The sequence below is a fragment of the Brevibacillus formosus genome (genome assembly GCF_003013405.1).
In the GTDB taxonomy this organism is placed as follows: domain Bacteria; phylum Bacillota; class Bacilli; order Brevibacillales; family Brevibacillaceae; genus Brevibacillus; species Brevibacillus formosus.
On record NZ_PXZL01000027.1, the window covers coordinates 115,344 to 173,014 of the forward strand.

A 57,671-nucleotide genomic window follows, 5' to 3' on the forward strand; every position below is an offset into this window, starting at 1 on the left:
AGAAACTCATTTGACAGCTGGTTGCTTTGGGTGGTAAACCGCATCAAGCGTAACCAGATTAATGAGCCTATGGTGTTATTACGCATGTTAGTTTGCCTCCCTTCGCTAAGCTTATTATCACTTTACTACTCAAGTGATAATAAGACAAGTGCTTTGCTCGTTTGAAAAAAGGAGGCTGTTATCCATGAAAGGACGACAGCCCTCTTTCTAGCTTGGACGAAAGTGTAGATTAAACCGCCTTTTTCAACGCTTCAATCAATGTCTTCAAATGAGGCAGATTCCGGTTTTTCACCTGGTAGGCGAGGTATAAATCATTATGAACCGTATCTGTGATTTTCTTCCATTCTCTAATGATACCATCATAATCCCGTCCTAATCGGGCGATAAGCCGTCATATGACAGTAAAAACGCATCATGGTGACATAATGGCATCTTGGCAGTATGACAATTACTTTGCAATACTCGGGGAGACAAATCGCTTCGCAACGAATGAATGAATAATACGATTCTTTAATCAAAAGGAGAAACGAAATGAACAAAATTTCTATGCTCACTGTATCGACAATGATTACCGCGACTCTATTACTGCCATTACAAGGAACTGGTTTTGCAAAGCAGGGGGATCCCCTCGTTACTACTTACAGTCAAGATTCGCAGACCAAAGCCAAGCAACTTATCGATGAAGCTGCTAACCATCAAAATATACCGGGCATAATTGTAGCTTCCTCAAACAAAGGATCAAAATGGGCATATGCTTCCGGTGAAGCAAGCATTTACGGTACTGACCCGGTTAAGACGAACTTTACTTTCCGGATCGGTAGTCTAACAAAGACGTTTACTGCAATGGTCGTTCTTCAGCTTGTTGATGAACAAAAACTGAACCTGGATGACACGATAGAAAAATGGCTGCCTGATGTTGTTAAGGGTACTGAATATGAAGGGGATCATATCACGATTCGGCAACTATTAAACCAAACAAGCGGTATTCCTGACTATTCAGAACACAAGGATATTCTCGATAAATTACTCCCAAACCCGTTACATTCCTTTACTGCTGACGAATTAGTTCGTACTGGACTGAACATGAAGGCAACTTCTAAGCCTGGAGAGAAATGGGTTTATTCCAATACGAATACGGTACTGGCAGGGATGATTATTAAGAAGGCTACTGGAGAAACATACGGGGAACATATTAGGAAGCGTTTCATAGCTCCCCTAAAGCTAACGAGCACTTATGTACCCGACGACTACTCGTTTATTCCAGGTGAACATGCACGAGGATACTTCGTACTCGACGGTCAATTCATAGACAGAACCGAAATGAATCCCTCTTGGGCAGATGCTGCGGGATCTATGATCTCCACAGCGGATGATATGAATACATTCTTCAGTGCTATACTTAGTGGCAAGCTATTAAAACCAGCTACTTTAGATCAGATGTTAACTGGGGTTGAAACTCCAGTAGGTGAATACGGCTTGGGGATCGTTGGAACAAAGCTGACGAATGGTATTACGATTTGGGGGCATGGCGGCAACTTTCCAGGATTCGCAACGTTCGCAGGTGGAACTCGCGGCGGGGATTATGTACAAACCCTTAATATCAATGCGATGCCTTCTGAAATTAATACGTTGTCTCTTTCCAAAAGCATTGCCGAGCAACTCATTGGCTCTTCATCACATTAAGAACACCAGCAAGCTGGCACCGGTAATTCTTTTTTGGGGGAGATGGCGTGATCGCTGAGAATGATCCAGAAGAACAGGAAAAACGCATCAAGTACAACGATCTTGTAGCGAATGCAGTCATCTTTCAGAATGTTATAGATATCACTCTGATTTTACGGGACTTGATTAAAGAAGGGCATACACTATTTAGGAATGATGTTGAAGCTCTGAGTCCTTATTTAACCAAGCATGTCAAACTATATACTTGATTTAGAAAACATTCCGCAACCACTTGAAGGAGCAATGTCAGTACCTATTTAATTGATGGGGTCATAGAAATGGTATTTTTTACTATGCTATGACCCATTTTTACACGTATCTCGGCTGTACCCCTATATTGCCTCCTGTATTTTTTGATTGGGATACAGTTGCTATTCTAAGGTCGAGTTATCGATAAATTGAAAAGGAAAAAGGCTTATTGCTCTTGGAGTTCCCAAGGCAAAAGCCTTCTTAACTTAACGACTAAATTCCTTTTCGAAAATGGCATTATTAGCGATGACAGGTTCTGGACCGACCGCATTGATGTTCGTCACCAAAATGTGCTTCCCGCCTAAGGTACCGCCCGCTAGCGTTTCAAACCCATGAATGCCGCCGCCATGTCCCCAATAGGTCTTTCCGTTCGGCAGTGTCACCTCATAAAGTCCCAGTCCATATTTGCCAAAAGGTGAGTCCACACCTGTTGTCATCTGCTTCATCATCTCGACATTTAATAGTTTCCCACCCAAAAGCGCACTAAAAAAGGTGGTCAAATCTTTGCCAGTCGAAATCATTTCCCCCGCAGCATTCGCCCAAGAAGGATTATACTCTGTGAAATCATACAGTTTCCCTGCCTGATTCATGTTATAGCCTGTGGCATGCTGGCCCGGGATTTTCGGATTACTGCCACTAAAGGATGTATCTGTCATCTGAAGCGGGTCGAGAATCCGTTTTTTCATCTGCACATCGTACGTTTCTCCTGTCACCTTCTGAATAACAAGACCAGCTAGCACGGTATTTGTATTCGAATAGTCCCAGCCTGCTCCCGGTTGAAATACTGGCGGCTTTGCCAGTCCCATACGTACAAGATCATCAACGGTATATTGAGGGAATGAGGTAGCGTACCGCATGTCTGTACTCGTATAGCTTGCAATCCCGCTTGTTTGGTTCAATAACTGACGAATCGTGATTTTGTTGCCGTCATACCCATTGCCCTTTACCACACCTGGGAGCCATTTTTCTACCGAGTCATCCAGATTCAGCTTTTTCTCCTGAGCCAACTGTAAGACAAGGGTAGCAACAAACGCCTTTGTGACACTGCCGATACGGAAAGTAAAGTCTGGCTCCATCGGATTTTTATGATCGAGGTTGGCAACACCCGCTGCATAAGACCAGTATTCTCCGTCTCTTAACCCAGCAGCAATGATTCCAGGGATTTCTTCGCTTTTTGCTTTCTGATCAATGAGGTCTTTTACTTCTTCTCCATGTTTTTGGGCCGCTTGATCCGGGGTGGATGGTTGCTTAGCTTGGCCCGAGAATTCTACCATCTGGATGTTCTCCATATGAGGAACGGCACCTTCCAATACGTTGATACTCATCGCGATCACATGCTCGCCGTCTTTTGTTCCACCTGCGAAGTTGGTGAATCCAGGAATGCCGCCTTGATGACCCCATATGGTAGTGCCGTTCGGCAATGTTACTTCCTGAATACCGAGTCCGAATTTCCCGTGTGGAGTAGCAGCAGTGGTCATCATTTCTTTCTGAATCTCAGGTGTTAACAATTTCCCGCCCAATAAAGCGCTAAAGAACGTTGTTAAATCTTTCGCAGTCGAGATCATCCCCCCTGCTGCGTCTGCAAATGAAGGGTTAAGGTCAGTCATATCCATTAATGTACCAGCATTGTTAAAGTATCCATTCGGACTGTTTTCCGGAATGGATTGTGAGTTTTCCGGTAAAAACGTTTCTTTTAGTTGAAGCGGCTCAATAATTCGTTTCTTGATTTGTTCGGCATACGTTTCTCCTGTGACCCTTTGGATAATGAGTTTCATCAGTACTGTATTCGTATTCGAATAGCCACCCGTGGTCGGTGTATGCTTTAATGCGCGAGAAATGAGTTGTTCAGCTGAAAACGTTTGAGTGGAGTTCTGGAGTAAACTTTCCTTGAGTTCACCATCTAAGTAGTCTGCAACTCCACTCGTATGATTTAATAACTGACGAATCGTAATTTTGTTACCATCATATCCGTTTCCTTGGACGACACCTGGCAGCCATTTCTCCACCGAGTCATCGAGGTTTAGCTTCTTTTCCCCAGCTAGTTGCAGGGCAACTACACCGACGAACGTTTTCGTTATACTCCCGATTCGAAATGAATAGTCAGCTTCCATCGGTTTCTTGCTTTCTACATTCGCTTCGCCGGAAGCATACGACCAGAAATCCGTCCCCTTCTTTACTGCAAAGATGACACCTGGAATGTTTTCGCTGGCAGCAGCTTTATCAATCGCTTCTTTTGTTTTGGCATGATCGGCCTTCTGTTGTTGCGTGATTGCTCGGTCCACACCTGCTTCCGCACAACCGTAAGCAGGAAGTATCAGCGTTCCTATCAATAAGGCAGATAACGTAAGGGACGTACCTTTTTGCATATGGAATGGTTTCATTTCTCATCGCTCCTGTAAGTTAAAATGTGTTGTCTCACGCATCCACCTTATTCTCAGGGCTGTAAAATCACATAGTGACAAAACCGTTCTATCTATGGATGACATCATGCCAACCCATCATATTTACGGCGTGATAGAATGTCACAAAGGCTATATGACACGGCATTCTGCTTGACGAATCGGGAATTGGTGAGGCATGATGAGTCAGAAACATCTGGGAAATTCCTTATCATTCAAACGAGCAGGAGTACATGACAAATGTTATCTATGATAAAAAAATGGTTCTGGTACAATTGGGTGATTTTTGCCTTGCGAACGATTTGGCTAGGCATCATCGTCATGGCTGATGTTATGTATCCGGCAATGATCGTCGTTCCGTTCGGAGTCATCATCCTTATTGCCCTTTTGGTTTATGCCATTCCATTGATCGTTCAATATAGAAAAGAAAATTGGTATCTGGCAGTCGAAGTCGTAATGACAGGCCTTTTTTATCTATTTGTGGCCTATGTAGCGCCTGGATTGATTTGGTCTTTCGTTTTACTGGTGATCATTATTGGTGTGGCCAGTAGTCGCAGAACGTATATGTGGACGGGAATCTCTAGCGGGGTTATTTTTCCGGCTTTGAACGGGTTGATTACCAATCATCCCCCGTACGAGTTCATGTTTAGTTGCAGCTTTGGTTTTGCGATCGGTATGGCCTTTAGCATATTAATTGAGTCTCATAAGCAAGGCCGCATCATTCAAGAACAGAAGAAATTATTGGAGCAGCATATTAAGCAAATCGAGGAGCTTACGCTGATCGAGGAACGTAATCGGCTGTCACATGAGTTGCATGACACGATTGGACATTCGTTAACCTCGCTAATTGTTGGCGTTGAGTCGCTCCGATCCTCGGTTCCTGATTCACAGATCGAACGAGTCGATAAACTTGTCTCCATAGCACAAGACAGCCTGGATGATATCAGAAAGCATTTGCATCAGCTCTCTCATGCTCATGCTCGGTTCAACCAGTCGGTAAGTGAGGTGCTATTGGAACTGACCGAAGAATTTATGAAGTCAACCGGTGTAACGGTCAACTTCCGTGTGATCGGCATTGAGGCGCTCGTTATGCAAAAAATGAGCCTTTGTCTATATCGTTGCCTGCAAGAATCGCTCACAAATGCGGTTCGTCACGGCCAAGCAAGTGTGATATCTGTTGATCTGTATTTCGAAAGTCAGCAGCTCCGCTTACAAATCGAAGATAATGGCAACGGAGTAGAATCTATCGAATTCGGCTTAGGACTAAAGGGAATGAAGGAACGGCTTGAGCAACAGCAAGGTACGCTGTCCATTCATTCACAATCAGGGCAAGGAACCGTTGTCATTTGTAATATTCCCATACAGGTAGAAGCTGGACAGGGATGTATCCGCCTGCTTATTGTTGATGATCAGGTGATGATTGCCGACAGCTTACAGCAAATCTTAAGCCAGCAGGACAACTTTATCGTTGTGGGTACAGCTAGTGATGGGCAAAAAGCATTAGAACAGTGTGAGCGACACCAGCCGGATATCGTGTTAATGGACGTGCACATGCAAGGGATGAACGGACTGGAGACCTTCCTTCAAATGAAACAACGCTGGCCGAACATGAAGGTTGTGGTCATGACAACGTTTGAGGATTCGGTACAGGCAGCAACAGCATTGGAGCATGGGGCGGAAGGATATATGCTGAAGTCTACTCGTCCAAAAGAGATGATGGAAGCGATGAAGCTCATCTATAGCGGGGGAACGTGGCTTGATCAGTCGATCGCCACGCGCGTATTCGAAGAGATGAAGCGCCAACGTGAGCAGTTAGAGAAGTACAGCCCGAATGATCCATATGGATTGACGAAACGGGAAAGGGAGATTTTACAGCTTTTATCGGATGGGCTTCGCTACAAATCGATTGCCACCAAACTCTATTTATCGGAGGGAACGATACGGAATTACTGTTCCACCCTTTACTCGAAGCTCGGTGTCAGCAACCGGGAAGAAGCAATTGAACTGGCGAGAAACGAGAGTATCCTATAGATGACAAAAAGACGGGAGAAATCCCGTCTTTACTCTTCCGGTGTTCGATCCAGGAACAGCCGCGTTACCTGTGTGTAATCCCCTTTTTCTACTTCTTCTTGTGTCGCCTTTTCTTCCAAAGGATCATGACCGTTCATGCTTGGTGCTACTGTGGGCTCGTGCTCGGCAGATCCTCGCTTTTTCTCCATGATTCACCACTCCTTTTGCCAGTAGGGTGTGATGGATGGCTTATTCTTATCCCCGATTGCAGCATATGACATTGGAAATGCTATTTCAAAAGTACCGATCTTCAAGATCCGGTGCTTTTTTTGATGACAAATTGTCATATGGGGCAGGGAGAAACCGTTGGTAACAGGTCGTCTCAAACTTATGACAAAACGCTACTTGTTGTACAGGCAGTGCCCATGCGATACTTTGCGCCAACGAAGCTTTAGGAGGAAAGAGAAATGAACTTTTACAGAAGTAGCATCGTCGCGGTATCGATTTGTGGTCTACTACTCATAACAGGATGCACGAATACAGCTCCAGTAACAGAGATGGACAGCGAACAACAAGGGAAGAAGGCAGAAAATCTAAGTCCAAAAGAATGGTTAGAGCTGAACTCTTTTCAATTGAATAGCGCTGAGCCTGGGACTGATCTTAAAGATATTGAACCGCTGCGCCAGATGATCGGTTCTGCTTCAATCGTAGGTTTAGGTGAGGCAAATCATGGAAGTCGTGAAATTTATACGATGAAACACCGGTTTGTTGAATTTCTCGTCATGGAAATGGGCTTTACCACCCTTGTATTAGAAGAAAACTGGGGCAACGCATTGAAGCTTGATCATTACGTTCTCACAGGAGAAGGGAATCCGAGTAAATTCCTAATGCCTATATTTCAAACAAAAGAAATCGTAGACATGCTGGAATGGATGCGTGAGTACAATGCCGATCCCGAGAACGAAGAGAAACTGCGGGTGGTCGGAATGGATGTACAAAATGTCAGCGAAAATGTATACGATGAGATCAGACAGTATATAAAAAAATATAAGCCTGACCTGCTGCCCCGTGTGAATAATAAAATGAAGGAACTTGCCGAAGTTACGAAGGACCTGGAAACCTATTCAGCTTTGCCACAGGCCATTCAGGAAAAACATCAGGAGCAAGCGAAAGAAATCACGGAAATATTGGAACAAAACAAAAGCAGTCTGAACGGCCAATCCAAGGAGTTCGCAAGGATTAAGCAACACGCCAAGGTCATTGAGCAATTTACTGGCATGTATTTCAACTTCTCGGAGAATCCATCTGAATTATTTTTGAAGCATGATATCGCGATGTTTGAGAATGCGAAGTGGGCTCACGAACAGCTGGGAAAAACAATCGTATGGGGTCACAATGGGCACATCGCAAAGAACAATATGTTGCAAGAGGTATACCCGAAGCTCGCCGGTCAGCATTTACTGGAGCATTATGGAGAGGAATATGTAACGATTGGAACTTCATTCGGGAAAGGCGATTATAACGCGTTTAACCTTGAAAATAAAATTGTTCCAGCTACCATTCAATTGAATGATCCAAAAACTTTCAATCATACTCTGGATCAAGTCTCAAAGGATCAATACTTTGTTGATTTACGGAATGCTACAGGTCTCACCCAAAAATGGTTAGAGGAAGAACAGCCGTTTTTGATCGGATTCGGTTCTGCTGACCCAAGCAAACCAAACACGATAACAACTTCGCTTGGGCAAGCGTTTGATATTCTCATTCATTTAGACACAGTGAGCGCTGGCGAGCTTGTTCGTTAAATAGCAGAAAGAAACCGGCATTTACCCAAGAGCACTGGGCAAAATGCCGGTTTTATTATACAAGAAACCCCATCAAGCGCTTCACATGGTTGGTGTTTTCGCGGGATGTCAGCTTCTCCAGAAGAGTAAACGCTACATCAAAAGCGGTCGATGGATTGTACGAGGTGATGATATTGTTGTCGATCACGATGGATTGGTCAGGGATGACAGTGGCACCCATCGCAGCTAGTTGCTTTTGCCGCAACTGGTTGTTCAGGTTGTAGGTCGTTGCTTTCCGTCCTTGCAAAATCCCGCTTTTCCCGAGGGGCAGAGCACCCACGCAGATGGAGGCAATCACTTTGCCTTGCTTTTCAAATTCACGTATGAAAGCGAGAACGTCCTCGCGATAAGCATCTTCATAAAACCCCGCATGCTCAAAACCTCCAGGCAGTGCCAGCGCATCGAAGTCATTTACATCCGCATCGTCGATCACCATCTCGGGGATCACAGTAAAATTCCACGTGCATTTCAACTCCTTGCGCGTGCCCACCGTCACCAGCTCCGTTGTTCCGTCGCCTTCTTCCTTATTCCAACCAATTACGTCCGTAAATACGCTAGCCTCTACTGCCTCAAAGCCATTCGGTAATAACAAGCACACTTTTTTCATCGAAAATCAGCTCCTCTGTTCGAATCGTTCAAGCCGTACCGGTCTTACCAAGAATCATATGCTATCATTAGTTATTAGTAAAAATGAAAGTTCTGAAGATGATCTTCAGAATTTCTAATAATAAACATGCGGGCAAGGGGGAGCGAGGATGGAGATTCGCCAGTTTCAAACCTTTAAGGCAGTCGTCGATTTCAACAGCTTTACGAAGGCCGCACAAGCACTGCAATATTCACAGGCGACGATTACCTCCCATATTCAACAGCTGGAAGAAGGAATGGGTGTCCCTCTGTTTGATCGACTGGGAAAGAAAATTCAGTTAACCGCCTATGGACGCGAGCTGTACACGTATGTCGAGGAACTACTCGTTTCGTATGCAAAAATCAAGGATATATCGGCAAATGAGCAATCACTGCAAGGAGAGCTGCGTATCGGGGCCTCGGAGACAATTACGATCTATCGGCTGGGTGACATTTTGTCCAGGTACAGAGCGAGCTATCCGGGCGTAAATATTTCATTTGCAATGGATGATTGCATTCGTTTGCGGGAAAAGCTGCATGAAGGTCTATTGGATATCGTGATCACGCTGGAGCCAAAGCTCGATGATCCGAATCTGGTCGTGGAGCAGTTCTCTACCGAGCGGCTGGTTTTTATCGGGGGGCGCGATCATTCGTTTGAAAAAATAGAGGACGCTGGCGAGGAATGTATGATTTTCAGTGGAGAGTATTGTGCGCTGCGGCGGTTTTTCCAACGCTTCTTGGAAAAAAGGGAGATCAAGCCGAAGCATCACCTGGAATTCTCCAGTATGGAAGCGATCAAGCAGAGTGTGGCAAACGGGCTAGGCGTGAGCTTGATGCCGTATATTAGCGTCGAAGCCTTGTTGAATGAGCAAAAGGTGAAAATGATAGCGTGCGAGGAAGAGCTGTTGTTCTATGCGCAAATTGCCTACCATAAAAACAAGTGGCTTTCACGGGCGCATAAGAAGTTTATTGATTTCATGCTGGAAAGTCGGGATATCGGGTAAAGAGGCAACGAACCAGCCTGTTTTGGTCTAGAACCAGAGCAGGTTGATTTTATTTTCGAAAAATTTCATAACTTGTTTGACATTCGTTTTTCTACGATGATAAGATCAATTTGAAAGTAAACGAAAGATAAATAGAAACAAAACGAAACTATATAATTTATGATCGTAAGGAAGTGAAGCAATATGCTGGCAGCCGAACGGCACAGCAAGATCCTCGAACAATTGAAGGCAGAACAAAGCGTAACCGTCAGCCAATTGAGTCTGGCGCTGGATGTGTCTGAAGTAACGATCCGAAAAGATTTGATCAAGCTCGAAAACGATGGTCTGCTGACGCGCATTCACGGAGGCGCGACGATTACGAATTTCTTGCCATTGGAGCGCAGTTTCACAGAGAAGCTGGAAGAGAGAAGCGAAGAGAAGCAAGCCATTGCCCATCAAGCGCTGTCGCACATACAGCCGGGGGACACGGTTATTCTCGGAGCAGGGACAACGATGATGGAGCTCGCCAAGCTGCTGCGCGGCTTGAATGATTTGACGGTCGTGACGAATGCGGTCAACATCGCGATGGAGCTGAACAGTCAAGGCAAGCATCACGTCATCTTGATCGGTGGAGAGATGCGCCACAAATCCTTTGCGCTCGTTGGTTCTGTCGCAGCCGACAATTTGCGAGGACTTTCTGTTTTCAAATGCTTTATCGGAGCAGATGGAATTCATCCGGAAAACGGGCTGACGACGCTCAATCTGGCCGAAGCGCAAATCAACCAAGTCATGATGGAACGCGCCAGAAAAGTCTACGTGCTCGCCGACCACAGCAAGTTCGGAGAGACGCATTTGGCGAAGTTCGCCGGGGTGTCCGATGTCGATCGGATTATTACGGATGCGGCGGCACAGCATCTTGTCAGTAAGTATGCGGAGCTGGGTATCAACCTGGAGCTGGCGAGCTTGCAGGGCGTGAGCAGGTAAACTGCCAGATCAAAAAAATGAAACGGGGGGATTGATATGGCGTTGGTATCATCGACACAGATGCTGCGCACAGCAAGGGAGCAAGGATATTGTGTAGGAGCATTCAACGTACACACGATGGAAATGCTCCAAGCAGTAGTGGAGGCGGCTTGCGAAGCAAACGCACCACTCATTTTACAGACCACAGTCGGAACGGTCCGGCATCTCGGACCGGAGTATGTAGCAGCAATTGCCCGGGTAGCCTCAGAAGAGGCCCCGGTGCCGATTGCCTTGCATTTGGATCACTGTCATGAAGAGGAACTGATCATGCGATGTATCGAAGCGGGTTATACATCGGTCATGATCGATGCGTCGATGCATCCTTTTGCGGAAAATGCAGAGATGACGCGGCGTGTAGTGGAGCTGGCTAGAGAGCGCGGTGTCAATGTGGAGGCAGAGCTCGGCAAGGTCGGGGGCGTGGAGGATGATCTCGTCGTCGACGATGCAGATGCTGCCCTAGCTGATCCAATTGAGTGCGAGAGGTTTATCGAGCTGACTGGCGTGGATACGCTGGCTCCAGCCATTGGTACAGCTCACGGGATTTACAAGGGGGAGCCGCGCATTGATTTTGCTCGCATCGAAGAGATTGCCCGTCGTGTTTCTGTACCCCTTGTGTTGCACGGCGGATCGGGAATTCCCGAGGAGCAGGTGAAGCGGGCGGTTCAGCTCGGCATGGCAAAAATGAACGTAGCGACAGAGCTGCGTATCGCGTTTTCGCAAGCGATCAAGGGCGTTTTTGACAACAACCCGCAGGAAAACGACCCGCGCACCTATATGAAGCAGGCCAAGCAGGCGGTCAAAGAAGTCGCACTCGCCAAGATGGAGATGTGCGGTTGTGTTGGAAAAGCGAATGTACGTTAATCCAAAAAGATAGGAAGGGACGATTTTACATGCGTATAAACCTCAATGATGCCAAAGCTTTGCGCGAACTGGACACGATTTCTGCCCTGGAAGATACGGAAAGCTACGATGAACAGTTTAAAACAGGTCTAAAATTATCTGATAGTTTAGATGTATCAAATATTTCTGTTAAAATCGAAAATATTGTGGTGCTTGGCACTGGTGGAGGTTCGGCTGCGAGCGTCAATTTGATCAAGTCGTATTTGTTTGATGAGCTGCAAGTGCCGCTCCAGTTAAATCAAGGCTACACCATCCCGGCTTTTGTAGATGCGAAGACGCTCGTCATCGTCGTTAGCCACTCGGGAAATACAGAAGAGGTCGTCAGCGGCTACGAAGCAGCCATCGCCAAAGGGGCCCAGATCGCCGTCATTACGGCGGGTGGAAAAGTATTGGAGATGGCTCGTGAACACAATCATGCGTGCTTGCTCGTGCCGGGCGGAATGATGCCGCGGATCGTACTTGGCTACATTTTCTTGCCGATTCTCGCCATTCTGACGAAGCTCGGGCTGATTTCCGACAAGCGTGCGGAGGTCGAGGAGACGATTGCCCTGTTCGAGGAGTGGAAGCACATCTACGGAACAGATTCTCCGATCGAGAAAAATGAAGCCAAACATATCGCCATCGAGATGGATGGATTGATACCTGTCGTGTACGGAACGCTACCGTTTTTCGATGCTCCCGCATGGCGGTGGAAAAACCAGCTAGGGGAAAACAGCAAGCTGATGGCATTTTGGAATGCCATTCCGAGCCTTCACCACGACGAGGCTGTGGGGTGGGATTCGCCGTCTGCGCTGCTGAAGGGCGTTCATTTTACACTCATTCGCGATCAGGAGGACAGCGAGAAGACGACCCAACGTGTGGAGATCAGTGCTGACATTTTGCGTGAGCGCGCTGGTGGGGTAAGGGTGGTTCATTCCCACGGCGCATCCCGAATGGCTCGTCTGTTTTCTATCGTGTACTTGGCTGACTTCGTGTCGTTGTATGCTGCTCTGATTCGCGGCGTCGATCCAACCCCTGTAGAAGTGATCAATTTGTTCAAACAAAAAATGGGGCAGCCGCTCGTTACTGTGCAGGTGAGATAACATGCTCGTAACGGTAACACTGAACGCGGCCATCGATAAGACGTATCGACTCTCGCATTTTCGTTTGGGAGAGCTGCATCGCACGGCTGATGTACTGAGCTTGCCCGGCGGAAAAGGGATAAATGTAGCGCGTGTAGCAAAAGCATTGGGGCAGGATGTAGTCGCAAGCGGTTTTGTCGCCGGTCACAACGGGAGGTTCATCGAGGAAGGCTGCGAACGCGAGGGGATTACCTCCTCGTTTATCAAAACGAGCGGAGAGTCCCGGCTGTGTCTCGCTTTTCTCGACGAACAGGAAAAAACGGTGACAGAAGTGCTTGAGCAAGGTCCAGCGCCCAGTGAAGAAGAGATCAGTCGATTGCAAACGTGTTTAATCGAGCTGGCGGATCAGGCACAGTACATGGTTTTTTCCGGAAGCTTGCCAGGTGGCGTTCCAGCCGAAACATACGCTGCACTCATTCGAGGTGTCGCCCAGAAAGGAACCGCATGCGTACTGGATACGAGCGGTAAGGCATTGTTGGAAGGAATAAAAGCAACACCCTCGCTCATCAAGCCCAATCGACCGGAAGCGGAAGCGATACTCGGATTTTCGCTGGATAGCGAGGAGGCACGTTGCAGAGCGATACGCGAGCTGCGTGAGCTCGGTGCCCAGCGAGTCCTTCTCTCGTTAGGGGAGGAGGGAGCGTGGTTTGGCGATGGCAAGGAGACGTGGCGTATTTCCGCGATCCCGTTAGCGGATACCGAAGTGAAAAATACAGTGGGCTGCGGGGATTCCATGCTTGCGGGTGTCCTTGTCGGACGGCTGCGAGGCTTGGCTTGGCCAGATGCGATTTGGCTGGGGATGGCATGCGGCGCGGCGAATACACGGTCGTTTGGAGCGGGCATGATCGCGCCCGACGATGTGCAGAGGTTGAGAAGTCAGCCGATGCATGTGGAGCGAGTCGAGTAAAATCACTGGTTCAGAAGGGAGGAGTAGCATGCGCCATGTAATTGGCCTCGATGTCGGTGGTACGACCATGAAAGGGGCGGTCATGGACGAGAATGGGCGAATTCTCCTCCGGGCTGCCAAGGAGACAAAGGTTCATAACAACTTGCCCATCTTGATCGAGCGAATGGCTGCTTTGATTAAAGAACTGCGGGATCAATCACCCGTTCACATAGAGGCAGTAGGGATCGGATTTCCTGGTCCTTTTGATGCGGAAAATGGGATATCGGTTCACTCGCCCAATTTTCAATTGCACCAAGCAGACTTGCGGACACCACTCGCGAAGCTGGTGGAGCTGCCGCTTTTTTTTGAAAACGATTTACGGACAGCTGCGCTCGGAGAAGCCATATTCGGTGCGGGCCGGGAGGTAAGTCACCTCGTTTTCGTGCCGCTTGGTACGGGGGTGGGAGCAGGGATTGTAAACGAAGGCAAGCTCGTTCGGGGCAGCCACGGATTCGCGGGAGAGATTGGTCATGTGCGTTATCCGGGGCTTACTGCTCCATGCAATTGCGGCAAGCTCGGTTGTGTAGAGACGGTCGCATCTGCCACAGGTATTGCCAGATTGGCCCGTGAACGCTTGGACGAGGAGCTCAATGCAAATCCGCAGCAAGCAAAAGCCTCTCCTCTGTTTACTCTGTGCGATGGACAGATTGAGCGGATTACGGCTGAGCAGGTGGCTACGGCAGTGGAACAAGGTGATGCAGTGGCGACCTGCGCATGGAACGAAGTGTGTGAAGTAACTGGCTGGGCATTATCTGTGCTTGTGAACGTGTGCAACCCGCAGCTCGTGGTGATTGGCGGTGGCGTTTGCCGGGCTGGGGAGCTATTGCTGGCCCCCGTACAAGCGAGTGTACAACGGTACGCCATGGAAGTCGTTCATCAACAGACAAAGATCGTCTTGGCCGAGCTCGGTGCAGATGCAGGAATGCTCGGTGCTGGTGCCTTGGCCCTGCAAGCAACGAACAGGGAACAAGGAACCGTGAAATTGTAAAAAGAGGAGTGTACATCGATGCATCAACGGCATGACTGGGCAAATCATCAGCTGCTAGAGCGTAATCGCTTGGCGGCGCGGGCTTACTTTTTGTCTTACCCGGAAGAATCGGGAGCACTGACCTATGAAAGAGGCGCGACACCGTGGTTTCAATTGTTGAATGGGCATTGGCAGTTTGCATACGCAGAATCACCACTGCGTGTGCCGGAAAACTTTTTTGCCGCCGATTATGATGCGACGGAGTGGGCCCGAATTCAGGTGCCGGGGCATTGGCAGCTGCAAGGGTACGGGAAACCGCATTACACGGACTTGTACTATCCGTTTCCGGTCGATCCGCCGCATGTCCCGTCAGATAACCCGACAGGCTGCTATTTACGGGAGTTTACCGTAGCGTCTGACTGGAAAAATCAGCAGGTAATCCTGCGGTTTGAAGGGGTCGACAGCGCTTTTCATGTGTGGCTGAACGGAAAGGAAGTCGGCTATAGCCAAGGAAGCCGCTTGCCATCTGAGTTTGATGTGACGGAGCTGTTGCAGGGAGGCAGGAATCGCTTGGCTGTGCAAGTGTACCAATGGTCGGACGGTACGTATGTTGAGGATCAGGATATGTGGTACTTGAGCGGGATTTTTCGGGATGTTTCTCTGATTGCCAGACCGAAGCTGCATGTGAGAGATCTGGCAGTCGTGACTGATCTGGATGATGAATACCGCCATGGTGTGCTGCGCGTACGTGTCCATCTAGAAAACAGTTCCGCTAATGCCTATGACGGGGTGAGTGTGACCGTAAAGCTGCTGGATCAATCCTACACGCCTATCGCTTCGCTGACCGACACCGGAGCAGGCGAGCTGGCAGCCGGGCAGGAAAAGGTCGTGACTTTGGAGCTTCCGGTGCAGGAGCCGAAAAAATGGTCGGCGGAGGAGCCGAACCTGTATCACCTGCTGATTGCGATTGAGCAGGGGGCGGGCGAAAAGACAGAAGTCATCCCGATCCGCGTTGGCTTCCGCCGGATCGAAGTAAAAGGAAACAACTTCTTCGTGAACGGTGTAGCGATTCGCCTAAACGGTGTGAACCGCCATGATCATCATCCTGATCTCGGGCGTGCTGTCCCGTATGAAACGATGCGTGAAGATGTGCTCATGATGAAGCGGCACAACATCAACGCCGTTCGTACCGCGCATTACCCGAACGACCCGCGTTTTTACGATTTGTGCGACCAGTACGGATTGTATGTCATGGACGAAACCGATTTGGAGACACATGGCTTCCAGTTAACCGGGAACATTAGTCAGTTAAGCGATGATCCAGAGTGGGAGCAGACATACGTGGAGCGCATGGAACGCATGGTAGAGCGCGACAAAAACCATCCGTCCATCATCATGTGGTCACTCGGCAACGAATCCGGCTTCGGTTGCAATTTCCGGGCAATGGCCGCTTGGTGCCGACAAGCCGACCCGACTCGTCTCATCCACTACGAGGAGGATCGCGAAGCAGAGGTGTGCGACGTATTTTCCACCATGTACTCTTCGGTTGAAAAAATGATCCAGCATGGTGAAAATGAACATCTGCAAAAGCCGCATATCATGTGCGAGTATGCTCATGCCATGGGGAATGGACCTGGCGGCTTGCGCGACTACGCCAATGTGTTTGACAAATATCAACGCTTGCAGGGCGGCTTTGTATGGGAATGGATTGATCACGGCTTGCGCCAATATACGCCGGATGGGCGAGAGTATTATGCCTACGGAGGCGACTTCGGGGACTACCCGACGAATGGCAACTTTGTGATCGACGGTCTGATTCGTCCGGATCGTACCCCATCCCCTGGATTACTCGAATACAAAAAAGTGATAGAGCCGATCGTCGCAGAAGCGACTGATTTGGAAAGCGGGCTCGTCACCATTACGAATCGCTATGATTTCCGGACCCTTGCGCATGTGAGAATGGTTTGGAGTGTGACGGCAGACGGACAAGTGGTGCAGAGCGGAACGCTGTCGCTTCCACATACAGAAGCAGGTAGCCGCAACATCGTAGCTGTTCCGTATATCCTGCCTGCGCAGGTGCAGGATCGAACCGACTACTGGCTGACGCTCTCCTTTGTGCTGGACCAAGATGAGAGCTGGGGACAGGCTGGACATGAGCTGGCTTGGGCACAATTTGCCTTGCCAGTGACCGCTGCCCAACAGGTTACGATCGCTCCCTATCAGCCTGTGTTGGGCAGAGTAGATACGAAAGAAACGAAAACGGACATCACCCTTACAGGAGCAGATTTTCAGTTCGTTTTTGACAAAGTGAGCGGTGTGCCGACGAGCTGGGTGTTTGCAGGCAAGGAGCTGTTGGTGGCAGGGCCTCGTCTCACCTTTTGGCGTGCTCCGATAGACAATGACATGTACGTAGTGGAAGAGTGGCGCAAGGTGTACCTCGATCGTTTGCAAAACCGGGTGGAGCATATAAGCATCCAGCAGGATCGAGAAGATCGGGTGGTCATTACCTGCGATGTACGGATTGCTCCGCCTGTATACGACCGGGGGTTTGCGTGCCGCTATACCTATACCGTGTTCGGAAATGGCGAAGTGCAGGTAGATGTTCAAGGCACACCCAAAGGCACTCCGCCAGCGATGCTGCCGCGAATCGGCTTGAAGCTATTGATCGCCAAAGATATGGAGCGCGTCTCGTGGTATGGACGTGGCCCGGGAGAGGCGTATATCGACAGCAAGGAAGCCAATCGCATCGGGGTGTATCACGCGAGCGTAGATGAGCTGTACACGCCGTACGTGTTTCCGCAGGAAAATGGCAATCGCACGGACGTCAAATGGATGTCGATCACGGATCAGCGAGGCATTGGACTTTTCGCGATGGGTCAACCGACCTTGGAATTTAGCGCGCTTCGCTATGATACGGACGATCTGGAGCAAGCGAAGCACACGACAGATCTCGTAAAACGAGAGTATGTTACACTGCATCTCGATTATCGGCAAAACGGGCTGGGAAGCAATAGCTGCGGACCTAAGCAATCGGAGCAGCATGCACTGCGTCCAGAGAAGTTCCAGTTCCAGATGAGGCTAACGCCTTTTTCAAAGGATACGATTTCTCCGGTTCAGTTATATAAGCGGAATTTGTGGGACTAACCGCTGATTGTTCTCGAAGGCATCGCCGAAACGTTGTACAATTCAATTGAAGACTGAATAGTGCAACTAATCAAAATCCGGTGGTGGTTTGTCACATGAAGTCATGGTCGCTCTTTCCGCGCAGAAGCATTCATGCCAAGTTGCTCGCTTTTATGCTGATTGCAGCCATTATTCCGCTGATTACTCTAGGGAGTATGGCGTATTGGAAATCGTCGATGGTCGTTCGCGAGCAATTTAGCAAGTCAGGCGAGTATATCGTGACACAGCTGCAAATCCAGATCGACAACTACCTGAGTCAAATGAGATACATGGCCTATGACATCAATACGTACGTGTCAGACCCGACGTTGGTCGTCATGCGGGAGGAACAACCGAAAACGTACACAGGCTTCCTGGAACAAAAAAACTTCGAGCGATACCTGGGGGCGCACCGGAATCTTGATACAAAAGGCATTTTTATCGTGACGCCCTCCGGTTATTTTTTCGGGGAAAATGTCATCAATGGACAGGATCTCATGCGGGAATCGTGGTGGAAGGCACTGCCCGCCAAGCTGGATGAGGAGCGATGGATCGGCTTTTACACACCACGGCATTACGTCGGGTTTCAGGATGAGGCCGAGCTGCGGAATCAGGAGAAGGTGCTCGGTTTGGTCGTTCCCGTTCTCAGCGGTTATGGTGTGTTGAAGGATAGCCGGATTTTGATTGAGATGAAGGCAGGCAAGCTGTTTCAGCTGTTTTCGCAGCTGGAAGAGGACATGAGTGCGCATGTGACGATTACAGCCAACAATGGCGAGCTGATTTACCAAACTGCGGGAACATTCGTCCAGCAAGAGAGCGATATCGTCTGGAACAAGCCGCTGGAGTCCAACAACTGGATGATTCAGGTGCGTTTGCCTTACGAGCAAATGAATCGCTCCGCGGAAGTGATTCAATCCTTCTTTATCGCAGCCCTGATTCTTTCGGCAGTGCTGGCTCTTCTTTTGGCGTATTTATTTTCCAGACGAATTACAGGGAAAATCAAACGACTGCAAGAAACGATGCGGCTGGTCGGAACAGGCGAGCTACAGACTCGCGCAGAGGTAGACACGGAAGACGAGCTGGGGCGGTTAGGGGTGAGCTTCAACCAGATGGTGAGGCGGATTCAGACGCTAATCGCCGAGGTGAGTCGAACCGAGCAGTTGAAAAAGGAAGCAGAGCTGCGGGCCGTTCACTACCAGATCAACCCGCATCTGTTGTTCAATACACTCAATTCCATCCAGTGGAAAGCAAGATTATCTGGTGCCAATGAAATCGGCAATATGCTCTATCATCTCATCAAGGTGCTGGAGGGCAATCTCGACATCACGCAGGAGCTCGTCCCGTTGGAAAAGGAACTGCAAACCGTTGAGCATTTTCTGCAAATCCAAGAGCTGCGGTACGGGCCTGTTTTTCAATTTGAACAGACTGGAGTAGAGGCTTGCCGTCGCTATTTGATCCCGCGAATGACTCTTCAGCCGCTTTTGGAAAATATCTTTTTCCACGCATTCGAAGACGGGCACGGAACGATCCGGATCAGTGTCAGTGAAAAAGAAGGGCTTGTGACGCTGCTGTTGCAAGATGACGGCGCAGGAATTGTGCCGGAGCGATTAGCCAGACTTCTCGATCCTGATCTGGAGCGTTCCAGCAAACGGGGACTCGGTGTGTACAACGTCGATCAAAAGTTCAAGCTTCATTTCCGTATGGAGCACGGCATGAAGATTTCATCTGTCAGAGGAGAAGGAACCACAATTCAAATCACATGGCCGAAAAGGGAGGAAATTCCTGATGAGCATCAAGGTAATGATTGTGGATGACGAAGTGCTGGTGCGAAGAGGACTGAAGGCAATGGTGCCGTGGAGTCGCTATGGGATGGAAGTCGTAGCGGATGCACCGAATGGTCGGAAAGGCTGGGAGGCTTTCCTGCAAATACAGCCCGAGCTGGTGATTACGGACATCGTTATGCCGGAAATGGATGGGTTGGAGCTGTGCAGGCGGGTGAAGGAGCACGCACCACAAACAAAGGTGCTTCTGCTCAGTTGTCACCGCGATTTTTCTTTTGCCCAGCAGGGAATCTCTCTCGGAGTGTCAGGATATTTGTTGAAGACCGAGTTCCAGGATGAAGAATGGGGCAGGTTGTTGGAAAAGCTGCGGACTGAGCTGGCAGGCGAGAGTGCGCGACCCGAAAAAATTCGTGAACGCCCTGATGAATGGAAGCGGGAGTTCGGTGCGTGGTTGACTGGCCTGAGCCGGGATTTCGAGCAAAGCTTGTCCTCCCTCCTGCAATCACACTGGTCGTGGATGAACGATTCCATGCGTGTATGGCTTTTGGAAGGGATGGGCAGCGCGAACCGGGAGGAGCAGGAGCGCGCATGGGTAGCAAGCGAGCTGGAAGGCGAATGGGAATGGATTGCATGTGGCGATATCCGTTTTTTGCTCACCCCCGCAAGTACTGGCAGGCAGGTAGAATCCTTGCTCGTGGAATGGAAGCTGGCTGGAAAGGTGACGAGCTGGGAGACAACAAGCCCGTTTGCTGGACTCGAACCTTGGATTCAGACGGTACGGATGCTCTACCAACGCACGGAGCGGGCGCGCAAGTACGGCGTCATTCAAGACCCTTGGCAGGAACCAATCAAGCAGGCTGTTCATTACGCGCTTGATCGCCTGGATACGCCATTGACCGTTAGCGAGGTAGCTTCACAGGTGGGACTTAGCCGCAGTCATTTTAGCGTGATGTTTAAAAAGGGAGTCGGTGAGAGCTTTGGGGAGTTCCTTGACAAACGCCGGGTAAAAATGGCCCGAGCGATGCTGGATGAAACAGCTCTGTCCATTCAGGAGGTAGCTGAGCGAGTTGGTCTTCCTGACGCGAAATACTTCAGCAAATGGTTTAAAAAATATACAGGGATGACCCCGAGTCACTACCGTTTCAAACAAAAGGAGGAGTCCAGTCGAACAATCGTCCACTCCACCGCGCAAACCTGATCAAAGCGAAAAAAAGGAAACAAATTCACACACTATTGCGAACAGTTAGCGGTTTCACCGTTTTTTCCCCTTCATTAAAATAAAGAAAAATGATGGGCAAATCTAGGGGGGATCACAGATGAAAAAGGTTGCGTCAAAATGGATGGCAGCTGGCATGGCACTTCTTTTGGCCGTCGTAGCTGGTTGTTCACAAGCCCAGCCATCAGGAACAGACGGCACGTCTAGTAACACAGGTACGACAACGCCAGCGTCGTCTGATAAAAAGGAAACGGTTACATTGCGTTTCGCGACATGGGACACGGACCAAATGCTGAAGATCCAACAAGATATCGCGAAACAATTCGAACAGAAAAATCCGGGTGTGAAGGTACAAGTCGAGGCATATGCAGATGGTTTTGATCAGAAGCTGGTAGCGGCATTCGGAGCGAAAAACCCGCCGGATGTCATGTACATGTGGGATTTCCCAACGTACAACGCCTCGCTCGAGCCATTGGATGAGTACGTAAAGAAGGACCCATCAGTGGCAATCGACGACTTTTACCAAGGCCTCTTAAACTATAATCGATTCGATGGAAAATTGTTCGGTCTCCCAGCAGGCTTCTCGACGCGGGTCGTCTTCTATAACAAAAAGCTGTTTAACGAAGCAAATGTACCACTTCCAACAGACGACTGGACGTGGGAGGATTTCAAATCGGCAGCTAAACAGCTGACCGTTCGCGATAAGAAGCAGTACGGCTTCGCTGTTCGTTCGGAGCCGGATACGTACGATTTGCAGCAGTTCGTGTGGAGCAACGGCAGCAGCTTCATCAGCCCAGACGGGAAAACCATCGAAGGCTACATGAATAGCAAGGAAACAGCAGAAGCCCTGCAAATTTTCAGTGATTTGACGAAAGACAAGAGCGCTTTGCTCGTCGGTGGCAAAAACCAGCAGAGCGGGAACGACTTGTTCAAAGCGGGTAAGCTCGCGATGTATGACAACGGTGTATGGTCGCTCGAGTCGTATAAGAAGGCGAATGTCGATTTTGGTACGGTCGTAATGCCGCAATTCCCTGGCAAGCCTGGTAAGGGTGTTATTGCAACCTCATCAGTATCGATCGCCAAGGATTCCAAAAACAAAGAGCTGGCTTGGGAGTTTTTGAAGTTCTTCGTTTCCAGTGATGCGATTAAGATGCGTACATCTGATTTGCCTGTTCGTATTAGTGTCGTTCAAGAGAAGAAGCTCGATCAGGACCCGCTCTACGCGCCGTTCTATAAGACGTTGGAGCAATCGACTGACACGCCAGCCTTCCTGTTGAATCCACACTGGAACGAAATCAACCGGAACCTTTCCGCAGCGGTCAATGCGATCATGATGGGACAAAATGCCGAGGAATTACTGAACAAGGCAGTCAAAGACTCCCAGAAGTTCCTCCAAAAATAACGGGAAGGGGTCAGGGAATTGAATACAGAGAGTGTTGTGACACATAAACAGCCTGCCATGACCGTTCAACCGAAAAAACTCAAGGGAAGGGCGTTTCTTACGCCCTATCTTTTTATCTTGCCTTGGATTCTTGGCTTTCTCGCTTTTACGCTGGGACCGATGTTGTTTTCGCTCGTCATGAGCTTTTTTGATTGGCCTGTCGTTGGTGAGGTTACGTTCGTCGGCTTGGACAATTACATCAATATGTTTACGGATGATCCATTGTTTTGGCAATCGCTCTGGGTCACGATTAAATTCGCGCTGTTGTTTGTCCCGTTGAATTTGTTCATCGCGTTGTTTTTGGCCATGATGCTGAATCAGAAGGTAAAAGGCAGCGGCTTTTTCCGCACAGTGTTTTACTTGCCGAGCGTGATTTCCGGTGTGGCGCTGGCGATGATTTGGGCGTGGGTATATGACGGGGAATACGGCATTTTCAACTATTTGCTGAGTCTGGTTGGGATTACAGGTCCAGATTGGCTAAACGATACGTCGTGGGCACTCGTTGCCATGGTAATCGCCAGTTTGTGGGGGCAGGGCTCCATGGTACTGATTTTCCTGGCAGGGCTCAAAAGTATCCCGGAGAGCTTGTATGAAGCAGCTTCGATTGATGGGGCGGGGGCGGTGCAAAAGTTTTTCCGCATTACACTGCCGATGGTGAGCCCAACGATTTTGTTCAACCTGATTATGACGATCATTAGTGCGTTCCAGCAGCTGAGTCTGGCACTCTTGCTCACAGGAGGCGGACCGTTGCAGTCTACGTATTTCTATGCCATGTACGCGTATGACAACGCCTTCAAATACTTCAAGATGGGATATGCTTCGGCGAACTCCTGGTTTATGTTCGTGATCATTTTGGTATTGACCTTCCTCGTATTTAAAACGTCCGGCAAATGGGTGTACTACGAGGGCGACAACCGCAGGGGAGGGGAAGAAGCTTGATACGCAAGACGATCGCTTATGCGAGCCTGATCTTTTTCTCTTTCCTGTTTCTCGCACCGTTTTACTGGATGATCTCTACTGCGCTCAAGTCGGACGATGAGATTTTGCAATATCCACCCAAATGGATTCCGGATGTGCTGCATTGGGAGAACTTCGGGAATGCGTGGATGTCGCAGCCGTTTCATCTGTATTTGGAAAACTCGTTGACGGTGACGATCCTGACCACGATTGGCCAGTTGATATCGTCTTCGCTGGTCGCGTACGGCTTTGCCCGGTTTACGTTTAAAGGGAGAGATTTTCTGTTCATGGTCGTTCTGGCGACGATGATGATTCCGTGGGAAGTGACGATGATTCCGCTGTACATGGAGTTCAATTATCTGGGCTGGATCAACACGCTCAAGCCGTTGATTGTGCCTTCGTTCTTTGGATCAGCGTTTTATATTTTCCTCATGCGACAGTTTATTTTGACCATTCCTCGTGAGCTGGATGAAGCGGCGCGTATTGATGGTGCGGGTTCGTTTCAGATTTACGCACGGATTATTATGCCGTTGATGATGCCTGCTCTGATTTTGGTGAGTGTATTCAACATCTTGGGTACATGGAACGATTATTTGGGTCCACTCATTTTCTTGAATGACCAAAGTCAGTACACGCTGACGCTGGGACTGGCGCAATTTAAAGGGATGTATGAAGTAGAGGCTACCGGACTGATGGCGGTAACGTTCCTGATCTCGCTTCCGCCGTTACTCCTCTTTTTCCTCGCACAACGATATATCGTAGACAATTCAGCCGGCGTTGCTATTAAGTAGGAGTCTATCAAGTAAGGAGGGAGCCACAGTGGGGAATCGGGCGAAGTGGGAAGGCTGGGCATGGTCATTTCATCAATTTGGTGAGCGATTGCTGCGGATGGCGGCGGCACATCTTATGTGGGTGGTGTGCACGCTCTTGGGAGGCATCGTCTTTGGAGTTTTCCCAGCGACAGCTGCTCTGTGCGACGTACTTAGCGGCAAATGGAATGACCGTGGGCTTTTGTCCGCCTTCTGGCATGCTTTTCTTCACTACTTCTGGAGGAGCCAATGGCTTGGGGCAGGGACGGTGCTAACGGGGTCAATCCTGTGGGGCGATGTGGTGTTTTTCCTTCGCATGGGTACCCTGTGGGGGCTCTCGATCGCAGCCGTTTTTGCGGGGATCGGATTCTTGCATGCGGCCACCTCTTGCCACGCTTTTTCCCTTCTCGTTCGGGAGGATGCAGATGTGAAGCGGACGCTCAAGCAGTCGTTTTGGCTAGTCGCGGCCTTTCCGTTGCATTCGCTCGTTACGATGGGAGGCTTGCTCCTTCTCTTGATTCTCTTGCTGGCGATTCCCGTTTTGCCGATCTTGTTGGGAGCGAGCCTGCCTGTCTGGTGGATGAATGCCAGAATGAGCCGTCTGTTGGAAAAGCGCGATCGTAAACGATCAACCAAGCAACCTCGAGGTGAGACGTATGCAGTTTGAATTAGGAATGGTTCCTTTTAGCCGATACGGGTCGTATCTCGTACTCTCGCGTTTGGGTAACGCCAAGCGAAAAGAAGGACTTTATTTGCGCAATATTCGTGGAGGAGACAACCACGATGGCGCGATTTTTCGAATAGAAATGGTAGCCGATGGTGTGGCGGTTCCATTTGAGACGGAGGCGACGCCAACCTTGCTGCGTCTTTACGGGGATAAAGGCGAAGTGAAGCTGTGCATGAGCGAGCCGCAGCTGGTGCAGGTACGTGGTCAAGGCGTTGGTTTGCGTCTGGTGCTCGAATCGACGGCAGCAGATTATGCGATTCAAGCAGGAGCCGGATGCTGGGAAATCAATCACTTTTCTACAGAAATTCGCTTGCGAGTGACTCCGCTTGCTGGAGCGCTGGTGGTCAACCCTACGAAGGCATCGCGGGAACAGCAAGTGAGTGCAACCTTTCTTCCCGACGAAGAAACTGGTGTACTGGAAGGCGTATTAGAGGAGTTTCACACGGTATGGAAGGAACGCAGCTACCCTGCCTTTGCAGATGGATGGGCACAGGTAAAAAACGAGTACGACGAGTGGCTGGAACGGACACTCTCTGTATCTGAGGAGCATCGCGAAGGCTTGAATGAGGCACGAGAACTCGCGGCGTACATCACCTGGTCTTGTGTGGTGAGACCTGAAGGCTATCTGCCACGGTCCGCCATGTACATGTCCAAAAACTGGATGACAAATATCTGGAGCTGGGATCATTGCTTCAATGCGATGGCACTGACACGAGCAAACTTGCCGCTGGCGTGGGATCAGCTCATGATTTTTATCGACAGGCAGGATGAGAGTGGCGTTTTCCCTGATTTTATCAATGATCGGTATGCGCTGTGGAATTGCTGCAAGCCTCCGATTCACGGCTGGACGCTGCGCTGGATGCTGGATCGGAACGACGCGATTACAAACGAGATGCTGGAAGAGGTGTACGAGCCGCTTTGTCGCTGGACCGAATGGTGGTTCCGTTACCGCGATGATGATCAGGACGGGATTCCGCAGTACAATCACGGCTATGACTGCGGTTGGGACAACAGCACGATTTTCTTCGATGGGGCGCCGATTGAAAGCCCGGATTTGCCTGCTTACTTGATTCTGCAAATGGATGTGCTGGCGGATTTGGACAAGAGGCTGGGCCGTCCCGAAGAGGCAGCGAGGTGGCAGGAAAAGGCCGAAATGACACTGCAACGACTGCTGGAGAAGCATTGGAATGGCGAAAACTTCTTCGCGACCCACTCCGGCAGCGACCAGCCTACCCGAGGGGACAGCTTGATTCGTTATATGCCTCTCGTGCTTGGCGAAAAGCTGCCGCAGGACATCCGGGCCAAGCTGATTGCGGACTTGCAGGAGCGATTTTTGACCGAGAATGGACTGGCTACGGAGAGTCCAACCAGCTCCTTCTACCGTGCTGATGGCTACTGGCTAGGCCCGATCTGGGCGCCGGTGACGATGCTCTTGGTCGACGGATTGCGGCGAGCAGGTGAAGTCGAGTTCTCACGGGAGATTGCCAGGCGTTTTTGCCGAATGGCAGCACGCAGTGGCATGGCGGAAAACTTCGATGCGCTGACAGGTGATGGACTGAGGGACCGAGCCTTTACGTGGACGTCCAGCGTGTTTTTGATGCTAGCGCATGAGTATGTGTAGAGGAGTTTTATAGGAAAAAACAAGTGGGCATGATGGATGAAAAATCGCATCATGCCCGTTGCTTGTCTACAGCACTTTACTGAGAAATGCCTTGGTTCTCTCATGCTGGGGATTGTCAAAAATCTCGGCAGGTGTGCCTTCTTCGACGATGTAACCGCCATCCATGAAAATCACGCGATCAGCTACTTCACGGGCAAAGCCCATCTCATGTGTAACCACGACCATCGTCATTCCTTCTTTGGCCAAATCCTTCATCACCTGAAGAACCTCTCCGACCATTTCCGGGTCGAGTGCAGAGGTAGGTTCATCGAACAACATAATATGAGGGTCCATCGCGAGCGCACGGGTAATGGCAACGCGCTGCTGTTGACCGCCTGACAGCCGATCTGGATACACGTCTCGCTTGTCCGCCAAATCTACTTTTTTGAGGAGTTGCAGCGCCTTTTGTTCATTTTGCTGGCGCTCTGAATGTTTGACGTGCTTGGGCGCGAGCATGATGTTTTCCAAAACAGTGAGATGCGGGAAGAGATTGAACCGCTGAAACACCATCCCGACACGCTCCCGCAGCTTGTTAATGTCCACTTTGGGGGAGGTAACCTCCATGCCCTCAATGGTGATTTTGCCAGATGTCACCTCTTCCAACTGGTTCAAACAGCGCAGAAACGTACTTTTTCCCGAGCCGGAGGGACCAATGACACAGACAACTTCGCGCTCTTCAATGGTAGTCGAGATGTCTTTTAAAACTTCCAACGAGCCAAAGCTCTTTTTCAAATTCTCTACATGAATCATTTCGCGAACCTCCTCTCAAGGGAACGGGATAGCAGACTGAGGATGTAAATCATCAGGAAGTAGAAGACCGCTACTACAGCCCAGATTTCGAATGAGCGAAAGTTGCTAGAAATGATAATCTCACCACTGTTCATCAGTTCACGGATACCAATGACCGTTAAGAGTGAGGTGTCTTTTAGCGTCACGATGAATTGGTTGACAAATGCCGGGATCATGCGGCGAACAGCCTGTGGCAAGATAACCAGGCGCATGGCTTTTCCGTGCGTGAGCCCCAGGGAACGAGCAGCTTCCATCTGTCCTTTATCGATGGAGAGAATCCCTCCGCGGAAAATTTCAGCCAGGTACGCTCCGGCATTGAGGCTGAGCGCAAGAATACCTGCGGTTGTCTCCGGAATTTTGATATCAAGGACAGGAGGCAATCCAAAATAAATAAAGAAGATTTGAACCAACAGCGGTGTGCCGCGGAGAAAGTCAACGTAAGCGGTTGCAATGCCGCGGAGTATTTTGGAGCGGCTGGTGCTCATTAAGCCAAAAAGCAATCCGATTAAGAGAGCGAAAAACAGGGAAATGACCGTTATTTTTAACGTGACCACAGAGCCTTGGGCCAAGACAGGAAGTGCGTCGACAATGACATCCCAACTACTGCTCATTTGGACAACTCCATTCTTTCTAAGGTGAAAAAAAGGCGCGTCTTGCGCCTTTTACTTTTTCGTGCTCAAGTATGTGTTGATAATTTCGTCGTATTTCCCGTTCTCTTTCAGCTTTTTCAGACCGGAGTTGAGTTTGTCCTGAAGCTCTTTGTTCCCTTTTAAAACCGCGATGCCGTAGTGGTCACCATTGAGACGATCGCCTACAATTTTTAGCTTGGAAGCAGGGTCTACCGCAATTTTATAAGAGATAACCGGATAGTCCTCGATAGTCACATCAGCGTTGCCGTTTTGAACCTCTTGGAACATGGAAGGGCTATCATCGAAGTATTTGACAGTAGCTCCGTACTTTTTCCCGAGCTCATCAGCAAAGGTCGCGCCAGTCGTGCCTTTTTTGATAGCAATTGTTTTGCCAGCCAAATCTGCCTCTCCATTGATCGTTGTGTTGTCCTCACGTACGACCAGGGAAAGACCCGCTTGATAGTATGGTTCAGAGAAATCTAAAATTTCTTTGCGCTTATCCGTGATGCTGATCCCTGCAATAGCACCGTCTAATTGCTTCGCTTGAACGGCAGGAATGATTCCTTTGAAGTCCATCGGCTTAATTTCTACCTCAAAGCCTTCTTCTTTGGCGATCGCATTGATCAGGTCGATGTCAATTCCCACGTATTTTCCGTCTTTTTCAAATTCAAAGGGCGGGTATGTTGCATCTGTACCAAAAACGTACTTTTTTGCACCGGATTGACCAGAAGTCGAGGCAGCCTGATCTGTGCCAGTGCCACATGCACTTACTGTGAGTGCCAACAAACTAGAAACAACAGCAAACATTAGTTTTTTCATAAATTACCCCCAAGTATATTTATGATAGATATGATATGGACATGAATATAGTAATATAGAAAAGTCTGCAAAGTCAAAACAAACTGAAAGTAATTATTATCCATAATTGTATGATCAAGCTCTAGGTGCGATAACAGAAAAGTGATTTCATACCTGCTATAATGGTAGGAAATGTATATAAGGGATGGGGAAAACGATGAAGCATGTCACCATATTGATCGCCGACGATGAAGCGGAGATTGCTGAGCTCGTTGCCTTGCATGTGAAAAAAGAAGGTTACCATACAATTATCGCAGCGGATGGAAAGGAAGCACTCCAAGCTGTACAGACCCATTCGATCGATTTGGCGATTCTCGATATTATGATGCCTGGGCTGGATGGCTATGAGCTCACCCGGCTCATTCGCGAACAGCACAATATGCCGATTATCTTTTTGAGTGCCAAGACGTCTGATCTGGATAAAATCTCGGGATTGGTGATGGGCGCAGATGATTATATGACCAAGCCATTCAATCCAATGGAATTGGTTGCCCGTGTGAACGCCCAGCTGCGGCGCTTTAAACAGCTGAATCAGCCAGCAGTAGAAGTGCCGAGTAACAAGGTCTTAGAGTCAGGTGGACTTGTCATTTCTCCAGAGCAGCGAACGGTGAGCCTGTACGGAGAAACGATTGAGTTAACGCCGAAAGAGTTTGATATTCTCTACCTGCTGGCCCGCTATCCAAAGAAGGTGTTTAGTGCGGATAATATTTTCCAGCAGGTATGGGGCGAAGCGTACTTTGAAGGCAGCAATACAGTTATGGTGCACATTCGCACCTTGCGAAAGAAGCTGGGAGAAGAAAAAACCAAGAACAAGTGGATCAAAACGGTCTGGGGCGTCGGGTATTCATTCCATGGATAACATGATACGAAGCTTTCGGTTCCAAATGGTCAAGCTACTGGGCCTAAGTCTGCTTTTATCTGGTGCGGTTACCTATGTGATCTTTAAAGCGCTACAGCTTTACTACCGAACACAGGTAAGGTTTGAAAGCTTGTTAACACCGATTCGCTATTTTATGCGAGAAATAGGGGACATTTACTTCTTTCTGATTATTTTTGTTCCACTAGCCATACTGTTTTTCTTCTTGTTAACCAAACGGTATGCCGTCTACTTTCAGGAGATTTCCAGAGGAATTCATCATCTTGCAAACGGCGACTTTACCCATCATGTTCAAATACCGTCGAACGATGAGTTCGGAGATATTGCCAAGGACATCAACCTGGCGGGTGAAAAATTGCAGGAAGCTGTACAAAGAGGAGATTTTGCCGAAAGCAGCAAGGATCAGTTGGTTTTAAACCTGGCGCATGACCTGCGGACGCCGCTGACTTCTGTTTTAGGGTATTTGGACATCATTTTGCGGGACGAGCAGTTAACGGTGGAACAAGCCCGACATTACACGAATATTGCTTTTACCAAGTCGCAGCGTTTGGAAAAGCTGATCGATGAGCTCTTCGAGATTACGAGAATGAACTACGGCATGCTCACCATCCAACAGAACTTGATTGACCTGAGTGAATTACTCATGCAGTTAAATGAGGAGCTCTATCCTTCCCTGGAAAAAAATCAGTTGGAAACCAGAATGAATGTAGCATCACGATTGACGGTTTGCGGAGATGGCGAGCTCTTGGCACGCGTTTTCGAGAACATCATGACCAATGCCATCCGTTACGGGCAAGATGGTCAGTTTGTTGATATTAACGGTTTTCTTGCGGGTGACGAGGTCGTTGTGCAGATTATCAATTATGGCTACGAGATTCCCCCAGAGGATCTGCCGCATCTTTTCGAGATGTTTTACACGGGTGACAAGGCCCGAAGTCATCAAAACGGGAGCACAGGTCTTGGGCTATTTATCGCCAAAAATATCGTCGAGCGCCACGAAGGGACGATTTCTGCCGAGAGCAATTTGATCCGGACGATTTTTGAAGTGCGCTTACCTTACAAAAAGAACACCTCACTTTAAAAAATCCTGATCGGGTGATGTGCCAGGGTGGAACCTGCAAAGGAAGAAAGGTATTCTCTGCCCGGCTCACAAGGAATCCGATTGACGCGCTGAGATATGAGTGAGGAACGAAAAAAGAAATGACTAGCAGATATCGCTGCTAGTCATTTTTCTATTAGTCTCGAACCGATTTTAATGCCGTTGACCAACTGATCACTTGATTTAACATGTCGTTTACATGTGGGATGTGCAATTCGGATGGTTTAAAGACTGTGTAATTTTCAAAATCAGTAAATAGATTGAAGGCCGGTTGTGTACGAACATCGGCAACCTGCAATTCACCCAGGATTCCACGTAAGTGCTCTGCTGCACGAGTCCCGCCTGATGAGCCATAGCTGACGATGCCAGCCGCTTTGTTGTACCATTCCTTGCGGGCGAGGTCGAGTGCGTTTTTTAATACCCCAGTGATGCTGTGGTTGTATTCGGCGGTAATGAATACGAATCCATCCAGGCTGGATAGCTTTGCCGCCCATGCGGCTACTTGTTGCTCACCACTCGGATCACCAAAGAACGGTAAGTGAAAGTCCGCAATATCAACGATTTCATACGCTGCATCTCCTCGTTGATCGGCAACTCCTTTGAGCCACGCACCTACTTGGGGACTGACTCGGCCTGGGCGAGAGCTGCCCAGGATAATCCCGATTTTTAAGCTTGAAGTACTCATGGTTCGTTCCTCCTTATGCGGCTTAGTTTAATCGTAGTTCCTTGGATCAAACATTATGCTAAAAAAAAGGCCGCAACTGTAAAGCTCAGCTGCTGCCTCGGAGTCTTATGAATAATGAATCGAAAGAAAGTTCCAGTAAAATAAATAGCTAGTATACAGGATGGAGAGTACGGCTGCTGCGCTATTCGCTACCTTCCAGCGATCGCGCTCCTTGGCTGTTCCGATTCGAAATAGCAAATAAACGGCGGCGGCCAACGAAACAATCGGCAGGGATGCGACAACGAATTGGTAGAAGGCCGGGTAGCCATAGACAAGCCCTGCGTTTGCATAGGTGAATTGGATGATAAAAAACATGCTATGAAGCAGAGCCATAATCGGAACGATCTTCGAAATAGCGTGCGATTGTTTGCACCATTTGCGTAGCCCGAAACGAGCGATCCAGACGAGCGAAAGAAGGATGAACACGATTCCGGGAATCACATACAGAGCCAGGAGAACAGGCGGACTTTCGATGAAGGAGATACGAGGGAGAGAAAAGTTCATCGGTCCTGTCATATAAAAGTTCCCTTGTTCCTCGTGAAAATATAGCTGTTCCTCACCGTCGATCTCTTGAAAGAAATGATCGTCCACCTGTACAAACTTTTTCTCAAGGGATTGCTGTCCTTCATTCTGGAACATACCAGTCACGGATATCGTCTGCCCATCCAATGCCTTCACGGTGTAAGGATAGCTGCTGAGCAGTCGAAGCCCTTTACCCCAGCCATTCTCAGGCGTCAAGGTAAGCAGATATTGACCTTCCAGCTTTTTCATTTCGTCTATGGTGCCATCAACAGGAGTTAGGGGCTTGTGGACTTGCTCTGTCAGTAGCTTGTCAGTAAACGCATTCACGACCTTGCTATGCAGCTCCAAGCCCGGATGTGTAGCGTTCACCGCAACAAAGATGCCGATTGATTCTGAAGGAATCAGCACCATTTTCGAGATAAAGCCATCAATCCCACCGTTTGCCCATAGGGTAGGAATGCCGTTTTTCGTCTCTCCTTTAAAAAAGCCGTAGCCGATCCCATGCATGCGTTTATGGACCGCGAATTGCTGGGCATGCATGAGCTGGACAGTTTCTGGTTTGAGCAGAGATGTGCCGTTATAGCTGCCGTCAGAAAGATGGGCGATCATATAGGGGGCGAAGTCGACAGGCGTCATATTAGCGGCACCACTCCCTGGGAAAATAATCCCTGAGTACGGAATCGTTTGATAGCCGTTTCCGTCGTAATAATAACTTTTAGCCAGATTGCTCCTGTCCTGTGGAAGATACAACTCGGCGGAATCCATACCTAGCGGACGGAAGATATACTCCCGCATATAGTCATGCAAAGATTGACTGGAAGCTTGTTCGATTACACTTCCTAACAATCCGGTGCCCGCATTACTGTATTGAAATTTGCTGCCTGGCGTGAAAATCGTCTCCTGCATCTGAAGCGTTTCTTTTACGGTTTCAGTCGAGAATTCCGGTATCACACTCTGGCGGTTGTCTCTTTTATAAATTTTTTCATCTATACCGGCTGTATGTGTGAGCAGGTGGTGGAGTGTAATCGGGCCGTAACGATTATTGGTAATTTTGTAGTCTTTTAGGACGGTATTCAAATCTTCGTGTAAGGAAAGCTTGCCTTTTTCCACGAGCTGCATCGCTGCAGTAGCAGTAAGCGACTTGGTCACGGAACCGATTCGAAACACCGTACGCTCAGGATCAACGGGGATTTGCTGTTCGACGTCGGCAAAGCCATAGCCTTTTTTAAAAAGGATGCGATCTCCCTGGGTAATGACAATGGCTGCGCCGGGGATATGCAAGTTGTTCATTTCGTTTTTCATGAGGGGATCAACTACTTGTTCGATGGAAGGAGCAGTAAGCGGCGAGCGAGCATGGATCACTAATAGGGGCTGTATCAGCATGAGGCAGGATAAGAGCGGAACGGCAAACCATTTTCGTAGAGCAAATAATGTCATGTTTCATCACCTTTCGCGTTTTGCGTCAGTCAATTGTTGTAAGGCCAGCGATAGGGATGAGTATAGGGCGATAAGTGTCACGGTGAGAAGTAACGGAATGTCATTGTTTATCGTGATAGTAGCTTTTCGTCATCTGATAATATAATGGAGAGAAATTTTGGGTGTAGATGAGGTGTGCCAATTGCTTGCGTTTGTTAAACGATGGTTATGGGTCGACTGGATGATCTTCACCATCCACTTTATGTGGGGATTGACGATTATTCTCGGCCTTGTTCGCTATCAAGATCAATTGCCTTATCCGCTCCTGATGACATTGATTGTTTCGTTCTTGGTGCTTGTCGTCCCCGGCTGTTTGCGTCGATACTCTCGCAACCTATATTTGTTCGCTGAAATTATTTTGAGTGGAGGCTTGTGCATTGCCTTGAACTTCTTTTTTGAAGGAGTAAGATGGCAGTTTATCCCTATCGCTTTTCTCATCGGATATCACAGTGTGGAACGATCTTATCGCTGGACGGGACCATTGGCGATTTTGGCGATTCCGTTTCTTGTAGGCGAAGCAATTGGGTTTGATTTCGAGCCTATAGTCGTAAGCGATCTAATTGTGTACCATTTCGCGGCATATGCGCTTGGTTTTGCCTTTCAGTTGCTTAGCCGTATGCACAAGCAGAGCCTGATTATTCAAAACCAGAACCACATATTGGAGCAATACGCTTCACAGGTGGAGGAAATCACGCTGCTGGAAGAACGGAACAAAATGTCCAGAGAGCTGCATGACACGATCGGGCACACGATGACATCGCTCATTATGGGTATGGAGATGCTTCGGTCTAAAATACCAGATGCGGAGGTTAGTCGGCTGGATATGCTTTTGCAGATGGCCCGACAAGGTTTGGACGAGTCCAGAGGGATTTTTCGCAAGTGGGCTCAGAATGGCTATGAATCTGCTACGACTATGGAGTCCGCTTTCGCTGAATTGATCGGGCAATTTCAAGTGGCTACAGGGGTGGCCGTCAAGCTGCGCATGTACGGCACTGAGTATGCGTTGAGCCGTTCCATAAAGCTGACTTTGTACCGCTGCTTACAAGAAACACTCACCAATGCTGTTCGACACGGAAAAGCATCACAAATTCAAGTGGGGCTTTACTTTGAAGAATCCCAGATCCGGTTACAGGTCGAAGATAATGGGGAAGGAAACGGGACGATCGAATTCGGATTTGGTTTGCAATCGATGAAGGAAAGGCTGGAAGCACTTCAGGGACGATTATCGATCCATTGTATGGACGAAGGAGGTGTGACGGTCATTTGTAGTCTGCTAGCTATGCAGGCTATACCAAATGCAGGCATACGTATCCTGATCGTCGATGATCAGCCTTTTGTGAGGGAAAGCTTGCAACTCGTTTTACAGAATCAGCAAGATTTGCAGGTGGTCGGGGTCGCAGAGAACGGTTTGATGGCACTGGACATTATTCCAAAAGAAAAGCCCGACGTCGTACTTTTGGACGTTCAAATGCCTGTCATGGACGGGGCGAAGACACTACAAGCGATACGTGAGCGGTGGCCGGATATGCGTGTCATTATGTTGACGACCTTCGAAGAAACAGCCCTTGCGGCAGAAACGCTAGGGAGAGGTGCGAATGGCTACTTGTTAAAATCGGTTAGTCCGGTCGAGCTGGTAGAGGCGATACGAGTTGTTCATCAGGGTGAAGCGTTGATTAACCATAAGATTGCGGATGTCCTTTTCAAAGAAATGCGCTTGCAGCAAGAAGAGCTGAATGGACTTCGCCAAAAGCAGGGACGCGAGTGTCCTTATGGGTTGACGGAACGGGAAAGAGGCATACTTGCCTCGTTAGTAGAGGGGCTTCGGATGAAAACAATCGCGGAGAAAATCTTTCTTTCTGAAGGAACGGTGCGCAATTGCACCACAGTGATTTATGCAAAACTGGGAGTGAAGAATCGCGAAGAGGCCGTTAAAAAAGCACGGGATGAAGGGCTGACTGGTTAGGTGGCCAGATTTTCAGGCTAGTTATGATAGAATGGACAGTATCGAATGGAGGTTATATAAAGATGAGTCAATTGCCAAATTGCCCAAAATGTCATTCAGAATACACGTACGAAGATGGAAGCTCCTTGGTATGCCCGGAATGCAGCCATGAGTGGACGTTGCAAGCAGATAGCGACAACAGTGAAGATAACAAGGTCATCAAGGATGCGAATGGAAATGTCTTGAATGATGGCGACACCGTAACCGTCATTAAAGACCTCAAGGTTAAAGGGACTTCATTGGTTGTGAAAATTGGAACGAAGGTAAAAAATATCCGTTTGGTTGAGGGAGACCATGATATCGATTGCAAAATCGATGGTTTTGGTCCAATGAAATTGAAATCGGAATTTGTGAAAAAGGTGTAAGCTGGGAATGTAACGGACAGAAAAAGCTGACTGCATGGTAGATTGCAGTCAGCTTTTTTCGTAAAGGCAAGGTCTTGTTAGGTGAGACGATGAATGGACCAGACAATGCCCTCGCCGCCACCGCCTAAGTCGAGGTTGGTGGTCAATCCATTGGCAACATAGAACAAACCGATAGTATCACCTGCATTGAGTTGAACGTCACCTGCGAGTGTGATGGTCCCTGCTCCCAGAATGGCTCTTAATGTGAGTACGAGCTCAATGTTAACGTTGAGAACAGGGAAATCACCGATAATGAGACTTGTTGCAGTAGGGGTAATTCTCTGTACTTCAAATGCAGGGGTGATTTCTGGGCCTAAACTACCGGCAATGGCTTCGCTTGTTTGATAGTTAATGGTTGCTTTGATGGCGTAAGTTCCAGTCGCTGGTACTGTATAAGTGCCAGTTAGCGGGTTGAAACTTGGACTGTCATAGTAGGGGCTCGCTGTTGACCAGTTAACTAATTGAGAAGAATCGCTGAGGGTTACAGCTGATAAGTAGGCTGAGAAGTTTTCAGTGGTGAAAGCAGGCCCAGTCGCGCCAGTTGCCCCGGTAGCGCCAGTTTCTCCGGTGGCACCGGTCGCTCCAGTAATCCCCGTGGCTCCTGTCGCTCCTGTCGCGCCCGTAGCTCCAGTAATACCAACGCCCGTGGCCCCTGTCGCGCCCGTAGCTCCAGTAGTACCAACGCCAGTCGACCCTGTAGCCCCCGTTATGCCACCTGTACTGCTGGATGGAACAGACAGGATGTTGTCCAGTTTCGATTGCAAGAGCATTTCTTTTCTCGCAACGTCTTGCAAGGTTTGGCGAACGCTTGCATTCACCAGAAGGAGATCGCTTATCGAAGCAGGAACAGTCAAGCCTGGTAGCGTACCAATGGCATATTGCAATTTTTCTGCTTCTGCATGAATAATATGCCCGAGGCTGAGCTCTTCGATGGCGATGGAGGTAAGGAGGAGATTGATAGCATCGTCTCTCGTTACAGTAATGGCGGGAGTAATATTGGGAATATTGGCTTGAGACATGGCATTCATCCTTCCTGTTACATTCAAAAACTCATTACTATGCTATGAGGCTTTATCTGTGCACGTGCCTGGCTGTATAGAAACGAAAAAAAGCCAATCTGATTTTCAGATTGACTTTTGTGTTAACTGGCAAGCACCGTGCTCATCAAAAAATAGACCACCATTGCTTATGGCATTTGTACATTCACCCACAGGGTGGGTAACTTTTTCATGATCACGAGGGGAGTCAGGTCAGAGACTCAAAATACCTTTTGTTGTAGAGAATGCTAGGGTGGGTTGGGTTGTATAAGTAGGCAATATCATTGTGGTGACGTGATTTCTCGTTATCCCCCATTTGGGAATAGCACAGGCAGAGTTGCAAATGAGGTAGCCACGTCCAAGAAACGTGGTCGATGTGTGCGAGCTTTTCAGCAGGTCGCTCCAATTTTGTTGCGAGATCATACCAAAAAATCGCCAGCGGCCAGTTTTTATCTTCGACGTGAAAGGCTCCGATCTGGCAGCATGCCTCCGCCCGTGGGCGATCGTAGTTGAACGTACGATATAGCGACGACAGAACATTTTGTCTCTCATAGAGGTGGGAATAGCAACTGGCCAACTTCAAACAAGCGTTAATGTTGTCCTCTACCCAGCCTTGTTGGGTGTTCAGGAACTTCGTATAAAAAGTAATGGCCTCTTCATAATACTGATTGTCGCGTAGCTCATTTGCATAATAGTACAAGTCCCGAGGAGAGAATTCTTCCCCTTTGGCATCCCTGCGCCGATAGATTTGCAGATTGCGGTCCGTGTATTCCTTTTGCTTGTTATGCGTGATGGATATGTCACTGTTGATGACGTTTCCGCTTACTTCCAAATACTCATGGACGGGCCCAATCCAGCGAAAACCACGGTCGCGTTTTACGAGGCGATTGCGGCGAATGCTGTACGCCACATTCCCATTGCTGTCCACAGAAAGGTTGTAGTTCATCGTGACACTGTCGATGCTGTAATTCAACGTAAGCTTCAATTCGCGGAAGAGCTGACGGTCTTTCTCCAGAAGGATATCGTCTGCATCCAGCCACAAAATATAGGGACATGTTGCCTTGCTGAAAGCATAGTTGCGTGCAGCTGAAAAATCATCAATCCACTCGAAATCATAAATGGTGCAGCCATAGTTGGACGCAATTTCTTTCGTGCGGTCTGTTGACCCCGTGTCGACGATAATGATTTCATCGACGAGATCTGCAACGGTGGAGAGGCAACGCTCCAGAGCGTCTTCTTCATTTTTGACGATTATGCATAAACTGATTGAAATCTGATTCGCTTTCCCCGCTGTCATGCCATTTTTTTTGCGATACTCGCTCACTCCTGCCAGATCAGACTGACGGTAGATGTGGTACCCAGGAAGATGCGTATCTACATGCAAAGAAAAGCCCATGGCTACAGCCCGGACGCAAAAATGCCGATCTTCTCCCCAGAATGACAAGTTCGCTATTCGTTTAAAGCTGACGCCTGCCTCCAAGACCTTTCGACGGATTAACGTGCATGCACCGAGACCTCCTACCTCATACACACCCGGTTCACGCAGCATCTCTAAAAAGTTCTGGTTCTCCGCTGATTCGGACGCGCCTTCGCGTGTCAACGTGTATTGATCCATCAGCCAAACTTGAGGAAGCTCAACTGAATCAGGCTGCCAGCGTGTCCAGTAAATGTTGGAGATAATATCTTTATTGGCTTGAAGCAATTGTTGCAGCGTGTGAGGGTGTAAAACGAGATCGGAGTCGATCAAAAATAAGTAATCGAAACCCTCTTTGAGCGCATAGGAGATAATCGTATCTTTCATCTGCGCTACTTTCCAAATATTTCGCTCCGTCCAATAATGGGTCATTTCATTTCGGACATATGTGTCATCGTCTGTGTTTTTGAGGATGACGGTTCGTTTGTTCGTCTTCTCGAAATCAACCAAGAGTGTACTGGATAATGGGTCTTTGTTATCGTCAATGAACATGTAATGAACCAGTTCGTTTTTGGTAGTCAGCTCTGTGACGGATTGAAGGAATTCCTCCAAAATAATCGGGAATTGTTGAATGGGACTCCCGATTAAAATACGTTTTTTACCCATAGTACACCCCCATATATAGCCTTTGTTCAAGTGGTTGCCACAGGTTTACTGAATAGTAGTAAACCATTGTCCACTTTTGCGACAATGCGGTTCTCTTGTTGAAGTTCTTTTAAATACGAGCGGATAATCGAAGTAGTCAAACCGTAGCGGTGCAAGTCATCTTCAAACTCATACTTTTTCATGACTTTTTGGACTAATTGTTCCAGAGTGCTTGGCTGCTCATGAATCCATGCTTCAAGAAAAGCGGAGGTGTCTTTCATAAGGGTGAGATGCTTGTTAATTAAACCCGTTACTGTCTTATAGGGTCCGCCATGGTACAGCACATAAGCGTTCAATTTCATCATCGAGAGCTTCTTGAAGCTTCTTCTGGCAGCCTTTAGATCATTAAAAAAAAGGAGAGCCTGTTTGTTTAATGTTTTGGCACCAAACAAGGCATCGCCGCAGTAAAGGACATGATCAGGGGTAATAATGCCGACCATTCCCGGCGAATGTCCAGGTAAGGAGACGATTTTGAATGGAATGGTATGGACGTGAAAGATACTATCGGTGGATGGAAGATAATCCGTTACGAGCGCACGTGTATTCTCTTTGTTTTCATCAGGCTTCGTATCAGACCCTCCACCTGCGTCGAAAACAAAAGGCTCGAGAAGCGGATTTTCGATAATATAGGATGCCAGATGTGTCGCATAAATGCGAAGGTTGGGGAACCTTTTTTTCAAATAGAGATTGCCACCGTGGTTAACAGCGTGACCATGTGTATGAACAACGGCAATGATTTGATACCCTCGATCGCTGATTCTCGTGCATACTTTCTCGATGACAGTGGTATTCGGGCCGCTATCAATGCAAACCGCGGTTTTGCTGGACCGATCCAAATAGACACCGATCCCGTATTTACCGGAGACCACATAACTGCTGCCAGCCACTTCGATCAATTCCAAACGATCCATATCCCTTACTCCTTCATTAGATTCAGGTTCATATGTGGATGAGCTTGGTGACATTGCCAATACGTACCTTTACGGAGTTCGGTACAAAGGGAGGCTTTTTAGGTGAAGAAACTCGATTAGCGAGCATTTTTTTCTGACTACGCACTTTTACCACGTTTGTTACAGGCTTGGGACGCTTGGATTTGCTTTTATTTTTATCGGGAGTAGGGACGGAGGCAGCCTGTGCTAATAATGGGGGTTTTGGACGTACTGATTTCCGGTTGTTGGCTGTGTTGATGCGTGCGTTGTTTGCGAGCAATGGAGGGGTTGGGGCAGGCACAGGTGGAACGTCAAGCTGTACAGGCTCGTCGTCTCGAATATCTCCTTCTAGCTCCAATTGCATCGGCTCGTCGTAGGGAGAAGCCTCTTCCGGTTCTATCGAGTAAAAAGCTTGTAACTGCCGAAGATGATTTTCTATCAAGGTGGCGATTTGTTTATGTGGAAACCTCCATGTCTTTACCAATTCCGATAACTGGGCTATCGCAGCAAGGACATGTGTGTGCATTTCACTAGTGGGATGGAGGGGGGGATGCGATTCAACAAGGAAGCTGTGAGCAATCTGCTTATTATGTATGTGGGTGTGCAGTCTGACAAGCAGATTGATCATCGTTGAGATTTGGTAGCCAAACAGCATAAGCTCGTAATCTTTGGCATGATGAAAGCGGGATTCCAATCCTTTGACTAACTGGACGATGGAATAGGTCAGCTTTAGAACCTCGTTAATAGTCGATAGTGATGTCATCGGATTCATCCCCGAAATCGGATTCTTCCATCTCAAAATTTGATTTAAGCGCCACAGGGTACATGTGAATGGCTGCGTCCAGCTTTTTTAACAAAAGCCACTCAGCCATCAGCACCGAATCCAGAATCGAAATGACTGTACGATTAAAGGTAATGATCTCATCATTGGAGGGGTTGTTGGGGAAGTCCAGATTTTTGCCAACGAAAGCAAGGGCTTTGTCAGCTTCAGCATTTAGCAATCTGGACAAGGCTTCTTCCTCTAGGGCAATCGATTGCAGCAAATGACTCAGAGCTTCTTCGCGCGTAGGCACATCATATGAAGGAACTTTATCTTGTAAGGTCATCATCATCCCTCTTCAATAAAATTAGGTTCCCATGAAAAGCAGTGTGAGTAGTAAGGGTTATTCTTTGAAGCAAGGAAGGTCTGGGATGTCAGGGGTGTCAGGTATGTCATCGTGATGATGATGATGATCATGATCATCATCATGCATCTGCTCCATCTTGATAATATCCTCCAGCCTGAATTGCAAGATCATCTCTGTCTTAATGACATTGCGCAGCATTCGTTCTACGCTGTTGTTTAGGGCAAGCGCATCATTGAGCGAGAGGGATTGCTCCTTCACGATTTTTTGGATCTTTTGCCCCTCTGCATTAATAATGTGAGAAAGTCCGATTTCCTCGAGCGCAATGGAGGTCAGAAGCAGATTTAATACTTCATTGCGTTTCAATATGATTTCCGGTGTTATATTGGGGATCGTGGGCATTGACATCGTTATCTACATCCTTTGTTTGTATGACATGGTATACAAAAATAAGACTTGCACGGAGAAGAAGGCGATCTGGTTCCCTTTATTTGCACAGAACGCCTTCAGGCAAGTTTCTTACAACGTACTTAAAAACGATAGGATCGTTACAGGATCACGTAATTGATAGTGAATACATGGAAACTTGCTCGCAGTACATGTTATGTAACCGCGATCTTAATATGACAACTTAATCGTATTCATCCGATAAGGAAGTAGAGGCGCTCGGGATAATGCTAATCACATTTTCCAGCTTGAATTGCAAGAGCATTTCTTTTTTGATGACATCTTGCAGCGTTCTGCGAACACTGTTGTTAACGGCAAGAATGTCAGAGATGGTGGGAACGACCTCAGGTGTAATCCCTAATGTACCTACCACAAACTGGAGTTTTTCTGCCTCTGCATTCATAATATGCACCAAAGCCAATTCTTCCAGAGCAATGGATGTCAGCAGTAAAGATACCGATTGCTCAATCGTAACGGAAATCGTTGGGGTAATGTTAGGGATGGTAGGTGGAGACATGTGATCACCTCTTTGAAGTAATGGGTAACTAGTTTACTCGTTTGGCCTATCGCATACTTCTAAACGTGTGATCGCTAGCAATCCCCCCTTCGTTTTAACTACGGTAAGTGTATGCATAGGTGTGTGTCCCACTGAACTGTTTAATTGTACACATGCGCATGGGAGCGGGGAAAAGGCAAAGCCCGGATCAATTGACCCGGACCAGTGGCATGGTGATAGTTTCCATTCGAATAAGGCCTATTTTTACATGAGGGAATCTATGGAAGAAGGTTATCCACGATATTCTCCAATTTGAATTGGAGAAGGATTTCTTTTTTGATGACATCTTGTATCGTTTGACGAACGCTTGCATGGACGAGCAGGATGTCGGAGAGTGTAGCGGGTGGTTCAAGCCCAGGAACAAGGGTGCCTAAAACAAATTGGAGCTTTTCTGCCTCTGCGTTCAGAATGTGAGCCAAAGCCAGTTCTTCTAATGCGATGGAGGCAAGCAATAGCGAAGTGGTTTGGCCAAGTGTAATCGAGATAACAGGCGTAATAGTAGGGATCGATGCTTGGGACATGATCATCACCTCATGGGTTATTAATCGGTGATCCCCTTTTAATGTTTGGTTCCCTGGAGCCTTACCAATACCCAGCGGCGATTTCCGACTATCTCTCGAAAAAGTTCTTCGTAGTGATAGATTTTTCCGAGATGAGCCAAAAAGGGATAGTGATCAAAATCATCTACGAGAATAAGTGCATCTGGTTTGAGGGTGTTAACAAATAGTGGATAGGCAAGAGAGCGGCCGTTGCCATGCGGTCCGTCTACAACCATCACATCTACGGAATGAACCGAAAGCGATAGTTGGTCCAAATCGGCGTAAAAGGCATTTTGTATGGAGAAATGATCAAATTGATTCTCGGGAACACGCTGTCCGATAGCAGGCCACAAGCTCCTGCTCTCTTCTGGATTGTCGAAGACCTCGTTCCATTCCGCTTCGGATAGTTGCTTCAAGGAGCTGGTCTTTAAAGCGACATGCGGTACATCCCCTAGGCTCTCCTTGATTTCCTTTGCACGAATCGGATGATGCTCCACAATAGTTGCTTGGACCTGAAGCAGCTCAAGCTCGCCAAGTGATTTCCAAAAAAGTGCGGAGTCACCCCCACCCAACTGAAGCACCCGGCACTCCTCATTTTCTTTGTTGAGATGACGGCATGCATGTACGAGGGCCTGTTTACTCAACGAGAGTGAGTTGTATCGCCAATGATTACAATTGGACTGCTGCAAAGCCTTTTCGATATCGCGAACGATCATCTTCATTCCACCCATTCCACCAGATTGGGATGCTGATCCAAGATCGATTCATATTGTTCCTTCCAGCCATATCTGGAATCGGGGTCGAGGAGCTGATAGCGGTTGTATTTGCTTTGCCTGTCTTCTAGCCGGGCCCAACCGAAATGTTTCACGCGTGATGGATGGCACAGGTAAGGGAACTGGTTGATCGAGAGAGGGAATCTGCCGCAATGCTGAGGGGTTTCCCTCCATATATATGGGAAGTCAGGGCGATATTTGATCATAAAAGGACGATAGTAATGATGGGCTTTCCAATACACATCTTCGCGATAATGCGTCTCGCTCCACATATCGTATAAACGAAAGTAAATCGCCTCGTATGTCTGCTGTTCCAAAATCTCGGAGACTTTTGAGGGAAAGGAGTTATCCATGATTTCATCGGCGTCCAGATTCAAAATCCATCCCGGATCAGTCTGGATCGTTTCTTGCCATTGTTGTTTGCGCAAGGCGACCTCGTTGGAGAACTGAGAGGTAGCGTTTTGAACCAGATGAAGAGGAATGCCCTCGAGAACCTCTCTACAGAGATCCACAGTATGATCACGACTGCCATCGTCGATGATGACAGCTGCGTCAATAAAGTCTTTATGTGCTTCCAGCGCTTGTCTCAAATAACGATTGCCTTCATTTTTCACAATCATGGAAAGAGTCAGTTTGGCTCTGGTCATCTACGTGCTGCACCTCCTGCGCTTGTCGTGTTGCAATGCAGAAGATTTCATGGCCTTGGAAGGTCGACTGGAGGTTCACGGCTAGCTTCATGATGTCCTGGATCGGTAAAGATGTTTGCGTGGCCTTGCGCAGATGGTTTTCCAAGCGGTTCGTTTCTTCTCGAGAAAAGATGGAAAGAACCTCCCAGCCACCTTGATGAAGCAGTGAGATCAGATTGTCACGGGAGTAATGAAAGAGGTGGTCATTCTCGGAATACAGCGGGGAATACACCCCAAACAGTTTATTGGTGAACGAGTTTTTGTTCGGCACGCTAAAAATAATTTTTCCTTCTGGTTTAAGAAACCCCTTCAATTCCTCAAGGTATTGCTTCGGATGCGAAATATGCTCAAAGACGTGACAAAAAACGATGGCATCAAAAGTACCCATGTGTTCGGGGGCGAGAACGGAGGGGTTCCATAACGAATGAACCAGCTGTAACCCATACCGCTCTTGGGCGTATGCGCATGATTGGTGTGACGGCTCTACCCCAACAACCTCCCACCCAGCCTCACGAGCAAGGAATAACAACTCTCCTGTTCCCGGACCAATTTCGAGCAGCTTCCCTTTTTCCGAAAACCACATATCGAGCAGCAATGTATGAAAGATCGCATGTTCCGTAAATGTATTTTTGGCGTATTGATCCCGCATGGAGACCCAACTCGCGTCATAAATGTCTGCAACCAGCTGTGTCACGTTGACTTGATCGGGGTGAGGTTGAAAGACGAGATCACAATCTTTGCACGTTAGGAGCGAGAAGGTATCGTACTGGTGGAAAAGCACAAGCTGAGCGCTGTTGCACAAAGGACATGAGTCATGCATGGATACGATCCCAGCTTTCTTTGTGATATTTGCCTACAACTACCTATGCGCGGCTCCAGCAAATGGTTCGAATACCAAGGAAATGGCGCCGTTCTGAAAGGAGCAGTCCACTCATAGAGTAAAGGGGGGATAGACTACGATCTCAGTGATGTGTGTTAAAGGAGATGAGCAGCATGTCTGAGGCACCCAAAATTTCCTTATGCATGATTGTGAAAAACGAAGAAGAGTGCCTTCACAAGTGCTTGGAAAGCGTGAAAAATCTTGTGGATGAAATGATTATCGTAGACACGGGGAGTACCGACAAAACGGTAGAGATAGGCAAGTCATTCGGAGCGGTCGTGCACTCGTATGAGTGGCAGGATAACTTCGCAGAAGCGCGAAACTTTGGACTGGAAAAAGCAACAGGCGACTGGATTTTGTGGATGGATGCCGATGAAGAAATGAATCAGGAAGACAGCATGAAATTGAAAGAGCTGCTTCGTGGTAAAGAAGATTCCCTTTTTTATATCCATCTAATAAATTACATTGGAGATGAAATAAATGAAGACGATGCTTTTCATATCGCTCACTCACGTTTATTTCGCAATGGCATCGGTTTTCGCTTCCATTTTCCCATCCATGAAACGCTCAACGTAGAAGAGGTTCTTCCCAATCTGACCGAAGATCTCCACATTCAAATCTTGCCTGTACGGATATACCATTATGGCTACATGAATGAATGTACTGGCAGAAAGAACAAATTCGAGCGCAATATTCAGCTGCTTATGAAGGAATTGGAAAAAGAAGACCACTCTCCATGGATTGAGTATCATCTTGCCAGTGAATTCTCACGTATCCAGGAGCATGAGAAAACGTTCAAGTTCGTGAATCTGTCTATTATCGGGTTTCTCGAAAACCATATGATGCCTCCTTCGCTTCTTTATAAGCTTAAATACTCTACGTTGATCTCAATCGGCAGTGCTGAGGGAGCGTGGCCAGGAATTGAAAAGGCAATCGAGATTTATCCTGACTACGTTGATTTGCATTTGTACAAAGGGATCATTCAGTATTTGAAAAAGGACTATAAACGAGCATTGATGACATTTGATCACTGCTTGGAGCTAGGTGAGAGCAACATTCGTCATCTGACCTTGAGGGGATCGGGAAGTTTTCACGCCTGGTATTACAAAGGGCTTTGCTACGAAGGATTGGGTCAAGTGGAGGAGGCTATGGCTGCTTATCGGATGGCGTTGGCTATGGCGGAGAATCATGCGCCTGCCAAGGAAGCATTAGAGAAGCTGAGCATGAAGACGGAAGTAAGTCATACGCTAAACAGCAAATAGCATCGTGGCGAAAAGCCGTTTACGTCGATGGTTCAGGCGTAACGGCTTTTTTTCGTAATAGCAGAGCATGAACAAAATGACGTTAATCACTTTTATTGCGGTAAAAGGTTTAATAAGCATAATGTTTCATTTGCGGCAGCGGATTGTTACAATAAAAAACGCATTTCATCGGTAATAATAATCATTATCAATTACATCAAGTGAGGGACAGAAGATGAAGCGAATAATCGGAATGAAACGTCTCGGTCATATGCTTTGGACGCTTGCACTGGCAGGAACGGTATTGCTGACTGGGTGCGGCAGCGCAGAGCAAAAACAGCCAGCAGCAGGTCAAGATAGCGGGCAAACCGCACAAAAGCGCATTGTGAAACACGAGTTGGGCGAAACGGAAATTACCGGAGACCCGAAAAGAGTCGTCGCGTTGGAGTACTCCTTTGTAGACGGGCTATGGGAGCTGGGAGTGACGCCTGTAGGAATCGCACAGGAAAAGGATAAGGACGTAGAAGGATTGATCGGTCAAAAAATCGAGTATATCCCTGTGGGGACTCGCCAGCAGCCGAGTCTGGAAGTCATCAGCTCGTTGCAGCCAGATTTGATTATCGGTGATTTGAATCGCCACAAGGACATTTACAAGGATTTGCAAAAAATCGCACCAACGATCATTTTGAAAAGCCGCAACTCGACGTATCAGGAAAACTTGAGCTCGTTTGCCACGATTGCGGAAGCGCTGAACAAGCAAAAAGAAGCAGAACAGCGTCTGATCAAGCACAAGGAAATCATCGCAGAGTTTAAGAAGAGGGTACCGGCTGGGGATTCCCGCAATGTCATGCTGGGTGTATTCCGCGCAGATTCGCTGTCTGCACATGGTGCGAAATCATTCGATGGAGAATTGCTCGAGATGATTGGAATCAAAAATGCCATTCAAGATGTGGCAGAACCAACGGTAAAAATCAGTCTGGAGCAAATGGTACAGTGGGACCCAGATGTGATTTTCCTGGCGGAGGCCGACGACGCGCTGTTGAACGAATGGAAGCAAAATCCGCTCTGGAACAATATCACCGCAGTCAAAAATCAGGAAGTACACAAAGTAAATCGTGACCTCTGGACGCGCTATCGTGGACTAAAATCCGCAGAACGCATTGTGGAAGAGGCAGTGAATCTCTTATATAGCAAGGAAAAATAAGAACACATACGATGCAAATTCTGGAAAGACCGATCGCTGATCTGGTCTTTTCGGTGTTCCTGCACGTGGTAGTTGATCGAGGTGGCTTGTATTGCAGAAAACAACGACACGACAACGAAAAGGTACCTTCGTCCTCATTATGATCGGATTGGCAATCCTCTTGTTCATTGGTTTGTTGCTGAGCGTGTTTACCGGAGTAGCTTCGCTGGAGATTCGGTCATTAGTGACGCATTGGCTATCGGGTGAATACTCCAAGGAGCTATTGATTTTCCAAACCATCCGCGTTCCGAGAGCCGTGCTGGGAGCCATCATCGGGGCGAATTTGGCTGTGGCAGGAGCGGTGATGCAAGCCGTTACCCGCAATCCACTGGCATCCCCGCAAGTATTTGGCGTGAATGCAGGGGCTTGTCTGGTGGTCGTACTCGCGATTGTGTTTTTAGCGGATATCGGGAAAGCCAATCTCATCTATTTTGCATTTGCTGGAGCGATTCTCGGAGGACTAGTTGTCTTTGGATTCGCAGCTTCCCGCGGGATGACCAATCTCAAGATCGCTTTGGTAGGAATGGCCATCCACCTGCTGCTTACCTCCATTACGAAGGGAATTATTATTTTTAACGAGCACATTTCGAATGTATTGTACTGGTTGTCTGGCTCCATTAGCGGAGCGGCTTGGACGGATGTGCAATTAATTTTGCCATGGTCGATAGTGGGACTCCTGCTGGCGATCTGGCTGTCCGGCTCTTTGTCTGTTTTTCGACTGGGGGAGGAAGTCGCGATGGGGTTGGGACAAAAGATCGCCCGCGTCCGACTGCTGTCCTATGTTGTGGTCGTTATTTTGGCAGGCTCTTCTGTTGCTGTTGCCGGAGCTGTCGGATTCGTCGGACTGATGGTTCCGCATATCGCAAGGAGGCTCGTAGGTACGGACTATCGGGTCGTTATCCCTGTGTCTGCGCTCGGTGGCGCTGTCCTGGTCACAATCTCCGATGTACTGGCTCGCTTGATTTCCTATCCGTTTGAGTCTCCTGTAGGAATTGTAACGGCTCTTCTGGGAACCCCGTTCTTTCTGTACTTGGCGAGAAAAAAGGGGAGGGAAATGGTATGACTTCGCGAAAAAATACCCTGCTCCTGATGGCCCTATGTGCCTTAGTCTTAGTAGCAGCATTACTTAGCATGGGGATCGGCCCAATCTTTATCGGCCCTGATCAAATCATCCGGGTGATCATGGGAGAATCTTCGTCGCTTACGTTTATGATCGAAAACTATCGATTGCCGCGGGCATTGCTTGCGATTCTTGCCGGAGCGGGCTTCGCGATCGCTGGTGTGATTTTGCAGGGAATGATCCGTAATCCGTTGGCATCTCCGGATGTCGTAGGGGTAACGAAAGGTGCAGGCTTGTTCGCGGTTGTTGTCATCATTTTGTTTCCGACTGCTTCACCGCTTCTTCTCCCGATTGTCGCATTTTTGGGAGCATTGGCGGTAGCGATTGCCCTTATCTATTTCGCTCGGAAAAGCGGTGCACAGCCAACTACGTTTGCCTTGGTCGGCATGGGAGTAGGGGCGATCTGCCAAGCGTTGACGGAATTCATCATGGTGAAGTATCCGATGCAAGCCAATGATTCTCTTGTCTGGCTGGCAGGGAGCTTGTGGGGAAAAGGCTGGGATGAAATTTACGCTTTGCTACCGTGGCTGCTCGTATTCATTCCCATTAGCTTTGTCCTGCATCGAAAGCTGGATATTATCAGTCTGGATGAAGGAAGCTCTACGGGGCTCGGATTGAATGTCGTGCGGACACGCTATATGCTCTTGCTGCTCGCGGTTGCATTGGCAGGCGCATGTGTAGCGGCAATTGGTTCGATCGGCTTTGTGGGATTAATTGCGCCACATATGGCGAGAAAGCTGTTCGGTCATCAGCATCGTTATCTGTTGCCAGGTGCGGCGGTTTTGGGCGCGTTGATTCTCGTCATTGCAGATGCTTTGGGGAGGGGACTGAATCCTCCGATCGAGATTCCCGCGGGTATTGTGACGGCGGTCATCGGTGTTCCGTACTTCTTGTATTTGGTGCGTCAAGAGAAGAGAAAGTAAAAAGAAAAGCCATCGCTTTTGTCCTTCATAAATTGGCGTGCAGCAGCTCATGCTACTACTGACAGCTCATTCCCGACTATTTCCTTTCATGGTAAACTGTCATGTAAGTGTCATGCTTCATCCATTCTTTCCTACTAGGTGGTACATACATGCGGTCTATATGGAGGATTTACAAAACGGACTGGATTAACATTTTCAAGGTCCCGACTGGGATTTTTCTGATCATCGCCATCGTTCTCATTCCTTGTTTATACGATTGGATCAACATCAAATCAGTATGGGACCCTTACGCCAATACGCAAGGGGTCAAGGTGGCGGTGACGAGCGAGGATCAGGGAGCCACGGTTGGAGATAAAAAGGTCAACATCGGAGACGAGCTCATAAAGAGCTTGCATAACAACCAGAAACTAGGGTGGACCTTTGTGGACAAAGAGGAGGCCAGGCGGGGCGTGGAGCGGGGCGATTATTATGCCAGCATTCTGATCCCGGCTGACTTCTCCACAAAAATCACGGGAATAGTCCATGGCAACCTGAACAAGCCTGAAGTGATCTATACGGTCAATGAAAAAGTGAACGCCGTCGCTCCCAAAATCACCTCGTCAGGTGTTTCGGCGATTGCCAAGCAGATCAACGAGAGTTTTACGGAAAGCGTCAGTGAAGCCTTGCTGACGAAGCTTACAGAGATCGGCATTAAGATTGAAGAGCAATTGCCGACCATTCGCAAAATCGAGAGTGGTGTTTTCCAACTGGAAAAAAACCTTCCCGTGATTCATGCCGCAGGGCAAAAAGTATTGGAGATTGAGAAGAAACTTCCCGAGATTCACGAGAAAGCCCAGATCATTCTGGAAGTGGAAAAAAGAATCCCCGAAATCAATCAAGCTGGGCAGGCCGTGCTCAAAATCCAGCAAAACTGGCCGAAAATCAATGAGGCGGCGTCTGTCATTATCGCGATGGAAGACAAGCTACCGGTGATTGAGCAAGCCGTTGGACGAATAGAAGAGCTGGATCAAAATTTTGATAAGGTCGCAAACGCAGTGACTACGGCCACAGAAAAAGCGAGTCAGGCCATTGAGATCGTTTCGGCTGCTCAAGATGCGTTGCCGCGTATCGGTGATCTGACTGATAAAGGCGCGGCTGTTGCCGATCAGCTCAATGACTTTTTTACAAAGCATGACGGTGCCTTTGAAACGATAGCACCGCTGATCAAGCAAAATCTCATCTTAGCCCAGCAAGCCGCGGATGCCCTCACACAGCTCACGGACAGGCTGCTGCAAATCAATCCGGATCGCCTGCCTACTGCCGGTGAGGTAAATGCCGTGAAAGACAGGTTATCCAGAGCTGCGAATGTTTTGGGGCATACCGCATCGATTATAGAGAAAGTAAACAGTTATATTCCTGGACAGCCGTTGAGTCATTTCGCAGAGAGGCTGCGCACGATTGAGAACAGAATGAACCGGCAAATCGAGATTCTCGGCATGATTGCAAGCGCGCTGGAAAAAGGCAAGCAGCCTGCGAAAGATTTGGTGGAGAGCTTGAATCAGCTCTCGAAAAACACTAGCGCGGAATTGGGAGACATCCTGTCCCGTTACGATAGCGAAATCGTCCCGAAAATTTCCGAGGGCATTGATAGGCTGAAAGTGATCACAGGAGAATCTGCCGATCTACTGCACAAGGCCCAAGAAAAACTCCCGGATATTGAAGCGATTCTCCAAGAGACAAAGACGGGCTTGGAGCTGGGATTGGCAGAATTGAAGCGAATCCAGCAGGAGATGCCGCAAATACGGGCGAAAGTCCACGAGCTCGCGCAAACGCTCAGAAGCAAGTCAGATGCTTTTGCAAATGCCATTCGCGTAGCAGCTCCATTCCTGAAGAGCAATCTTCCTGCCATCGGGAAAAAGCTCGACGAGGCAGCGGCATTTGTCCAGAATGATTTGCCCAAAGCGGAGGCGGATTTGACCAAGCTGGCTGATTTTGTGCGCTACAAGCTCCCGGAGGTGGAGGCAGGAGTCCACAGAGTTGCTGCATTGGTTCGCGACGATCTGCCTAGGCTGGAGAGTGCCATTGGGCAGGCCGCCGACAAGCTGAGAGAAGTCGAAGCGAACAACAACTTCGCCGACCTTGCCAAGCTATTGCGCGGCGACATTAAAAAAGAGAGCGAATTCCTCGCAAGTCCCGTGCAGATCAAGGAAAACCGCCTATACCCGATTCCGAATTATGGTTCGGCCATGTCGCCGTTTTACGGTGTGCTGTCTCTCTGGGTAGGTGCGACCTTGTTGATTTCTCTGCTGAAGCCGAATGCAGAAAATCCAGGTGGAGTGTACAAGCCGTATCAGTTGTATCTCGGCCGCTTGGGGACGTTTGTGACAATCGGGCTGCTTCAGGCGTTGTTCGTCACGCTCGGTGATATTTACATCCTCGGGGCCTATGTCGCGGATAAAGCTCCGTTTGTGTTATTCGGTATGCTGGTCAGCCTGGTGTTCGTCACGATTACGTACACGCTGGTGTCCGTCTTCGGCAACGTGGGCAAAGGCATAGCGATCATCTTCATGGTATTCCAATTCTCCAGCTCGGGCGGTACGTTCCCGATCAGCATGACCGCTCCGTTTTTCCAAGCGCTGAACCCATACATGCCCTTCACGTATGCGATCAGCCTGTTGCGTGAAGGGGTGGGCGGCATCCTCTGGGAAACGGCGATTCGGGATATACTCGTACTATTCGGCTTTATTGGGATCAGCCTGTTTGTGGCGCTCGCGCTGAAGCGTCCGTTGAGTGGAATCATTGAAAAGTCGATGGAGAATGCGAAGAAGACCAAGATTATTGGGTAAAGGTTACACGGAAGTTGATTGGAATTAGCAGGGTGTCCTCACGTAGATATCACTACTGGAGGGCACCCCCTTTTTTTAAGGACAAGTGATTATATCGTTTGGTAAAATATGGGTGATTCCTGAATCGTAAAGGGGAGTGAACCATGGGGAGATGGTTTGGATACATTCTATTGACGATTTTGATAGGCGGTGCGTGCATTTTTGTCATTACTCCAGAAATCACCTTGGCATTGAGTATGTTCGTCATTATCGGAACCTTGTTTTATATTGTACACATTTTGAAAAATGAACTGCCCAGAGTAGTCCAGGATCGGCTGGAGAGACGATTCCACAAGACAGACAAAAGCCTCGAAGAATTAAAAAACCGGTACAAGCAGGAGGCTGAATAGGGTGATTGGTTTACACGAATCGCCCGCTTCAAAGCTACGGTTATGCAATGTCAGCACGGATGGATCATCATAACCCTCGCGTTTTCCCCATATTGTGAGAAGAGAGCATTCTAAAATAGGGGAGGATGAGGATGCAATTTTATTATGGTCAACAAATGCCACTGCGGATTTTGGATGAAGCGGAATTTTGGAAAATGCAAGAGAGCGAGCACACTGTTGTCATTCGACAGGTTCTAACAAATTTGGAGAACCAATATGTGGAGGCGCTAAAACAATGGGAGCAAGCCCTGACGGGAACTCATCAAGAAGTCGTGAGTTACGTAGAATCGGTGATTCGCAGTCAATATGTCCCTGCTCAGCTTCATCAACAGGTGATCCAGCTTGTAACATACTGCCTAGATGAAAGCATGAAATTTATTGAACTGTGCCGTCAGATTAAAATTAATAGTTCAGCTGCTAAGAATAATCCGATAGCCAAAACGATACTCGATCATATCATTAGGGAATCTGAATACTTTATTGGCATTGCGCGAGTCATTCTATACGGCGATGTTCAGGGTTAAAGACTACTGTCTCAAAAGGTAAGCGGGGAGCTTTTGATTCCGTATGACAGCTACCTCCTTAAGTCAGGCAATTCAATTTCTTACATAATAGCCATGAAATCATACGCATACAGGAGATTGGCCCTGATAAGATGTGGGATATATTTAAGTTACTAATAACCCCCTGTAGGAAATATGGTTTTCCTGCAGGGGGTGTGGCTATTTTTGCCGCAGGTACAACTCGTAACAAGCGATTTTGCTACTTCTGATTATCCTCAGGAAGTAGCGAATATTCTAAACCCATAAAACTAGCTACAGAGAGCGTTTCTTCGTACAATAGCGCCTGGTTATCAGCTTCTGTCAACTATAGGTATTCAATGCCTTCCTATGAGAAAATCCGCAAGATAAAAGTGGATGTAATTCAGTGAGAAATTTATTAATGACCTCGTTGTACTCTTCTTAGTGGCCACCGCCAGCACCGCCCGATCTAAATCGTGAGGCTACCTATCCCAAGGTGTCCCTGTTTTCTTGAACAGGTACGGAACGTGTCGCCAGTCTAGCAGCAGATGCCAGCCCCAGTATGACGATGAACGTCTGAAGGAGCAGGGAAACGGTAATACCAACTGAAAGTGAAAACGCAAAAGCAGTCATCACAGATATGATGGCTCCTCCCACCCCAATGACGATCGCAGGCGTGAATGTATCAGCGATAGATAGTTCAGCAGACACTTTTCCTTCTTCACCAGCTTTTGCAAGAGAAAACGCAATAGCACCGCTTGTCGGGTGAGCCAAACCGATTCCGAAGCCCATAATGATCTGACTAAAAATCGCGACCACGATACCGAAAAGGTCTTGGTGAATCAACGGCAGAGGTACGGTGCAAGCGACTCCGATGAGCATGATAACGAGGCCTATGATAATTCGTTTTTTTCGGCCAACCCCTTGGTCTTTCTTGTCCAGCTTTGCTTGTACATTGGCTGCCAGCGACCAACTGATTGCTGCGGAGGCAACAGCTAAACCAGCTTTGTTGGCGGTTAATCCTAAAATCGTAGTGAGTCCAAGGACGAGATATGTTTGTGTGCCGTAATAAGCAGCGACAAAAAGACCCCGAGACGCGATGACGGCAGGTAAACCTGAGCGTGCGAGGAGCGTTCCTTTAGGCATCAGCTTATACAACGGGACACTGAGGGTGAGCAAACCCGCGATGGACAGCAGGAAACCGTAGATGGAGGGAATTTTGCCGAGCCCAAAAAGCAAGGCACCAGTCCCTATGGCCAAGAAAAAAGGCAGAAGAAGACTACGATTGTTTGCCGCGCTTGTTTTTGGCGGTTGTAAGCCTCGAAAAGAGGGGGTGGTTAAGAGTGCAGACAGAAAGATAAAGGGAAGGATCAACCAGAAGACATATCTCCACGACAACTGTTCAGCAATAATCCCGGCGACGTACGGTCCGAACAGGCCTGGAAGAATATAAGCGCTGGAGAAGACTGCAAGAATCTGAGGGCGAAGAGAATCAGGGTAACGCAAAGTAATCATGGTATACACGCAATTGACCAAGGCACCGGCTCCGAATCCTTGCATCACTCGCCCAAGCAGTAAAGTATACATATCTGGCGCAATTGCAGCAACTACAATGCCAAGAGCAAAGAGCACGATAGTGACAATGAAAGGCTGGGCAGGCCCTTTTCTATCGACGAATTGACCTGTGACCACGGTTCCAATCAGCTGAGCCAACAAATAAGCACTGAATACCCACCCATAAAGATCCTCACCCTGTAGCTCTCGGGAAAGACCGGGGGCGATTGTCGTGACAGCCAAGCCTTCAAATGCTGTAGCAGTCACTACAAGAATAATACCAATCGTCAATGCCCGGTAATGCGCGCTCCAAATGCCTTCTTTGCTCATCATTTTCACTCCTCTTTTGCATATATTTTGCTTTTAAAGTTGCTATAAAAACTGTTGTTATAGCAACTGATTATATACAAAAAATGACATCTTGCAATATGTTTTGTTTTTATCAAAACAGCGGAGAAGATTCCCACTTCTAAGCCTTGCCTAGCTTTGGCGAAAGTGGGGGATAAGTCAGCACCGCAAAAAAAGCTGTTGATTTTTTTTCTTCCAATATTTGTTTGGAACATACGTTCTTGTGTGATACACTTTTCATGGAAGGAGGTGAATCATGATGCTACGTTTCAAAGCGTTCCAATTTCGCATTTTTCCCAATCATAAACAGGAAGTACTCATTTCGAAAACATTGGGTTGCAGTCGTTTTGTGTTCAATCGTTTTCTTGCACGTTGGAACGAAACCTACAAACAAATGGGCAAAGGATTATCCTACCATTCATGTGTGGTTCAACTGCCACAGTTAAAAAAGGAATTGCCCTGGCTTTATGATGCAGATAGCACGGCACTTCAATCCTCCCTCCAAAACCTCGCAGATGCATTCACACGATTTTTCAAGAAACAAAATGAAGCACCACGGTTCAAAAGCAAGAAGAATAAAGTCCAGTCTTATACGACGAAACATACGAATGGAAATATCCGAATCGATGGTAACCAAATGATACTGCCGAAGCTTGGCTGGGTGAAATTCGCAAAATCCAGGGAAGTAGAAGGTCGGATTCTAAATGTTACGGTACGAAGGAATCCAACTGGGAAATATTTTGTTTCCGTCCTTTGTGAAGTCGCTTACTCTTCGTATGCTGCAGTAGATAAAGAGAAATCGATTGGCATCGATCTCGGCCTCAAAAATTTTGCTACGTTTTCCACGGGGGAAAAGATCAGCAATCCTAAGTACCTTCGCATGTATGAAAAGAAACTGATTCAGTGGCAAAGGAAGCTCTCACGCAGGCAAAAAGGTGGGAAAAATTACGATAAAGCCAGAAGTAAAGTAGCGATCTTGCATGAAAAAGTAGCCAACACTCGAAAAGACTTCCTGCATAAACTGTCCACCGAATTGATTCGCGAAAACAAAGTGATCTGTTTGGAGGATTTGCAGGTAAACGACCTGATTAAGAATCACAAATTGGCGAAAAGTATTACTGATGTGTCATGGTCCACTTTCGTTCCTTACTTGCCTACAAAGCGGAATGGTATGGACGAACACTCTCTGTGATCGGTAAACGGTTTCCCTCAAGCCAACTCTGCTCCACACCAAATTGTGGGAACCGCAACAAAGACGTCAAGAATCTGAACTTGCGAGAATGGACATGTTCCAATTGTGGGACGCTGCATGACCGTGACGAGAATGCAGCTATTAATATTGAGCGTGAAGGACTTCGTTTGTTGTATGAAACAACTTAACTGTCGGGACGACAGGGATAGCTTGGCGCATTTCATTTCAGTAGAGGTGACTACCCAAGAATCCCCCACCTCTAAGCATAAGCGTAGGTGGAGGGAGTGTTCAAAAGTTTTTCACGTTCTCATAAATGATATTGAGTGTTCTTCGAAATTGGTTCACTTCTTCTTCGGTCAATCCTGCAATGGTTTTCTCGTACGCTTCAATGGAGGGAGGAAGGACCTCGTCTTTTAAAAGTCGCCCTTTTTCCGTCAGATAGACACGAAGGGAGCGTCGATCCTTTTTATCTGTTTCGCGATGAATGAACCCTCTTTCTTCCAAGAGAAAGAGCATCCGCGCGATATTCGTTTTATCTTTATAGGTGCGTTCTGCCAACTCGTTCTGGGTCAAACCTTCTTCTTCCCATAACACGACAAAAATCATCCATTGATCGATGGTGATGTTATACGGATTGCATACTTTTTGATAATAGTTGTTCAGTTTTAAATCCGTTCGTTTCACGATGACACCGATATACTCATCCAATTTCATTGCGAAACCTCCTAGGTTAGGCAGTCAGAGCAACTGTTGATAAGACAACTATAAGGATGGTTCCGACAAGTGTCAATTTGCAGGACGGATGTGTTGGACGCATGAAAAAGTCAAATTTGCTCAAAATAACAGCGGGATTCACTATTTACCAGAAAAGGAGAAGGAATAAATGATTTCACTACTCAAAAAAGTAACGCTGTTATTGATGTGCCTCGCTTTGCTTGGTGTGCCGGGCATGGCAGAAGCCAAGGAATCACAAGGAAATGTACAGCTGGCAGAATGTATAAAGCCGAAAGAAGTAAAGCTGCAAGGGGATATGAGAAAGCTCTGGATCGACCATTTGCAATGGGACCATCAATATATGGTCAGCGCTTTGGCAGGGCTGGAAGACAAAGACGCCGTACTTGCACGACTCTTGAAAAACCAGGTGGACATCGGGAACGCAATGAAGCCGTATTACGGAGAGGAAGCAGGTAAAAAGCTTACCGATTTGCTGACGGAGCATATTATGATAGGCGGCAAAATCATTGACGCAGCCAAAAAAGGCGATC

At 47.9% G+C, this 57,671-nt stretch carries 51 protein-coding genes and 2 pseudogenes (2 of these 53 cut by a window edge); 31 read left to right on the forward strand and 22 right to left on the reverse strand.

Translation table 11 applies throughout. The features are described from left to right. On the reverse strand, positions 1-86 hold the 5' portion of the coding sequence (locus C7R91_RS22040; RefSeq protein WP_047070208.1) for a MarR family winged helix-turn-helix transcriptional regulator. 358 nt of this gene lie to the left of the window's left edge; 86 of the gene's 444 nt are visible here — the first part of the coding sequence; the start codon lies at positions 84-86; its stop codon lies off the left edge, out of view. A 445-nt stretch (positions 87-531) separates the two neighbouring features. Between C7R91_RS22040 and C7R91_RS22050 the strand changes: the two genes are divergently transcribed. Together C7R91_RS22050 and C7R91_RS22055 are read left to right on the forward strand one after the other, a co-directional pair. Continuing rightward, positions 532-1,683, forward strand: a complete 1,152-nt coding sequence (locus C7R91_RS22050) for a serine hydrolase domain-containing protein (RefSeq protein ID WP_083995084.1) — start codon at positions 532-534, stop codon at positions 1,681-1,683. 29 nt (positions 1,684-1,712) lie between these two features. Continuing rightward, positions 1,713-1,983 (forward strand): annotated as a pseudogene (locus tag C7R91_RS22055) (Tn3 family transposase); the annotation flags it as partial. Positions 1,984-2,177: 194 nt separating this feature from the next. Here C7R91_RS22055 and C7R91_RS22060 read toward each other — a convergent pair. Next, positions 2,178-4,352, reverse strand: coding sequence for a serine hydrolase domain-containing protein (locus C7R91_RS22060; protein WP_047070207.1), 2,175 nt, complete (start codon positions 4,350-4,352; stop codon positions 2,178-2,180). Between the two features lie 258 nt (positions 4,353-4,610). Here C7R91_RS22060 and C7R91_RS22065 point away from each other — a divergent pair, with 258 nt between their 5' ends. Beyond that, on the forward strand, positions 4,611-6,401 hold the full coding sequence (locus C7R91_RS22065) for a helix-turn-helix transcriptional regulator (protein WP_047070206.1): 1,791 nt from the start codon (positions 4,611-4,613) through the stop codon (positions 6,399-6,401). A gap of 29 nt (positions 6,402-6,430) precedes the next feature. Here the strand turns inward: C7R91_RS22065 and C7R91_RS29460 are convergent, their stop codons facing one another. Continuing rightward, positions 6,431-6,589 (reverse strand): hypothetical protein, encoded by a 159-nt coding sequence (locus C7R91_RS29460; protein ID WP_162837750.1) that lies wholly within the window; start codon positions 6,587-6,589, stop codon positions 6,431-6,433. A gap of 258 nt (positions 6,590-6,847) precedes the next feature. Between C7R91_RS29460 and C7R91_RS22070 the strand changes: the two genes are divergently transcribed. Beyond that, complete coding sequence (locus C7R91_RS22070; RefSeq protein WP_047070205.1) at positions 6,848-8,185, forward strand: erythromycin esterase family protein; 1,338 nt, start codon at positions 6,848-6,850, stop codon at positions 8,183-8,185. Between the two features lie 55 nt (positions 8,186-8,240). Here the strand turns inward: C7R91_RS22070 and C7R91_RS22075 are convergent, their stop codons facing one another. Continuing rightward, a complete protein-coding gene (locus tag C7R91_RS22075; protein WP_047070204.1) occupies positions 8,241-8,831 on the reverse strand; it encodes a DJ-1/PfpI family protein in 591 nt (196 codons plus the stop codon). A 148-nt stretch (positions 8,832-8,979) separates the two neighbouring features. Between C7R91_RS22075 and C7R91_RS22080 the strand changes: the two genes are divergently transcribed. The 14 genes from C7R91_RS22080 to C7R91_RS22145 all read left to right on the forward strand — a co-directional run bounded on the left by C7R91_RS22080 (position 8,980) and on the right by C7R91_RS22145 (position 26,502). Continuing rightward, positions 8,980-9,852, forward strand: a complete 873-nt coding sequence (locus C7R91_RS22080) for a LysR family transcriptional regulator (protein ID WP_047070203.1) — start codon at positions 8,980-8,982, stop codon at positions 9,850-9,852. Positions 9,853-10,035: 183 nt separating this feature from the next. Next, complete coding sequence (locus C7R91_RS22085) at positions 10,036-10,815, forward strand: DeoR/GlpR family DNA-binding transcription regulator (RefSeq protein WP_047070202.1); 780 nt, start codon at positions 10,036-10,038, stop codon at positions 10,813-10,815. A gap of 36 nt (positions 10,816-10,851) precedes the next feature. After that, a complete protein-coding gene (fba, locus tag C7R91_RS22090; protein WP_047070201.1) occupies positions 10,852-11,715 on the forward strand; it encodes a class II fructose-1,6-bisphosphate aldolase in 864 nt (287 codons plus the stop codon). 29 nt (positions 11,716-11,744) lie between these two features. Continuing rightward, positions 11,745-12,836, forward strand: coding sequence for a bifunctional phosphoglucose/phosphomannose isomerase (locus C7R91_RS22095; RefSeq protein WP_047070200.1), 1,092 nt, complete (start codon positions 11,745-11,747; stop codon positions 12,834-12,836). 1 nt (position 12,837) lies between these two features. Then, on the forward strand, positions 12,838-13,782 hold the full coding sequence (locus tag C7R91_RS22100; protein WP_047070199.1) for a 1-phosphofructokinase family hexose kinase: 945 nt from the start codon (positions 12,838-12,840) through the stop codon (positions 13,780-13,782). A gap of 28 nt (positions 13,783-13,810) precedes the next feature. Beyond that, positions 13,811-14,809 (forward strand): ROK family protein, encoded by a 999-nt coding sequence (locus C7R91_RS22105; protein WP_047070198.1) that lies wholly within the window; start codon positions 13,811-13,813, stop codon positions 14,807-14,809. Positions 14,810-14,827: 18 nt separating this feature from the next. Further along, positions 14,828-17,932 (forward strand): beta-galactosidase subunit alpha, encoded by a 3,105-nt coding sequence (ebgA, locus tag C7R91_RS22110; protein ID WP_047070197.1) that lies wholly within the window; start codon positions 14,828-14,830, stop codon positions 17,930-17,932. 95 nt (positions 17,933-18,027) lie between these two features. Then, a complete protein-coding gene (locus C7R91_RS22115; protein ID WP_047070196.1) occupies positions 18,028-19,764 on the forward strand; it encodes a cache domain-containing sensor histidine kinase in 1,737 nt (578 codons plus the stop codon). Further along, on the forward strand, positions 19,736-20,929 hold the full coding sequence (locus C7R91_RS22120) for a response regulator transcription factor (RefSeq protein ID WP_047070195.1): 1,194 nt from the start codon (positions 19,736-19,738) through the stop codon (positions 20,927-20,929). The genes C7R91_RS22115 and C7R91_RS22120 overlap by 29 nt, the downstream gene beginning before the upstream one ends. A 118-nt stretch (positions 20,930-21,047) precedes the next feature. After that, positions 21,048-22,349, forward strand: a complete 1,302-nt coding sequence (locus tag C7R91_RS22125; RefSeq protein ID WP_047070194.1) for an ABC transporter substrate-binding protein — start codon at positions 21,048-21,050, stop codon at positions 22,347-22,349. Positions 22,350-22,406: 57 nt separating this feature from the next. Continuing rightward, entirely contained in the window at positions 22,407-23,327 is a 921-nt protein-coding gene (locus C7R91_RS22130) for a carbohydrate ABC transporter permease (protein WP_174769361.1), read from the forward strand. After that, positions 23,324-24,136: a carbohydrate ABC transporter permease gene (locus C7R91_RS22135; RefSeq protein WP_017246740.1), complete on the forward strand. Its 813-nt coding sequence runs from the start codon at positions 23,324-23,326 to the stop codon at positions 24,134-24,136. Before C7R91_RS22130 ends, C7R91_RS22135 begins: the two co-directional genes overlap by 4 nt. Positions 24,137-24,164: 28 nt before the next feature. Continuing rightward, positions 24,165-24,821, forward strand: a complete 657-nt coding sequence (locus C7R91_RS22140; protein ID WP_047070192.1) for a YesL family protein — start codon at positions 24,165-24,167, stop codon at positions 24,819-24,821. Beyond that, positions 24,811-26,502, forward strand: coding sequence for an amylo-alpha-1,6-glucosidase (locus C7R91_RS22145; protein WP_047070191.1), 1,692 nt, complete (start codon positions 24,811-24,813; stop codon positions 26,500-26,502). The genes C7R91_RS22140 and C7R91_RS22145 overlap by 11 nt, the downstream gene beginning before the upstream one ends. A 66-nt stretch (positions 26,503-26,568) precedes the next feature. Here C7R91_RS22145 and C7R91_RS22150 read toward each other — a convergent pair whose 3' ends face one another. Genes C7R91_RS22150 through C7R91_RS22160 form a run of 3 tightly spaced genes read right to left on the reverse strand, consistent with a single transcriptional unit; the run spans position 26,569 to position 28,778 of the window. After that, positions 26,569-27,291: an amino acid ABC transporter ATP-binding protein gene (locus C7R91_RS22150; protein ID WP_047070190.1), complete on the reverse strand. Its 723-nt coding sequence runs from the start codon at positions 27,289-27,291 to the stop codon at positions 26,569-26,571. After that, positions 27,288-27,941 (reverse strand): amino acid ABC transporter permease, encoded by a 654-nt coding sequence (locus C7R91_RS22155; protein ID WP_007720310.1) that lies wholly within the window; start codon positions 27,939-27,941, stop codon positions 27,288-27,290. Before C7R91_RS22155 ends, C7R91_RS22150 begins: the two co-directional genes overlap by 4 nt. Before the next feature lie 51 nt (positions 27,942-27,992). Further along, positions 27,993-28,778, reverse strand: a complete 786-nt coding sequence (locus tag C7R91_RS22160) for a transporter substrate-binding domain-containing protein (protein ID WP_047070189.1) — start codon at positions 28,776-28,778, stop codon at positions 27,993-27,995. Between the two features lie 196 nt (positions 28,779-28,974). On the opposite strand from C7R91_RS22160, the gene C7R91_RS22165 reads away from it, so the two are divergent. Both C7R91_RS22165 and C7R91_RS22170 read left to right on the forward strand, forming a co-directional pair. Then, complete coding sequence (locus tag C7R91_RS22165) at positions 28,975-29,676, forward strand: response regulator transcription factor (protein ID WP_047070346.1); 702 nt, start codon at positions 28,975-28,977, stop codon at positions 29,674-29,676. After that, positions 29,669-30,775, forward strand: a complete 1,107-nt coding sequence (locus C7R91_RS22170) for a sensor histidine kinase (RefSeq protein WP_047070188.1) — start codon at positions 29,669-29,671, stop codon at positions 30,773-30,775. The genes C7R91_RS22165 and C7R91_RS22170 overlap by 8 nt, the downstream gene beginning before the upstream one ends. 154 nt (positions 30,776-30,929) lie before the next feature. Here the strand turns inward: C7R91_RS22170 and C7R91_RS22175 are convergent, their stop codons facing one another. Then, the gene (locus C7R91_RS22175) at positions 30,930-31,478 is read right to left on the reverse strand and encodes an NADPH-dependent FMN reductase (RefSeq protein ID WP_047070187.1); all 549 of its coding nucleotides are present in this window, start codon (positions 31,476-31,478) and stop codon (positions 30,930-30,932) included. Between the two features lie 105 nt (positions 31,479-31,583). Next, positions 31,584-33,476 (reverse strand): serine hydrolase domain-containing protein, encoded by a 1,893-nt coding sequence (locus tag C7R91_RS22180; RefSeq protein ID WP_047070186.1) that lies wholly within the window; start codon positions 33,474-33,476, stop codon positions 31,584-31,586. Between the two features lie 157 nt (positions 33,477-33,633). Between C7R91_RS22180 and C7R91_RS22185 the strand changes: the two genes are divergently transcribed. Then, complete coding sequence (locus tag C7R91_RS22185; RefSeq protein WP_052773396.1) at positions 33,634-35,478, forward strand: helix-turn-helix transcriptional regulator; 1,845 nt, start codon at positions 33,634-33,636, stop codon at positions 35,476-35,478. Positions 35,479-35,540: 62 nt separating this feature from the next. Further along, complete coding sequence (locus tag C7R91_RS22190; protein ID WP_047070185.1) at positions 35,541-35,882, forward strand: zinc ribbon domain-containing protein YjdM; 342 nt, start codon at positions 35,541-35,543, stop codon at positions 35,880-35,882. Positions 35,883-35,959: 77 nt separating this feature from the next. On the opposite strand, the gene C7R91_RS29170 is transcribed toward C7R91_RS22190, so the two are convergent. From C7R91_RS29170 to C7R91_RS22245, 11 genes are all read right to left on the reverse strand, one after another. Beyond that, the gene (locus tag C7R91_RS29170) at positions 35,960-36,940 is read right to left on the reverse strand and encodes an alpha-helical endospore appendage domain-containing protein (RefSeq protein ID WP_047070184.1); all 981 of its coding nucleotides are present in this window, start codon (positions 36,938-36,940) and stop codon (positions 35,960-35,962) included. Positions 36,941-37,166: 226 nt separating this feature from the next. Beyond that, on the reverse strand, positions 37,167-39,038 hold the full coding sequence (locus tag C7R91_RS22200) for a glycosyltransferase (RefSeq protein WP_047070183.1): 1,872 nt from the start codon (positions 39,036-39,038) through the stop codon (positions 37,167-37,169). 26 nt (positions 39,039-39,064) lie between these two features. Further along, positions 39,065-39,988, reverse strand: a complete 924-nt coding sequence (locus C7R91_RS22205; RefSeq protein WP_047070182.1) for an MBL fold metallo-hydrolase — start codon at positions 39,986-39,988, stop codon at positions 39,065-39,067. Between the two features lie 28 nt (positions 39,989-40,016). Next, positions 40,017-40,769: a hypothetical protein gene (locus C7R91_RS22210; protein ID WP_047070181.1), complete on the reverse strand. Its 753-nt coding sequence runs from the start codon at positions 40,767-40,769 to the stop codon at positions 40,017-40,019. Further along, positions 40,747-41,112 carry an alpha-helical endospore appendage domain-containing protein gene (locus C7R91_RS22215; protein WP_047070180.1) on the reverse strand — a complete coding sequence of 122 codons (366 nt, stop codon included), beginning with the start codon at positions 41,110-41,112 and terminating at the stop codon, positions 40,747-40,749. Before C7R91_RS22215 ends, C7R91_RS22210 begins: the two co-directional genes overlap by 23 nt. Positions 41,113-41,169: 57 nt before the next feature. Then, positions 41,170-41,538, reverse strand: coding sequence for an alpha-helical endospore appendage domain-containing protein (locus C7R91_RS22220; protein WP_047070179.1), 369 nt, complete (start codon positions 41,536-41,538; stop codon positions 41,170-41,172). Between the two features lie 223 nt (positions 41,539-41,761). Then, positions 41,762-42,094 carry an alpha-helical endospore appendage domain-containing protein gene (locus tag C7R91_RS22225; RefSeq protein ID WP_047070178.1) on the reverse strand — a complete coding sequence of 111 codons (333 nt, stop codon included), beginning with the start codon at positions 42,092-42,094 and terminating at the stop codon, positions 41,762-41,764. Between the two features lie 257 nt (positions 42,095-42,351). Beyond that, positions 42,352-42,654, reverse strand: coding sequence for an alpha-helical endospore appendage domain-containing protein (locus C7R91_RS22230; RefSeq protein ID WP_047070177.1), 303 nt, complete (start codon positions 42,652-42,654; stop codon positions 42,352-42,354). Between the two features lie 38 nt (positions 42,655-42,692). Next, entirely contained in the window at positions 42,693-43,394 is a 702-nt protein-coding gene (locus tag C7R91_RS22235; protein WP_236697866.1) for a hypothetical protein, read from the reverse strand. Further along, complete coding sequence (locus C7R91_RS22240) at positions 43,391-44,092, reverse strand: glycosyltransferase (RefSeq protein WP_047070176.1); 702 nt, start codon at positions 44,090-44,092, stop codon at positions 43,391-43,393. The genes C7R91_RS22235 and C7R91_RS22240 overlap by 4 nt, the downstream gene beginning before the upstream one ends. After that, complete coding sequence (locus tag C7R91_RS22245) at positions 44,049-44,951, reverse strand: class I SAM-dependent methyltransferase (RefSeq protein WP_047070175.1); 903 nt, start codon at positions 44,949-44,951, stop codon at positions 44,049-44,051. The genes C7R91_RS22240 and C7R91_RS22245 overlap by 44 nt, the downstream gene beginning before the upstream one ends. A gap of 173 nt (positions 44,952-45,124) precedes the next feature. Between C7R91_RS22245 and C7R91_RS22250 the strand changes: the two genes are divergently transcribed. The 7 genes from C7R91_RS22250 to C7R91_RS22280 all read left to right on the forward strand — a co-directional run bounded on the left by C7R91_RS22250 (position 45,125) and on the right by C7R91_RS22280 (position 53,315). Then, on the forward strand, positions 45,125-46,273 hold the full coding sequence (locus tag C7R91_RS22250; RefSeq protein WP_047070174.1) for a glycosyltransferase family 2 protein: 1,149 nt from the start codon (positions 45,125-45,127) through the stop codon (positions 46,271-46,273). A gap of 214 nt (positions 46,274-46,487) precedes the next feature. Continuing rightward, entirely contained in the window at positions 46,488-47,456 is a 969-nt protein-coding gene (locus C7R91_RS22255) for an ABC transporter substrate-binding protein (RefSeq protein ID WP_047070173.1), read from the forward strand. Positions 47,457-47,547: 91 nt separating this feature from the next. After that, entirely contained in the window at positions 47,548-48,558 is a 1,011-nt protein-coding gene (locus tag C7R91_RS22260) for a FecCD family ABC transporter permease (RefSeq protein ID WP_047070172.1), read from the forward strand. Next, the gene (locus tag C7R91_RS22265; RefSeq protein ID WP_047070171.1) at positions 48,555-49,538 is read left to right on the forward strand and encodes a FecCD family ABC transporter permease; all 984 of its coding nucleotides are present in this window, start codon (positions 48,555-48,557) and stop codon (positions 49,536-49,538) included. The genes C7R91_RS22260 and C7R91_RS22265 overlap by 4 nt, the downstream gene beginning before the upstream one ends. 149 nt (positions 49,539-49,687) lie before the next feature. Beyond that, positions 49,688-52,363 (forward strand): YhgE/Pip domain-containing protein, encoded by a 2,676-nt coding sequence (locus C7R91_RS22270; protein ID WP_047070170.1) that lies wholly within the window; start codon positions 49,688-49,690, stop codon positions 52,361-52,363. 143 nt (positions 52,364-52,506) lie between these two features. Then, entirely contained in the window at positions 52,507-52,752 is a 246-nt protein-coding gene (locus tag C7R91_RS22275) for a hypothetical protein (protein ID WP_047070169.1), read from the forward strand. Between the two features lie 131 nt (positions 52,753-52,883). Continuing rightward, on the forward strand, positions 52,884-53,315 hold the full coding sequence (locus C7R91_RS22280; RefSeq protein WP_047070167.1) for a DUF2935 domain-containing protein: 432 nt from the start codon (positions 52,884-52,886) through the stop codon (positions 53,313-53,315). Between the two features lie 483 nt (positions 53,316-53,798). On the opposite strand, the gene C7R91_RS22285 is transcribed toward C7R91_RS22280, so the two are convergent. Continuing rightward, a complete protein-coding gene (locus tag C7R91_RS22285; RefSeq protein WP_047070343.1) occupies positions 53,799-55,196 on the reverse strand; it encodes an MFS transporter in 1,398 nt (465 codons plus the stop codon). A 277-nt stretch (positions 55,197-55,473) separates the two neighbouring features. Between C7R91_RS22285 and tnpB the strand changes: the two are divergent. Then, positions 55,474-56,594 (forward strand): annotated as a pseudogene (gene tnpB / locus C7R91_RS22290) (IS200/IS605 family element RNA-guided endonuclease TnpB). Positions 56,595-56,694: 100 nt separating this feature from the next. Here tnpB and C7R91_RS22295 read toward each other — a convergent pair. Further along, on the reverse strand, positions 56,695-57,120 hold the full coding sequence (locus C7R91_RS22295; protein ID WP_047070166.1) for a MarR family winged helix-turn-helix transcriptional regulator: 426 nt from the start codon (positions 57,118-57,120) through the stop codon (positions 56,695-56,697). Positions 57,121-57,289: 169 nt separating this feature from the next. Between C7R91_RS22295 and C7R91_RS22300 the strand changes: the two genes are divergently transcribed. Then, a protein-coding gene (locus C7R91_RS22300) for a hypothetical protein (RefSeq protein ID WP_047070165.1) crosses the window boundary here: on the forward strand, positions 57,290-57,671 show its 5' portion. The gene runs 272 nt beyond the window's last position; only the first 382 of its 654 coding nucleotides appear in the window; its start codon is at positions 57,290-57,292; its stop codon lies off the right edge, out of view.

What these genes read in the sequence shown, in the direction of transcription:
- C7R91_RS22210 (WP_047070181.1), bottom strand. Translation starts at nt 40,769, where the DNA reads ATGACATCACTATCGACTATTAACGAGGTTCTAAAGCTGACCTATTCC.
- C7R91_RS22245 (WP_047070175.1), bottom strand. Translation starts at nt 44,951, where the DNA reads ATGCATGACTCATGTCCTTTGTGCAACAGCGCTCAGCTTGTGCTTTTC.
- C7R91_RS22170 (WP_047070188.1), top strand. Translation starts at nt 29,669, where the DNA reads ATGGATAACATGATACGAAGCTTTCGGTTCCAAATGGTCAAGCTACTG.
- C7R91_RS22280 (WP_047070167.1), top strand. Translation starts at nt 52,884, where the DNA reads ATGCAATTTTATTATGGTCAACAAATGCCACTGCGGATTTTGGATGAA.
- C7R91_RS22220 (WP_047070179.1), bottom strand. Translation starts at nt 41,538, where the DNA reads ATGTCAATGCCCACGATCCCCAATATAACACCGGAAATCATATTGAAA.
- C7R91_RS22190 (WP_047070185.1), top strand. Translation starts at nt 35,541, where the DNA reads ATGAGTCAATTGCCAAATTGCCCAAAATGTCATTCAGAATACACGTAC.
- C7R91_RS22285 (WP_047070343.1), bottom strand. Translation starts at nt 55,196, where the DNA reads ATGAGCAAAGAAGGCATTTGGAGCGCGCATTACCGGGCATTGACGATT.
- C7R91_RS22270 (WP_047070170.1), top strand. Translation starts at nt 49,688, where the DNA reads ATGCGGTCTATATGGAGGATTTACAAAACGGACTGGATTAACATTTTC.
- C7R91_RS22150 (WP_047070190.1), bottom strand. Translation starts at nt 27,291, where the DNA reads ATGATTCATGTAGAGAATTTGAAAAAGAGCTTTGGCTCGTTGGAAGTT.
- C7R91_RS22095 (WP_047070200.1), top strand. Translation starts at nt 11,745, where the DNA reads ATGCGTATAAACCTCAATGATGCCAAAGCTTTGCGCGAACTGGACACG.
- C7R91_RS22070 (WP_047070205.1), top strand. Translation starts at nt 6,848, where the DNA reads ATGAACTTTTACAGAAGTAGCATCGTCGCGGTATCGATTTGTGGTCTA.
- C7R91_RS22265 (WP_047070171.1), top strand. Translation starts at nt 48,555, where the DNA reads ATGACTTCGCGAAAAAATACCCTGCTCCTGATGGCCCTATGTGCCTTA.
- C7R91_RS29170 (WP_047070184.1), bottom strand. Translation starts at nt 36,940, where the DNA reads ATGTCTCAAGCCAATATTCCCAATATTACTCCCGCCATTACTGTAACG.
- C7R91_RS22115 (WP_047070196.1), top strand. Translation starts at nt 18,028, where the DNA reads ATGAAGTCATGGTCGCTCTTTCCGCGCAGAAGCATTCATGCCAAGTTG.
- C7R91_RS22240 (WP_047070176.1), bottom strand. Translation starts at nt 44,092, where the DNA reads ATGACCAGAGCCAAACTGACTCTTTCCATGATTGTGAAAAATGAAGGC.
- C7R91_RS22075 (WP_047070204.1), bottom strand. Translation starts at nt 8,831, where the DNA reads ATGAAAAAAGTGTGCTTGTTATTACCGAATGGCTTTGAGGCAGTAGAG.
- C7R91_RS29460 (WP_162837750.1), bottom strand. Translation starts at nt 6,589, where the DNA reads ATGGAGAAAAAGCGAGGATCTGCCGAGCACGAGCCCACAGTAGCACCA.
- C7R91_RS22235 (WP_236697866.1), bottom strand. Translation starts at nt 43,394, where the DNA reads ATGAAGATGATCGTTCGCGATATCGAAAAGGCTTTGCAGCAGTCCAAT.
- C7R91_RS22050 (WP_083995084.1), top strand. Translation starts at nt 532, where the DNA reads ATGAACAAAATTTCTATGCTCACTGTATCGACAATGATTACCGCGACT.
- C7R91_RS22295 (WP_047070166.1), bottom strand. Translation starts at nt 57,120, where the DNA reads ATGAAATTGGATGAGTATATCGGTGTCATCGTGAAACGAACGGATTTA.
- C7R91_RS22065 (WP_047070206.1), top strand. Translation starts at nt 4,611, where the DNA reads ATGTTATCTATGATAAAAAAATGGTTCTGGTACAATTGGGTGATTTTT.
- C7R91_RS22080 (WP_047070203.1), top strand. Translation starts at nt 8,980, where the DNA reads ATGGAGATTCGCCAGTTTCAAACCTTTAAGGCAGTCGTCGATTTCAAC.
- C7R91_RS22175 (WP_047070187.1), bottom strand. Translation starts at nt 31,478, where the DNA reads ATGAGTACTTCAAGCTTAAAAATCGGGATTATCCTGGGCAGCTCTCGC.
- C7R91_RS22165 (WP_047070346.1), top strand. Translation starts at nt 28,975, where the DNA reads ATGAAGCATGTCACCATATTGATCGCCGACGATGAAGCGGAGATTGCT.
- C7R91_RS22160 (WP_047070189.1), bottom strand. Translation starts at nt 28,778, where the DNA reads ATGAAAAAACTAATGTTTGCTGTTGTTTCTAGTTTGTTGGCACTCACA.
- C7R91_RS22225 (WP_047070178.1), bottom strand. Translation starts at nt 42,094, where the DNA reads ATGTCTCCACCTACCATCCCTAACATTACCCCAACGATTTCCGTTACG.
- C7R91_RS22100 (WP_047070199.1), top strand. Translation starts at nt 12,838, where the DNA reads ATGCTCGTAACGGTAACACTGAACGCGGCCATCGATAAGACGTATCGA.
- C7R91_RS22250 (WP_047070174.1), top strand. Translation starts at nt 45,125, where the DNA reads ATGTCTGAGGCACCCAAAATTTCCTTATGCATGATTGTGAAAAACGAA.
- C7R91_RS22205 (WP_047070182.1), bottom strand. Translation starts at nt 39,988, where the DNA reads ATGGATCGTTTGGAATTGATCGAAGTGGCTGGCAGCAGTTATGTGGTC.
- C7R91_RS22215 (WP_047070180.1), bottom strand. Translation starts at nt 41,112, where the DNA reads ATGACCTTACAAGATAAAGTTCCTTCATATGATGTGCCTACGCGCGAA.
- ebgA (WP_047070197.1), top strand. Translation starts at nt 14,828, where the DNA reads ATGCATCAACGGCATGACTGGGCAAATCATCAGCTGCTAGAGCGTAAT.
- C7R91_RS22145 (WP_047070191.1), top strand. Translation starts at nt 24,811, where the DNA reads ATGCAGTTTGAATTAGGAATGGTTCCTTTTAGCCGATACGGGTCGTAT.
- C7R91_RS22255 (WP_047070173.1), top strand. Translation starts at nt 46,488, where the DNA reads ATGAAGCGAATAATCGGAATGAAACGTCTCGGTCATATGCTTTGGACG.
- C7R91_RS22200 (WP_047070183.1), bottom strand. Translation starts at nt 39,038, where the DNA reads ATGGGTAAAAAACGTATTTTAATCGGGAGTCCCATTCAACAATTCCCG.
- C7R91_RS22105 (WP_047070198.1), top strand. Translation starts at nt 13,811, where the DNA reads ATGCGCCATGTAATTGGCCTCGATGTCGGTGGTACGACCATGAAAGGG.
- C7R91_RS22180 (WP_047070186.1), bottom strand. Translation starts at nt 33,476, where the DNA reads ATGACATTATTTGCTCTACGAAAATGGTTTGCCGTTCCGCTCTTATCC.
- C7R91_RS22085 (WP_047070202.1), top strand. Translation starts at nt 10,036, where the DNA reads ATGCTGGCAGCCGAACGGCACAGCAAGATCCTCGAACAATTGAAGGCA.
- C7R91_RS22060 (WP_047070207.1), bottom strand. Translation starts at nt 4,352, where the DNA reads ATGAAACCATTCCATATGCAAAAAGGTACGTCCCTTACGTTATCTGCC.
- C7R91_RS22120 (WP_047070195.1), top strand. Translation starts at nt 19,736, where the DNA reads ATGAGCATCAAGGTAATGATTGTGGATGACGAAGTGCTGGTGCGAAGA.
- C7R91_RS22125 (WP_047070194.1), top strand. Translation starts at nt 21,048, where the DNA reads ATGAAAAAGGTTGCGTCAAAATGGATGGCAGCTGGCATGGCACTTCTT.
- fba (WP_047070201.1), top strand. Translation starts at nt 10,852, where the DNA reads ATGGCGTTGGTATCATCGACACAGATGCTGCGCACAGCAAGGGAGCAA.
- C7R91_RS22130 (WP_174769361.1), top strand. Translation starts at nt 22,407, where the DNA reads ATGACCGTTCAACCGAAAAAACTCAAGGGAAGGGCGTTTCTTACGCCC.
- C7R91_RS22155 (WP_007720310.1), bottom strand. Translation starts at nt 27,941, where the DNA reads ATGAGCAGTAGTTGGGATGTCATTGTCGACGCACTTCCTGTCTTGGCC.
- C7R91_RS22275 (WP_047070169.1), top strand. Translation starts at nt 52,507, where the DNA reads ATGGGGAGATGGTTTGGATACATTCTATTGACGATTTTGATAGGCGGT.
- C7R91_RS22230 (WP_047070177.1), bottom strand. Translation starts at nt 42,654, where the DNA reads ATGTCCCAAGCATCGATCCCTACTATTACGCCTGTTATCTCGATTACA.